The organism is Candidatus Paceibacterota bacterium (assembly GCA_035452965.1).
In the GTDB taxonomy this organism is placed as follows: Bacteria; Verrucomicrobiota; Verrucomicrobiia; order Limisphaerales; family UBA8199; genus UBA8199.
The window spans coordinates 1-53966 of the sequence record DAOTCE010000034.1 but is presented as its reverse complement, the minus strand read 5'-3'; the positions used below and the strand labels follow the sequence as shown (position 1 = coordinate 53966).

The following is a 53966-nucleotide window of genomic DNA, read 5'->3' as shown; positions in this document are numbered from 1 at the left end:
CGAGAGCCGCACCCCGCGTCGTTGTGAACAACTATGGAAACCGTATCAGGCCCGGATTCGCCTCCAGGAACGCTTCCACATCGGCGCGGAGCCGGGCGTCCACGATGCAGTGGGTGTCAATAGCCGCCCGCGGCTTCAGGACGCGCTTGCCGGCTACCAGCCTGACCGCCAGCCCCGCGAGTTCCTCGCGCCCCACCGCAAACTCGCGGCCCTGGATGGTTCGGCGCCCGTAAAATGTCTCCTCGAGGGCCGGCTTCTCCACCGCGACGTTCCTGGGAACCACTTCGGCAATCTCCCTGGCAAACAGTTCCTGGTGCGCTCCGTCCGGGAAGCGGAAGGAGCCGGTTAGCCTGGCATTGCGCGCCCAATTCGGGATAAAGCTGATCACCATCGCATCCAGCGCGTGGTGCCGGGCGTCGTCCCGGTTCTTCTTTTCTGCCTCCGCCTCTGACTCGGCTTCCGGATTGAGCAAGCGGTTGAGTTTGTATTGGCGCCGGATCCGGCCGGTCAGCCCGCCGGAGACCACAGTCACCTTGCGCTCGCCGCCGCTGATGCCGCCGGGCCAGTTGAAGCGGAGAGCGACGATGGTTTGGGCCAGCTTGGAAATCCAGGCTGTCTCGGCCAGCGCGGTGTATTTGTCCACCAGGGCCGGAGCGTCGGGCGAGGTCAGCAATTGGACCTTCTTGTTCCGCAGCGTGCCGCGGTGCTTGCCCACGCGCTCGACGTAGGCGTCCCAACCCGGTTTGGCGGCCAGCCATTCGTGGGGCGTGTGGTCGGCCTTGTCACGGTTCGCCTGGCGCGTGGTCAGCACCTTGTTCAGTATCGCATCCGGGCCGCCCCTGGCGCGCGGGACAATGTGATCAATTTCGTAATCATCGAGCGAGGTGACGGCCAGCCCCTCGCCGGTGTAAAGGCAGATGCCGCCCTGGGCCTTGTGGAGCTCCATCTTCAGGCCCGCTTCCTTGGCAGTGGCGCCGGCCTGGGCCGCCTCTTCGCGAGCCGTGGCGCGCTCGCGCGCCCGTTCGCGCTGAAACTTCAGGTACTCCAGCTTGGCCCGCTTGCCCATGAAGTCCTCGCGGACGAATTCGAGCACCACGCGGTCCGGGTCGCCGAATTCCGCGGCGAGAGCGTCGAGCCGCTGGGCAAAGAGCGTCAGCCGATGCCGGACCACAGGATCATTCTGCGAGCCGATGAGGCGGCGGATGGCATCGTGCGCGTCGCCCGTCTCGCGGGCCAACGCTTCGAGCTTCTGGTTCGGGATGTAGAGCCCTTCCCAGGTTGCGCCCATTTGCAGGAGGAAATTCAGGTCCTCGGGAACCAGGCCCCGGAGGGGGTTCGTATTCCCATTCAGGCGCGCCAGTTCCTTCGCGTGCGCCTGCGGCGGGGCATCTCCTGACAGGATCAGACGCTTGAGAATCTCCAGAGCCGGCCGGCAGAAACGGCTGCGCCCGGAGAAGCGCGGTTCGGCCACTGCCTCGTCCTGGACGGGCAGAGACTGGCCGCCAAAGCGCAGGCACCATTTCTTCCACTGGGCCGGTGTGAGCCCCAGCCTGGTGCGCTTGGGGTCACCATAAATTTGGCCTATCTCGCTGGCGGCGAGCCCACGCACGCCGCTGCCCTGCTGGAAACGCATGTTCTTGAGTTTCATCAGGAACACGACCTCCGCGGCCAGGCGTGATTGTGGATGGAGTTTCCCATCGGCGCCCTTGCGAACCTTGCACACATTGAGGCGTGGGATGAGCACACACTTCCCGATAATACGGTTGTCGAAGCGCGGAATCTTCTGCCCGACCACGCCTTGCCAATCATTCACGCCGCCCTCGCGCAGGCCGTGCCGCTTGCGCTCGGCAGGGTAGAAAGAGGCGTAGCGCTGGCCGGACGGGCCGAACAGGAGGTAGTCGGCTTTGCCGGCGAGGGCGGGAATCTGCCTGCCGGCGGCCTCGACCAGCTCGCGCACTTCCGCTTCGACAAGCCTGCGGGGCATGATCTGCTTGCGGGTGCTCTGTGCCTGACAGTCCTGCCGCGGCTTCAACTCCTCGGGCCGCGCCGGATCCCACAGCCCCATTTTCCAGGCATCGAAGTAGCAGCGCCGGCGGTACTGGGGCTGGTCCGGCGCCATCTCGGCCAGGTGCCGCTCAAACTCCTGCATGCGGCTGAGGGTGCCTGCTTCGTCATCCTCCGGCTGGCGGCTCCGGCGTTCCTCGCGGGTCTTCCACGGGATGTCGGGATCGTAGCCGCGCCGTTGGATGGCCGACCACAGCGCCTTGTAGATTTGCCACGGCTCGAGCTTCTCACCCCGCAGCAACTTGATCCGCAGCAAGCACGAGGTGTAGCAGAGCCTGGCTCCGGCCTCATCGCAGGGGGCCCCGTCATTGGTCGGTTCGCCGAGCCGGGGCGCAAACTCTCGCTCCAGGCGGTAGTCGGCAGGGAGTTTAAGTTCCCATTTCTGCGTGTCGGGGTTAAGCCAGCTTGTCCGCTTCTGCAGCGGCTGCAGCCCCGCACGGGTCCAAACGGCATCCAACCAGCCTTCCCGTGCCCGGTGCGCCAGCCGCGTGCGCCACATTCGCCGGCGGGAAGCAGCGGTTCGGGTTTCTGCAAATTCCGCCGGCAGCAGCAGCGACGCTTTGTGCAGGAACTCCGTGCCGCGCCGCACTGCTTCGCCAAGGGAGCCTTTGCCGAGGTCAAAGGCCCAGATCGTTTCGTTCATGTCTGTTGTCATAAGGGCTCCTGTCCGCTGGCCTTCATGCTGTCAGGAACGCTGGTGAAAAGCAATTGCCGTTTGGCCACGCACCCCCTCAGACCTGCGCGAGTTGCGGAACCAACTCACCCGGCGATGAAAGTGGCGAGGCCGGCAATCCTCTGCCCGCTCCGGCTTCGCTAAGGATTCAGGAATATCCCTGATGCCGCAGCAGAGCTCATCTTCCCGCTTGAGTTGGCGGCAGTGCTGGTTAAGCTGACCTGATTCGTCTCGGCAACACCAAGATAAACCGGCGGCTGTCATTCTGCGGGAGGCGGCTCATCGCAGGAGCTGCCTCGTTGATCGCCTTGGTCGTTTTGGCCGGTTCGGACCTCACCCAGGCAGCCGCGATCGCGCGCGCCAAGGCGCTGCCGTCGTTTCGAACCCAGCCAGACCAGCCGAACATTCTGACCTTCGCACCCGCTTCGGCGCGATTCATCAGGCTCTTTATCCACGAGGCCGAAGCTGGCCAGCCCTGCATTGACGAATTGGAGATCTACGGAGCCGAGGGCTCGAACCTGGCGCTCGCCAGCCGGGGAGCCAGGGCCAGCGCATCCTCGTGCCTGCCAGGGCATGCCATCCACCAGGTCCCGCATCTCAACGACGGGCGGTATGGTAACAGCCATAGCTGGATCGCTGCCGGCACGAGTGGCGAATGGGCGCAGATCGAACTGCCTGCCCCGGCATTGGTGAAGCAGGTGGTGTTCTCGCGCGACCGGGAAGGAACCTACCGCGACCGCCTGCCCAGCCAGTTCGAAATCCAGCTTTCCCTGGACGGTCACCAGTGGAAAACGGTGTGCGTGGCCGGCGCGGGCATTCCACTGCCCAATACCGCCGATTGGGGTGCCCTGCTCCACTATGCCTTCCTCTGCGAGCAGGAAACCTGGTCACGGGTGGACACGAATGCCCCGGTGGACCGTGTGCTCAAGCAAATGGAGGCGCTGCTCGAGCGCATCGCCGCCAAAGGGGTTGACGTCACCGCGGAACGGCGGGCGTGGACGAACCTGCAGCGTCGCATAGCCCAGACGGCTCGACCACCTGCTGGCAGCACCGAAGCAGGCGACGCGGAATACCTGGAGGCCCGCATGGCCAAGAGGAGGCTCTTCCTGCGTGATCCCGACTTGCTGGCGGTTCAGCGAATCCTGTTCGTTGCGCGGCATCCCTATGAGCCGTCGCATAACTACAGCGACATTCTGGACGCGCAATGGCGGCCGGGCGGCGGGGTTTGCGTGCTGGAGATTCCGCGCCACGAGGGCAGATTCGATCCCGCCGCCGGCAAGGTGCGGAAGTTGTTCGAGGCCGGCGACGGTGTGGCGCGCGACGCGGCGGCGAGTATCGACGGCAAACGGATCTACTTCGGCTACCGTGCCGCGCCGGACGGATACTATCACATCCGCGCAGTCAACGCGGACGGAAGCGGGTCGCAACAGCTTACGGACGGCCCCTTCCATGATTACTACCCGTGCCCGCTGCCCGACGGGGGCATCGCGTGCATTTCCACGAGATGCAAGGCCCGGTTCCTTTGCTGGCGGCCCCAGGCCTTCGTCCTGTTCCGCATGGAAGCCGACGGCACCGGCATCAAGCCGTTGTCCTTCGCGAACCTGAGCGAGTGGGCGCCCTCGGTGATGAGAGACGGGCGGATCCTGTGGACCCGCTCGGAGTACCTGGATAAGGGCGCGGATTTTGGGCATACGCTGTGGGCCATCCGGCCGGACGGCTCGCATCCCGAACTGGTTTTCGGCAACAACACGCTTAACTGCTACGTGAATGCCCAGGAAGTGCCGGGCACCGGCGAATTGTGCTGCACCCTCATCTCGCACGGGGGTGATCTCAACGGCCCGATTGCCCTGATTGACCCTGGCAAGGGCCGTTACAACCCGGCGGCCATTACGAACATCACGCCCGATGCCAAGCCGTATTACCACATGGACTGGGCGAAGCGTGAATGCTTCCGCGACCCGGTGCCCATCGCCCGCGATTACTTTTTGGTGAGTCACGCGCCCCAAGAACACTTCGCTCTTTATGCCATAGACCGCTTCGGGAACCGCGAATTGCTTTACCTGGATCCCGGAATCAGCAGCATGTGCCCCACGCCCCTGAGGCCCAGGCCGATGCCGCCCCTCCTGGCCACCAACCCGAACACCGGCGGAAGTGACAGCGCGGGCCAGTTCTTTGTGGCGGATGTTCATCAAGGGCTGGAGCCCGCGGTGCCGCGCGGCAGGATCAAGTACCTGCGCGTTTGTGAGGAGGTCCGGGCGGACCTGCAGCGTTTGCCCAACGGTGAGTACCGCCAGGACCATCCGCCATTCGAGGATTTCTACGCCTCGCCGACACACCTGGTCTGCGGGCCGCACGGCTGGCCCAGTTACGTGGCCAAAGCCTCCCTGGGCCTCGTTCCGGTGGAGCAGGATGGCTCGGCATCGTTCTATGCTCCTGCGGGCAAAGTGCTGTACTTCCAGGCCCTGGACGAGCAATTGAATGAGGTGCAGCGGATGCGCAGCGTGGTCCAACTCCAGCCCGGCGAGCGTCGAAGCTGCCTCGGCTGCCACGAAGATCGGGCCATGACCGGCGGCGCGCGCGCGACAGCCGCGTTGCAGCACGAACCGCGGCGGATCGAGCCACCGCCCTGGGGCGCGGTTCCCTTTGCCTACGAGAAAGTCGTCCAGCCGGTGTGGGACACCCACTGTGTGCGCTGCCACGACGCCAGCCACGAGCGCAAGCTGGACCTGACGGGCACGCTCGGTCCCGACCGTGTTCCGGCCTCCTACCGGACGCTCATTACCCAGGGCTTGGTGCACTACTTCGACTACACCTGGGGCCGCGAGCACAACCGGGCCGAGCCGCTGACATTCGGCACGACTCAGAGCAAACTCTGGCAAGTGCTGCAGCCCGGTCACCACGACGTCAAACTGACGCGCGACGAGATGCACCGGGTGAAGTGCTGGACGGATCTGAACTGCCCGCTGTGGCCCGACTACATCCAGCGCGACCTGCGTCCAACCCTGGCCCGAACCTCTCCGCCCGAGCGATAGCCAGTTCAGGTGGCGCCCTGGAAATGCGGCATCCAGAAACCGGGCTGTGCTGTGGAGTAGTAATACGGCTTGAGGGGGTGCAGCACGGCTGGCTAGATTGCGGCCCGTGAGAGCCGCAGAGCAAACACCCCGGGAGACAGCGGGTTGGAAGGGGGTGCTGCTGATCTGCCTGTTTCTGGCGCTGAGCACCCTGGCTGTCTATTGGCCGGTGACCGGCCATGGGTTCGTTAACTACGACGACACGGACTACGTCACGGCCAATCCGTACGTGCAGGCGGGGCTGAGCGCAGAGGGACTGGCGTGGGTGTGGCGGAGCGAAGTGGCGCGGAACTGGCATCCGCTGACGATGCTGTCGCACATGCTCGATTGCCAACTTCACGGCCTGCGGCCCTGGGGGCATCACCTGACGAGCCTGCTGTTTCACATCGCCAACACCGTTCTGTTGTTTCTCCTGCTGCGGAAGCTGACCGGGGCGGTCTGGCGCAGTGGATTCGTGGCGGCGCTGTTCGCGCTGCACCCGCTGCATGTCGAATCGGTGGCCTGGATTGCGGAGCGCAAGGATGTGCTAAGCACGCTCATGTTCCTGCTGACCCTGTGGGCCTATGCGTCATACGCGAGGAAGTCCGAAGCCCCAAATCCGAATCGCCGATCGCCCGTCGCGAGCCGCCAATGCCGTTATTATTGGCTGGCGCTGGTCTTGTTCGCGCTGGGCCTGATGAGCAAGCCGATGCTGGTGACGCTACCCTTTGTGTTGCTGCTGCTTGACTTCTGGCCGCTCCGGCGGCTGCAGCTCCCTGCGCTTCAATATTCGACATCCAGGCATCGAAGTTCAAAGCCCAGGGTTTCCGCACCTGGCATGAGCGCCCCCCGCCCGGCCTGCGGGCAATCCGAACCTCTGACCAGGCTGCTGCTGGAGAAGGTGCCGTTCCTGCTGCTGAGCGCGGTGTCATGTGTGATCACCTTTCGAGTGCAACACGGTGGCGGGGCGGTGCTGGACGTGGGCAACTTCCCTGTCGGCGCGCGCGTTGCCAACTCCTTGATGTCGTATGTGCGTTACCTGGGCAAGATGGTCTGGCCGGACAACCTGGCAGCGCTTTACCTGCGGAAAGCCCCCTGGCCATCGTGGCAGGTGGGCCTGGCGGCACTGGCTCTCGTGGTGGCAACGGTAGCGGTGGTTCGGCTGGCTCGACGGCGTCCCTACTTTGCCGTGGGCTGGTTTTGGTACTTGGGCATGCTGGTGCCAGTCATTGGCTTGGTGCAGGTGGGCATGCAGACGATGGCTGACCGCTATACCTACATCCCGCTGATCGGCGTCTTCATCGTGCTGGCGTGGGGAGGCTGGGACTTGGCCCGCCAATGGCGGGCGCCCACAACCGGACTGGCAATCGCGGCCGCCACGGTGCTGGTAGCTTGCGTGGTGTTGACACGGCAGCAGCTTGTGTGGTGGGCCAGCAGCGAGACCCTCTTCCAGCGGATGATCGCGGTGAATGAGGACAACTACATGGCGCACTACAACCTGGGCAATCTCCTGAGCCGGCAAGACAAACTGGCGGAGGCGGCGAGCCATTATGAAGCCGCGCTGAAGGCCGAGCCGAATTACGCCGAGGCGCACAATAACCTCGGCGCGGTTCTCCTGAAGCAGAGACGCTTCGATGAGGCGCTGGCGCATTACTCCGCCGCAGCCCGGCTGAGGCCCGAGCATTTGTATTACTTCAACCTGGCCAATGCGCAGATGGATGCAGGGAAACCGGCTGAGGCGGTCGGCAATTATCAGCAGGCCCTCCGGCTGAACCCAAACTCCAGTCAGGCCCACCATAACCTGGGCCTGGCGCTTCAGGAGCAGGGACAGGCCGAGGCGGCGATGGCTGAGTTTCGTGCCGCGCTGCGGTTGCAGCCGGACTATGAAAGCGCCGAACACAACCTGGCCAATCGCCTGGCGGACGCGGGCAAGCTGGACGAGGCGATCGCGCGCTACCAGGCCGCAGCGCGACTCGCCCCCAATCGCGCGGAAAACTACAACGGGCTGGGAATCTGCTATGCCATGCGGGAAGATTACGCTGAGGCGGAACGACAGTTCCGGGAGGCAGTGCGGCTCAACCCGAGCCATGCCGGAGCGCAAAGCAACCTGGGCAACGCGCTGGGGGCGCAGAACAAACTTGAGGAGGCCATTCCCCATTATCAAAAGGCTCTGGAGGCCGACCCCAGGGACTTCCAAACCCATTTCAATTTGGGAGTGTCCCTTTCGCGGTTGGGCCGGCGGGCTGAGGCCAAAGCGCATTTCGCGGAGGCGTTAAGGCTGCACCCCGACTACCCCGAGGCGCGAAAGGGCCTGGCGGACCTCGAGGCCGGCGCTGAGCAGAGGAAGTAGGCCGGGCTTCCCTGGTTCAAACCGCTTGCGAGAAACGAGTAACCCTGCGAATTTACGGTAATTGCCGTAGGCGGCTTTCGCTTCGGTAAGGCTCGCAGCCCGCTGCGGGCCACGGCGTGCAGAGAGTGCCCGCCCCATCAGCCGTAATTATGCCCCAGGAGTTGTTGAAAATTCTGTTGATCGAGCACGATCCGGGCTTCGCCCGCTATGTGACTGAGATGCTCGGCCAGGCAAGGGATTTGGCCGCCGAGATTTGGCTGGCGAATGATCTAGCCGCCGGTCTGTCCGAGCTTCAAACGCGCACTCCCGATGCCATCCTGCTCAATATCTATGTGCCGGACGGCGCCGGGTTGGCCAATATCCCTTTGGTCAAAGCCCAGGCGCCACAAATCCCCATCATCGCGGTGGGAGACAGCGACGACGATATTGTCACGCTGGAATCTGTCCACGCGGGGGCGCAGGATTACCTGGTCAAAGGCCAGCTCACGCCGGCATGGCTCGAGCGCTCGGTCCGCTACGCGATCGAGCGCCACTGGATGGACCTGGCCCTGTTCGACGCCGAGGAACGATACCACAGCCTCTTTGACCACCTCGTGGAAGGCATCTTCCAAACCACCCCCAACGGGCGTTACTTGATGGCCAACCTCGCCCTGGCCCGGATTTACGGCTATTCTTCCCCGGAGGAGCTGATCCAAACGATCACGGACATTGGCCGGCGCCTGTACGTCCAGAACAGTCGTCGGGAGGAGTTCATCCGGCTGATGCAGGAGCAGGACACCATCACGGGCTTCGAATCCCAGGTCTATCGCAAAGACGGCTCAGTGATCTGGATTTCGGAAAACTGCAGGGCCATCCGCGACGCGCGGGGCCGGCTGCTTTACTACGAAGGCACCGTCGAGGACATCACGCAGCGCCGGCAGACGGAGGAGAGCCTGCGCAATTCCGAAGCGCTCTACCACTCGCTGGTCGAGACGCTCCCGCAGTACATCTTCCGCAAGGACCCGCAGGGCCGTTTCACCTTTGCCAACCACCAATTCTGCAAGAACCTGGGCCGATCCCCGGAGGAGATTGTCGGGAAGACGGACGGAGATTTCTTTCCGCGGGAGCTGGCGGAGAAATACCAGCGGGACGACCAGCGCGTGCTGCAGACTGGCAAACCGTACGACACGGTGGAAGAGCATCAGCCGCCGGGCCGGGACAAGATCTACGTGCAGGTGGTCAAGACACCGCTGTACGGGACCGACGGAACGATCATGGGACTGCAAGGCATTTTCTGGGACATCACCCAGCAACGGCTCGCGGAGGAGAAGATTCGCCGGGCCAACGTCCTGCTGGCGCAACATCGCAAAGAGCTCCGAGCCAGGAACGCTCAGATGGAGGAAGATCTAACCATGGCGCGCGAAATTCAACTGACCATGCTGCCGCAGCAGTACCCGACATTCCCGCCCGCAGCGCCGGCCGACGCGAGCGCCCTTCAGTTCACGCACCGCTATCTTCCCGCCGGCAGCGTGGGTGGCGACTTCTTCACCGTCTCCGCCCTATCTGAGAACGAGGCGGGCGTGTTCATCTGTGATGTCGCCGGGCATGGGGTCCGCTCCGCCCTGGTGACGGCGATGGTCCGGGCGCTGGCGGAGGAGCTTAAACCCATTGCTACCAATCCCGGACAGTTCCTAAGCAAGCTCAACTCCGACCTCCACTCGATCCTTCAGCATACCGGGACGCCGATGCTCACGACCGCTTTCTACCTGGTAGCGGATTGGAGGACCGGCCGCCTGCGCTACGCCAACGCCGGCCATCCCAAACCGCTGCACATCTGCCGGCGCGCGGGCGAAGTCCGGCCGCTGGCCAATGCCACAGGCCACAGCCAGCCAGTCCTCGGGCTGATTCAGGACGCCACCTACCAGACTTCCGAAGTGCGGCTGAGGCCGAACGACATGGTGATGCTGTTCACGGACGGACTGTACGAGGTGCAGGCGCCCAACAACGAACTCTACTCCCAGGCGATGCTGGTGGCCGGGGTGCAACGGCGGGCGCAACTCCCGGCCTCGCAGTTGTTCGATGAACTCCTGGCGGACATTCGGCGCTTCGCGGTCGGCCAGGTCTTTGGCGACGACGTTTGCCTGGTAGGAATGGAGTGCCCGGGCGTGGCCCCGCCGGAATAGTCCTCAAACAAACACTTTACTGCGGCCGCCACTGGGCTAAAATGACTGCACGCTGCAAAATGCGACGAGACCGCGAATGGAACTAGAGCGATTCGACACAACCGGCTGCCCGCAAGCGGATGCCAACGACAAAGCCGCAGCTCCACTGGTTGGTTCGTCTTCGCTCAAACCAAAGCTGGCGGCGTTGGGCTTTGCCACTGCGGTCAGTCCAATCCGAAACATGAGGCTGAAAAGCTGACAACTGGAGATCACTCCCATGGACCTGCATCATCCCATCCTGCGCGAGTTCCCGGAACATCGCGAGACCATCCGGCGACTCAAGGCTTCCGATGACCACTTTCGGAACATCTACGACGAGTATCACCGCCTGGATGACGAGATATACCGTATCGAGGAGGAAATTGACTTTGCCACGGACCAGGAAATCGAGGAGATCAAAATGCGCCGGGCCAAGCTGAAGGACTACATCTACCATCTGCTTCGCCACGCTGCGCCTTCCTGCCCTGCTTGCGAGGGCACCGGCGCCACCCGCTGATCAAGTGCCGACGGCTCGGCCACCTGCCGCCAACCCGGTGGCAGGCTAAGGAGTTTATTCTGTCAACGCTTTAGCCGCGCGGCCTTGCGCGGCCCGCTTGCGCACCACTGCGTCGAGAATCTTCTTGCGCAGGCGCAGATTCTTGGGCGTCGCTTCCACGTATTCATCCGAACCGATGTATTCGAGGGCGCGTTCGAGTGATAGTTTGAGCGGTGGATTAAGCTGGATGCCCTTGCCGTCGCCCTGCGAACGCATGTTCGTCAGCTTCTTTGCCTTGCAGGGATTGACCGGGATATCATTGTCGCGGGCATTTTCGCCCACGATCATGCCGGCGTAAATCCGGTCGCCCGGCTCGACCATCAGTCGGCCCCGTTCCTGGATCATATTCAGGGCATAAGCCATCGCTTCGCCGTTCTCCATGCTAACCAGCGAGCCGTTCTTGCGCGCGACAATCTCGCCCCGGTCGGGCCCGTATTCCTGGAACAGGTGGCTCATCACGCCCAGGCCACGGGTCTGGTTGACCAGATCGGTCTCAAAACCAATCAAGCCGCGCATCGGAATCAGCGCCTCGATGCTTACCTGATCGCCATGATGGTCCATATGCGTGATCTCGGCTTTGCGATCGGCCAGATTCTCGAGCACTGCCCCCATGGCATCCTTGGGGATTTCCAGGAACAACCGTTCGATAGGCTCCAGCCGCCGGCCCTGCTTGTCGCTGCGGTAGATCACCTCAGGACGGGACACCAGCACCTCATAGCCTTCCCGGCGCATCTGCTCGACCAGGATGGCAATCTGCATCTCGCCACGGCCGCTGACATTGAAGATATTCGGCGCGTCGGTCTGCTCGATGCGCAGGGCGACGTTGGTGCGCACTTCTTTGACGAGTCGCTCCCAGATGTGGCGGGCGGTGACGAGCTGGCCGTCAATGCCGGCCAGCGGCCCGTCGTTGACGGCAAACTGCATCTGAATTGTTGGTGGGTCAATCGGCACAAAAGGCAGCGGGGACCGTTCTTCGCTGTCCGTGATCGTCTCACCGATGAAAACGTCTTCAAATCCGGTAAGCCCGACGACGTCGCCCGCATGGGCTTCGGGGATCTCGATCCGCTTCAAGCCCTCGAAATGGAAGATGGCGGTGATCTTGGCCTTGCTTTTGCCCCCGTTGCCGTGAATGCAAACGCAGGAGTCGCCCACCCTGACCTTGCCGCTGTAGATCTTGCCAAAGGCGATGCGGCCCAGGTAGTCCGAATAATCCAGGTTGGCAGCCAGCAGCCGAAACCCCTCTCCGGCGTGCGCGCGCGGCGGGGGAATATGCTTGATGATGGCATCGAACAATGGCTTCATCGTGCTGCTGGCGTTCTTCATATCGGTCTTGGCATAACCGTCCCGGGCGCTGGCGTAGATGACCGGGAAATCCATCTGTTCGTCAGTCGCGTGCAGCGACATGAACAGATCCCACACTTCATCGAGCACCTTGTGCGGGTCGGCATTGTCGCGGTCAATCTTGTTTATGACGACGATTGGTTTGGCCCCCGCTTCGAGCGCTTTGCGCAAGACGAACCGCGTCTGCGCCTGTGGCCCGTCGGCTGCGTCCACTACCAGCAACACGCCGTCAATCATGTTCATAATGCGCTCGACCTCGCCACCGAAGTCTGCGTGGCCGGGCGTGTCCACTATGTTGATGTGGTAATCCTTGTACTTGAAAGCGGCGTTCTTGGCCTTGATGGTAATGCCCTTCTCGCGTTCCAGGTCCATCGAGTCCATGATGCGCTCCTCGGTGGCAATCGCCTGGTTGGCGCGAAAGGTGCCCGACTGTTTAAGCAGGCAGTCCACGAGCGTGGTCTTGCCATGATCAACATGGGCAATAATGGCGATGTTGCGTATATGCTGCATATCAAATCTGCGCCAAACCGGGCAAACGGGGTCGCATGCCAAAACTAGCGCGACGCAGCAGCCCAATATCAAAGGGGCTGCGACCACAACCTCCGATTTGGAATCTGAGGGCATATTCTGCCCGTAATCCATCAAAGGTCAAGCCTGGTTACAGGTGGTGGAGCTACGCGAATCTGGAGGCAAGGTCTGCGGATGGCTGTTCCCCAAGTCGAAGTGGTGGCTGGGGGAGGAATTCAACCGCCGATTTTCAGTCTTGCCTTGGCACTTGCGAACAGGTGCGGTCGGTTTCGGACGAAATGTGCATTCGGACCCTGTTAACATTGGTTAGAATCATTGTCAGTTTCGGACACGTAAAGATCTGACGGGCCAGCATGGCGAGTCCAAAATGAGTCCATGATTGACCCGAGGACTAATGGCAAAGGTGAGGGGAAAGCCTATCCCAAGACGGATAGCCGATACTGGCGCGAAAAGGTCTTCCAGCGGACGAACGACGAGTTCCACGTTCGAATTCGGTTTGGCGGGAACCAATATCGATGGCCCCTGAAGACGGCGAACCGGGACCAGGCCGCCCGCCAAGGCGCGTGACATCTACTTGTCAATGCTGGCACGGGCCGGGGTGCGGCGTGTCAGCGCTGCGGAGGCGCTGGCGCTTTGCGGCTTGGAACAAAGCGGGCTGTGGTTGCCTTACCTCACCGTCACAGGCGAACCGGTGCTGGATGGCGGCAAGCCTTACGGCCGGCTGCGATTGGACAAGCCGCAGGGATCGAAGAAGTATCATCAGGCATTCGGCACAACAGTACATGCGTATGTGCCGCCGGGGCTGGAGAGGGTGCCGGCCGGCGGTGATGTAGCGGGCGTCGAGGGTGAATTCAAGGCGATGTCGCTGACGGAGGCTGGTTTTGCGGCGATGGGATTCTCTGGATTCTTCGGATTCGCGCAGAAGGGCGGCGAGGCATTGTTGCCGGAGTTTGCAGCGTTGATCGCTCGGGTGAAGCCGGCGCGGATCATCTTCTCCGGCGACTCGGACACCGCGCTGAATTTCAGCTTTTCTTTTGCGGCAGTTCGCCTCGCGAAACTGGTGCATCCCATTCCGGTGTATCTACCGCGCATCCCGCTCAACGGGCCGGGCAAGGGAGTGGATGATTGCCGCGAGCAACTCAAGGACGGTTTTGCCGAGTGGTGGCGGGAGCGTGTTAGCCAGGCGGTGCGGGTGACGTCCGAGACGGATCGCGGCCAGCTTGCTGTAGAGCTGTTCGAACTCGAGCACGCGGCCCTAGTCGGGTTACCGGTGAATGCGCGCCACCAAGTCGAGCAGCACCGGCAATGGGCATGACGTGGCCTTTTATGAGATCCAGGCTGGGAGGACAACAGAACGAATCCGGTGGATTGGCTGAAGTCGGTGCGGGAAAATGGTCAAAAACCCCTTATTCCCCCTCTGCCCCCTGAGGCCACCCCCTGTGGAAATGCCCAAAAAGCCCTGATTCCCCCTGTGACACCCTGTAGTTCCCTATATTTGAAGAAAAGAGGGGAAAATTGCAGTAACCAGCAGGAGCCAGAATTATGGTTTGGAGAGGAAAAGGTGGAAACCTTAGGGTGTCACAGGGGGAATAAGGAGAAAACGATGATTTCGGGCACAGCGCCGCCCCCTGTGAGGCCAAAGGAGCCGTTTTTGACGGCTGGCGGCGACCTGAGCATCCCGTTTGACAGCGACGCCAAGTATCACTGGTGGAAGGGGGGCCAAAGTGTGAAGCAGACACGGGCGGAGGTTTTGGCCAGAATGGAGGCCCAGCGGAGGCAAGCGGCTGCGCCGCCGAGTGTTACGCCGGAATAGGGGGATGCACGACGGTTATACGAAAGTAGGGCAAAAAGTAGGGTGAAACGGAGGAGGCGGTAGTTTCTGCGCGGCTTCTGATGCCAATCAGGCCGGCCAGGAACAGGGGGGGTAAGAGTTGGGTGGAAGTTCGGTGTTTGGCGGTGGACCGAAAGTAGACTGAAAGTGCACCATGGTGCGCGTCGGCCTGGGCTTGAGACTCGCACACACGGCCCAAAGGGCGTGTGTGCGAGTCTCGTAGCGGTGCGATCTGGCATTTGGTCGAGAAAGCAGCTCTGGGCAGAGGACCGGCCCGCAATCGAGCGGGAAGGGCCGTAGCGGCGTTTTTGATGTCGGTTTTGGGCGGGGTGGCTACCAAGGTAGCCGCCGGAATGGTGGCGCGCTATATCGCGTTTTACGCGTTCTCTGGCGAAGACCCCTTGGGCACGTGGAAGCAAGCATTGGGGATGGGTGGGCCGTGTTCGCGAGCGTAAAGAATCCCTGACCGGAGCCAGGGATGTCTGACCTATGCGGCCACCGGCTGGGGCTCGGGCGCGGGGGTGGTCTCGGGCTGGGCAGCGGGGCGGGGCTTGGTGACGCCGGCGATGAAGCGCTCGGCCAGCTTGGTGGCACTCTCCAAACAGCGGCAGGGGTGGGAGCGGACGTCCTTGAAGGTGGTATGTATGCCGTGGCCACTCATCTCAAACGGCTGCCACCACGGGAGACGGGGACGGAACTGAGGAGGACAACCGGCCGCCCGCCACCACTGCACCGGCAAAGTAACGCGCTGGAAATAGACCGCAGCGACCCGACACTGGAACTGCTGCCAACGAACGCCGACCAGGAGATGCCAACGCCTAGCGGCCCTACCGACCTGAAAATGCTCTCTCACACTTTTTTATTGAGAGAGCATTTTCAGGGCGGTAGGGCCGCGGGCAGCACTGGACGCGCAGGAGAACCCACGACACCCGACAGCCCGAAGGAGTCGTAATTCTAACATTGTCTTCTTCCGGAGCGAGTGGCAGGGCGCAATCCAATGGTTGCAGCAGGCGTGCCAGCCCGTGGGTTAAAGGGGGCTGGCGCGACTGCTGCATCGTAAGCGCGCCCGAACGAGCGGTCCTGGGGCGTTGGAACTGCGGAGAGCGTTGGTTTCGCGCCGGGCGTTCAAAGACGCGAAGCGGGAGCGCGTTGGAGGTGGGACGAGCGAAGCACCCGGCGTGACAGGCGTCAGCCTGGCGCACCGGGTGTGGCCGGAGTGTATGAATAAGATCCCGGGCGAAACCTGCAGTTTGAGTGTAAACGCCAAACCCTCAAACCGGACCCACACAGGCTCGTGCTGACCTTATTGGAAAGCCGGCGCGGGGCGTCCAAGCAGCGCTACATCAATGTAGCGGGTTTGAGGTGGAGCAGGCACCGCGAAGCGACTAACGAGGGCATGGTTTCCTTATCGACCGGGGCGATTATAGACCGCTGGCAGGCCGGCGGCTTGGTGGATCGAGAGCCGCGTCTGGCTATAGTCCTCATAAGCGCGTTTCCATATAACGTTTGTTCGATTGCGCCGCAACTCGCCTGGCGGTGACAATCCCACACAACGAAAACAGCCTGCAACGATTTATGAGACAAGCCCTGCACCATGGCCTGATGCTCGCCTTCTGGTTCTGCGCGAGCCTGATTGCGCCGGCGGCCACCAAACCCCATTACTACGGCCACGCCGCCGTGGCGGATGCGCACGGCGTCATCGCGCCTTGGTACCAAGGCTTGAATGGCCAGTGCGATTACCGGGTCCGCATTGCGGCGGAAACCCTTAAACGCTACCCGTGGACGGCCACCAACGCCGCTATGGCCGCCTACCCGGCTTACGTGTTTAGCGGGCAATGGAAGATCGCCACCAATGGCGCCATCACTCCGGTTCAAACCAGCGATTGGGATACAGGAGACATCGGGCAGCGGACCGTGAGCGTCTTGTTCGGCATGACGGACTACTACCGATACACCGGTGATCCCGCCGCGATAGCTCACCTGACGTATATGGCGGAATACCTTTTAACCGGATGCCAGACACCCCCTGACCATCCTTGGCCGTTGTTTCCTATCAGCGTTCCCGTCAGAGGCAAAGTGTACCAAAAATGCAACCCCGAAGGGATCATTCAACTTGATATATGCGCGAATATGGGTCAGGGCTTGTTGCGGGCCTATCAGGTAACCGGAAATCACCGGTGGTTTGCAGCAGCGGCGCACTGGGGGGATTTATTGGCGGAGCGGTGCAATCTTGATCCAGCCGGCGATCCCTGGCCCCGCTACGCCAACCCGGACGCGACCCCCTGGAAAGACAACAAACAAACGGGCGGAGTGGTGCTCATCCTGGGGTTTCTGGATGAACTCGTTCGTCTAGGCTACACAGGAAGCGAGGAGCGGATTCTGAAAGCACGGGATGCTGGGCGTCGGTACTTGAGCGAAAAACTGCTTCCGGCATGGCTCGTGGACGACACGTGGGGTCGTTACTTCTGGGATTGGGCGAATCCCACGCACTGCTGCACTCTTGCCGCGGAGGCACCGGCTTACCTTCTTGAGCATCGGCGGCTGTTTCCAAACTGGCGCGCCGATGCCCGTAACATTCTAACTCTGTTCTACAACCACAGCAGCGCGGCGCCTGAGTCGGGTGGCGATGTTTATAGCGGCGCCTGGGCTTATCCCGAGTCCAGTTCCTGCTGCATGCGCTCGCTTTGGTACGCCCCGCTGCTGGTGGGAAAGACTCTGGGGCAGTATGCGGTGCAGGCCGAGGATCCGTGGGCGCGGGAGATGGCTGTGCGCCAATTCATCCTGCAGACCTACGACGTCCACGAGACCGGCGCCAGTGAGGACAACATTGACGGCGGCGTCGAGGTTAACGGCAGTTGGTTCAACATCGCCCATCCGCTGCCGTTGCGCTGGGTGCAGATGGCCATGGGCTGGCTGCCGGAGGAACTGGGGGCCAGCCGTGAGAACCACATCGTACGTTCCAGCGCGGTGGTGAACTCCGTGCGCTACGGCGACGGCCTCATCGAGTACGCCACCTTCGATGCACCGCCGGAAACCGTGGACGTGCTTCGGCTGTCCTTTACGCCGAAACGAATCACGGCGGACGGACGCGCGCTCCGCCAGCGGCGCGATTTGTCTGATAACGGCTACACGATCAAGAAGCTTCCCAATGGCGATGTCGTCGTGCAAATCCGCCATGACGGCGCGAGGCAACTAAAAGTCACGGGCAACGACCCTCAGCAGGTTCTAGACGATGGCTCATTGAGTTTTGAAGGCGTGTGGATTGTGCAGACGAATGCGGACGCTTGGGGTGGGTCCCTTCGAGTGTCGGAGAGGAAGGACGCCGTCATGACGGCGGATTTCCCGGGAAATCAGGTGCGGCTGATTGGCCAGGCGGGACCCGAGGGCGGCCTGGCGGATGTTTACGTGGACGGAGTGAAGCAGCTTGTTCCGATTGATTTCTGGAATCCATCGGCGCGCAGCCAGCAGGTGCTGTATTACAAAAATGGCCTCGCTGAAGGGAAACACACGCTCAAGGTGGTTGCCCGGGGCGAGAAGAACCCTTACTCACGAGGAGGTCGTGTCTTCGTGGACGCTGTGCAGTTTTCCACGGAAAACGTGGCGAGCAGTTTTCCGACTGGCGCCGGGCCGACCGGCGCCCAACGCATGATCATGGGCTATACTGGGCGACAAGATTACCGCGACAGCCAGGGGCAGTTGTGGCGTCCGGGGACGGAGGTTGTGACGCGGCTCGCCGTGTTGCGGGACACCGTGTCCGACTGCTGGTGGACCAATGCCGTTACCGAACCGATCACCGGCACGCCGGACCCGGAACTGTATCGCTATGGCTACCATGCCCGGGATTTTTGGGTGAATCTGACGGTTGGGCCGAGAGAATACTATGTTCGGCTCAAGTTCGCAGCGACCCGGGGACTGGACACGGGGAAGAACTGTTTCGACATCCACCTCAACGGACGCAAGGTGGTGGAACGACTGGACGTGGCCGCCACTGCCGGAGGGCCAAACAAGGCTGCGGACCTTGTGTTCAACGGTGTCAAGCCGAAGGATGGCATCATCGAGATTCGGTTCACGGGTTTGTTAACCGGCGATGGCGACCAGACGTTGCGAGGCGAAGCCTTTGTGCAAGCCATCGAGATTGGTCCGGGTGCCGGAGGCCACGGGGCAAGGCCGGTCTCCTCCTCCCTGAGTTTCAATCCCGCTCGCAATCTGTTGCTCAACCCGGGATTTGAAGAAACAACCGCGGGCACGGCAGCGGACAAATACGGGAAGTACTCCGGTGAGGAATGGCGAGCCGAACTCAGAAGCTCGGGCAGGTGTTACCTCTGGCAGGAAAGCGCTTTTGCCGGACGACCGAAAGAGGGATTGCCGGAACTCCATGCCGGGAAAGGCGCTCTGCGCACCCACGCCGACAAGGATTGCCACACCCAAGTATATCAGGATGTGGATGTTCAACCTGGCGCCACCTACACTGGCACTGTTTGGGTGAGCGCGGCGGATTTGCAGGGCAAGGGTTTCGGCCGAAGCGCTGGGGATTCAGCCGGGCTGCTGTTACTCGAACTGGACAAGGATCTCAAGCCACTGGGGCCGCCCGCCCGCTCGGAGATCAAAGCAGCCGGACCCTATACGCGCCTGACGCAAACGATAAGGACCGGCCCACACACCGTCAAATTGCGTTTCGTGCTCGAGACGGTTTTGAACTGCTCAGTCTGGGATGGCCATGTTACCTATGATGGTTGTGAATTAAGAATGAATCCAGGTACCCCGTAGGCGGTGGGAGCTGTGGCGGAAGATAAGGAAGATGTTTCCTGGCCGCAGAAGCCTATCCTTTCCACGCGGCCGTATAACGTTTGTTCAGTTGCGATAGGGAGGGCGGGCTTGCATTCTGCCCCGCACAATCAATGACAATTTATTTCGGCATGAATTGCACCGTGATCGGCGGCTGCATGTTGGCAGCATTGGCCGCGAGCGGAAAGGGCGGTGAGGTTCTGCCGTTGCCCTTTGACGAAACGTTCGGGGGCACGGCGCTCGTTTCCCCCTGGCAGGTGGATGCCGCGCCGGGTAACGCAGTCCGAATTGCAGACGGGGCTCTTGAAATCCGAGCACGTGAGAACACATATGCCCATATTCAGCGTCCATTGGGGCAGGATTTCATTCGCGCATCCTGCGAGATTCTTCCGGACCACGGAAACAGTTGGGCCACTGCGCTGACGCTGTATTGGGACGCACTTAACTACACCCAGATCGGGCTGACGCCAAATGGGGGTGGCCAGCAGATCATTGTGATGGACCTGGTTGAGGGCGTCGTTCGGTTCCAGCGCCTCGGCATAGTTGGGTCAGGGAAGTTCATTGGGGTTGCCATCGAGGTAGCAGCCGACGGCTTGCGCTACTATGTCTCGGGGGAGGGAATTCCGGAGCGCCGGGAATTGATTGCGGACCGTCCGGGAAGTTTCATGCGAGCGCCGGCGCTGCTGATTGCCGGCCGCGGACACGCCAACCCGCCCGCGTTTCCGCGGGAGCATTTGGATAATAGTTACACGGACCCGGGGCCGGAGCGTGTGTCACGAATCCGCAACTTGCACGTGACGGCTCTCGACCGCGCGCAGCTCCGCCTCACGGCCGAGGATGCCGCCTTTCGCGATGCTCCCTTGAGAGATGTTCTGGGTGAACAGGAAATGGCCGGGGCGGGCGATCCTTCCTTCGAATCTGTAAGCCGACATTTTCCGGCGATGAAGTGGCCGCGGGAGGTCGTGGGCACGTTGCACGCCTCGTTCAAGATCGGCGTGGACTCAGATGGGTCGCTGGAACTCAAGTCGGACCGGTGGAACACGAAGCAGCCTGTCGGGTTCTTCGAGATTGGACAGCCGCCACAAAGGTTTGGGGCGGGTGACATGTCGAAGGCGAAACGGCTGCACAAAGGCTACTTACCTGTGGTTGTGGTTGGCTGGGCTCACGATGGACTGCAGTGCGAAGAAACGGTGTTTGGCTGTTCAGAGGGAATGAGCTCTGAGTTTCCCGTCTACGCGTGGGCGCGGCTGGAGTTGACGAACACGGCCACGGAAGCTCGCCAGGTGCCGGTGTCGTTCAGGGTGGTTGGTGATCCGGAGCCGGCTGCGGCCACGCGGAATTGGACGGTGGACCTGGCGCCAGGCCAAGCGGGCTCCGTCTTGGTGCGGGTGCCGTTCGACATCTTTAAGCTGGGAATCGAAGAACCTTCGGAAGGTGACTTTCGGACGAAGCTGGATGAGGTCACTGCGTGGTGGGAAGCGTGGATCGGCAAAGGAAGCCGCTTTGAGGTTCCGGAGCAGCGGGTTATGGACGCGTATCGAGCGTGGATAACGTGGGGTTTCCTAAACGTGCCCAAGCGCGGCGACGTCTATCACGTTTGCGACGGCACCGGCTTTTATGACGTGGTTTTTGGGGTGAGCGCGGCGCATTTCTGCCACGTGCTGGATTGCCTGGGCTACACCGAGCAAGCCACCATGTATTACGATTCCCTGCTGACTTTCCAGGAGCCCGACGGCGTGTTCTCCATCAACTCGGGGTTCATTGATAATGGTGCGATGATGTGGTCCATGGCAAGGCACTACCAGATCACCCGTGATGAAGCGTGGCTTAAGCGCATGACGCCCGCTTTGCTCAAGATGTGCAACTGGGCGCTGGAAAAGCGCCGGCGCAGCCTCAAAGACCACGGTTTCCATCCCGGCACCCGTCTGCCCGACCAAGGGCTGGTGCGCTACCGTCCATATTGCGATTACCCGGCGCCCGCCGTCTTCTTGCCAGCGGACGTCTATCACGTCTGGGGCATGAACGAGGTGGCGAAGGCGTTCGAGAGCGCCGGCATGAAGGACGAAGCCGCTCGCTTGAAAAGAGAAGGGGAGGCCTACCTGGCGGACATTGTTGATTCCATGAAGCGCTCGTCGGTTTGGCGCGACGGTATGCGGCTGGTGCCGATGTTTCCCGAAACGCAGGCTCTATTGCGAGAGACCGACTACCTGGCCAAAGGCTATTACGCCCTTTGTGCCCCCTTCATCCTGGAGACCGGCCTGTTTCCTCCGGGCACCTGGCAGCACGAGGCAATCCTAGGTGCAATGGAACGCCGACAAGGGCTGGAACTCGGGCAGGCCCGATTCTACGACTGGATTGATCACGCCTATACCTACGGTTACTGGCAGGACTGTTTGGAGCGGGGGGAAGCAAAACGCGTCGTGCTTGGGCTTTATGGCATGATGGCGTATGGGATGTCGCGCGGCACTTACTCGCCCGTCGAGGTTACGGATCATCGAACCGGCGAAAACCACAAGACACTGCCGCATACCTATTCATGTTCCATGCAACTGCGCTTGCTCCGCAATATGCTGCTGCGTGAGGAGGGTGAAACGCTCGTGCTGGCGGGTGCGCTGCCGCGCCCGTGGCTCGAGCCAGGCAAGACGATCGCGGTCAATGGCGCTCCGACGATCTTCGGCAAAGTGTCATACCGGCTCACCGCGGCGGCGGATGGCAAGAGTGTTGCGGTGCGAATCGTCCCTCCGGACGAAAGGGACTGGTCCGGGCGGATCAGACTGCGGCTGCGGCACCCGCTAGGGTTGCCTGTGAAATCCGTTGAAGGACTGGGCCCCGTCTCTGCGCGGATGAATGTGGAAGAGGTTTCGATTTACCCGGTGAGGAAGCCAGTGGAGTTCCAAGTCCGCTTCTGAGTTGATCAATCGCTGTCGAGGGAGAGGTCGATCTGGCGGATGAAGAGCCATTTGGAATTTGTCTCGCCGGCTTGGGGCCAGATCCACTGCGCATTCGATCCGGCGAAGGCGGCCGGAAAATACTGCCAGGGCTGAGACCCAAATGCGCCGATCGTCTCCAGCAAAGGGGGGCCTCCCTCGTGGTTCCAGCTGTTTGGCGTAGGCTCCTGGTCACAGCGACTCGCTGTCCAGCCGGCGTTTTTGGTTCCATTGTAGCGGCCGTTCACCCCCACCAGACCGATGACTCCAGGGCGAGGCGCCGCGCCCTGCGTCCACACAGCCACGCTGTTCTGTCCGACTTTGCCGAACAGCTCGACGGAAGGAGACTCATGAAAGCCATTACCGTGAAGCACTTCAATTTGATTCAGGTATCCTTTGTAACTTCCGCTGGATGCGAACTGCAGCTCGAGCCGTGGCCCGCGATTTTTCATCGGCGGGGCCGCGGCCTTGCTGCGCGAGGCAAAAGCCCTCGCGGCCAGCGGTTCCATTTCGAACAGCGCCCGCCAGCCGCCAAACGGCCTGGTGGAAGCGGAGACCAGTGAGGCATTGAGCCATTGGCCACCCTGCCCTTGAACAATGACAGGCAATTCTTCCGCTGCACGAGAGGATTGTGCGAATGCCAGTCGCGGAACGGCATCCCGGGCGAGAAATCCTGCCGGTAAAGCTTCGTCGGGCAGCACATAAAGGCGGGAATTGAGGAAGATACGCCCTGCTTCGTTCGTCCATGGGCGGCTGGTCCGAGCTTCAACCAGGTTCCAATGCCTTTTGACCTTGAGTCTCAGACTATGGGCGCCCGCTGCGACCGCCTTTTCGCTCCAAGCAGCCTTGGGCGGATTCTGATCGGGCGCTGCCGGCGCCCGGAACTTGAGCAGGAAGGGGCGGGTCGCTTCTGTGCGAATTCGCCACGTCTCAGCATTCAGCCGCTCAGCGGAAATGCGAATTGTGCCATTCTCATCGCGGAAGGCCGCTTCCGCTTCCGCCAGGCCGGTCATGTAAACGGTGCTGCCTTGTTTGGCAAACGCGTAGCAGGCGAGGTCGGCGAGCAATTGAACACCATGCATGCTGCAGCACCAGTAGGATTCCGAGCCGATGTTGCCCAGGCCGGCGCCCAAATGCGTCCGGCCACCGACCTGCAAAAGACGCAATTGACGGTGGCCGAAGCCGCCGTTGCGGAACTGGGCTGCGAGCAGGTGGTTTTCGAAGGCGTGCTGCGCCGCGTCCAGATATCCCATCTCGCCGGTGGCGCGCCAGAGCAACGCATTCACACGGACCCAATCGGCGACGGAGCAGCCCTCGTCGCGGTCATAGGTCGGGCTGAAAACCTCCTGCAGGCCGCCGATGGGAAGGACGTACTCAGCCTGGATTGTTCGGCAGCCGTCCACGACTTGTGCGATCAAGTCCGGAACCGGCATGAGCCGGTGGAGGTCCAGAATGCCACGATATGCGGTAAGCCGGCCATGGCTGTGATGCTTGGCGAACTCCTTGTCCAGGAGCGACAGTCCGGCAATGTATTGCGCCTCCTGGAGATACTTTTGTTCTCCCGAAACCTCACCCAATGCTACGAGTCCGTCGATCAGCGCCGGGTAACAAGTGGTAAAGCCCGACGCCAGTGCGCCGCCAACGTTCTCGAAGTTCTCCTTTTTACCGAAGTAGCGCCGCCCTTCGATGATGTAGTCCCCGAGCTTCCGGGCCGTTTCGCACAGTTTGGGGTCCGGATTCGGGGACATTCTCCAAACCTGCGCCAGGGCGAGCAGCATCCGGCTGTTGCCCCAGAGGATGGGCATGTCCCGTTCCTGGGTCACAGTCCGGGCGAGGTCTTGTTCCGCGCCAAAGTGACCGTCGGGCTTTTGCAGCCCGGGAATCTCCTTGAGCAGCGCATTTAAAACGGTGTTTGTTTTGTCCAAAGCCAGGGACCCGGCAAACAAAGCTGCCACCATCCGGCCGGAGACATCGCCACTGTATTCGTTGAATCGGCGCGCCTGGAGAAAATGCAGGTCCGACAGCACAAACTCAGCGCTGTCCAACGGCGGCGCGTTGAGCCGTTCACATCCCTCTTGCAACCGTTGGCGCAGTTCTCCCAGGGCCTTCCCGTTTTGCGCGAAATCCATCGGCTGTGCATGCAACTGCGAGCTCAAAAGAAGCACGGAGAATATGGGGGTTGGCGCAACCCGCATCCCATACCGGACGCGTTTGCACGCAGTGGCAGGAACACGAAAGATTAGTGGATTACGCAGCTCTGTTTTGTTGTTCATTGCAGTTCAGTGCCGATCTTCAGGTTCAATCGCGTTCAAACAGGCTTCCCACCTTCGCGGGCGATCCATTGCCGAGTCCATTCCACAGCTTCCAGTCCCAGGTCGCAAATGTTTGTCGCACAGAAAATCATGCCGTCGATTCTGCCGTTTTTAAGCCATTGGAGCCCAAGCTGGCACTGCTTATCCATGAGGCTGAGGGGGATGGGTTTACCGGTGCCGAACCCCCACATGTAACAGCCAAGCCGAATGCGCTTGCCGGGCGCCAACCGTTCGAGCTTGCCCATGTTCTCCTCCAGCGCTTCCAAATCCTCGAATCTCCAGGTCCAGAGGGAAAGGACATCACACATTGCGAGGTGTGCGAGAATGCGCGCCTCGAGTTGGTGAGTGTAAACAACAACTCCGAGATCCAGACGCCGGCCATTCACGTTGTTCAATCGGTTGCGTATATCGCTTAGTTGCTGCAGCGTCAGAGCCGCAACGGGCTCGGGTTGGCTCGGCGGCTGGGCGTTCGGATTGGGTGCCGGAGCCTCTGCGATGCGAAAGAAATCGTCCAGGAACACTCCGGTTATGAACGGCATAGCAGCGGCGAGGCCGAAGACCTTTTCGCGCTCCTGCTCGGTGGTGGCACCCCCTGAACCGGTGATGGACCAATTGACCCGCTTCAAAGACTTGAACGGGATTGCGAACTGATTGTAGGGCGGAGTGGGTCTTCCATTGTAATGCACCAGAACGACGTTGGGCACGCCCATGTAGTGTGCGCCTTCGACCGGCGTGATACGCCCGTTTCGAGGAAGGCCATAGGAATTGTCATAGGCACCGGCTTCATGAGCCCACATCCAGAGCCGGTCCCGGACTGTCTCCCGGGACTGGGAGTCCCGTTCCTGCCTGTAAGAGCGGCGTTGAGGCCGGTTGCTGCAGGAGGAGCCGAGCAGGGTCAGCCCGAGGGCTGTAAGGAAATGGCGACGGGATGGGTTCGTGCGCATGATGCTTGTGGCGCTGGACTATTTTGACTGCAGGCTCTTTGGTTGTTCGGGGCGCGCTTTGCCGGGCTCGAGCATCTTCCAGGTGTTCGAGGGAAAGGCCTGGCTCAAAAGGAGCGGCTGAGGGAGCCAGACCCGGAACAGGTTGCTTTCGCTCCAGGCATTTCCGGCGGAGGCGAAATCGCAGAGGGCGAGGTTCGTGGTGTAATGATCATAAAAATGGAAGGGCCGGACTTCGAAGGCGGCATTAAAGGTCATCCAGACCCAGTCCGGTCTGGTTGTGCGCGGCGTGAGCTCCACCCGTCCAGCAGCGGTTTTCAGCCTAACGGGTGCGTCCAGTGGCGGCACGAGGCGATTATCCAAGGCCAACAGCACGGGCCCTCGCATGATTGCCAGTTGCGGCGCGCCGCTGGGCGCCGGCACCGCCCGGCCGCGCAAGTCCAGCGTGAGGAGCACGTCGTCACCCGGATTCCATTCGCGGCCGAGTTTTGCGTACGTCCCTGGCGCGCAGGACACCGGGGCGTCATTTACACTTAAGGCGGTGTTGGTGCTCCAGGCCGGGATGCGAATGTGCAGGGTGAAGCGTGTCTTGCGGGTGGGCGATACGGTGAATTTCACACGACCTTCGAGGGGGTAATCGGTTTCCTGTCGCAGCGAGACTTTATCACCGCTGCGAAGCACGACGCGGGCTGTACCGGGAGCGAAAAGGTTCACCACCGGGCCCTCTTTGGAGGCCATCACCGCCCATTGGGGAGCGGTCAGAAGCCCTCGCGGGCCGCTCATGACGCAGCAGCTAAGCTCGACGTCCTGCTGCTGGACGTGGCTGGGGACGCGCTCGCCGGCGAGTGGCTGATGGTAAGTGAACCACTCGCCACTCGGGGTCATCGCCCCGAGCATGGCGTTGTAGAGAGAGACCTCCAGCTCGTCGGCCCAGACCGGCTCACCCGTCAGACGCAACAACTGAGTACACAGTTTCATCCATGTGACGGTGGCGCAGGTTTCCTGAGGCTGCTCAAGGAGTTCGGTTTGGGTGCGTGCACCATCGCAGAACAGTTCCTGGTTGGAGACAGAGCCATCGATCATTCTCTCGTGGTCGCGAACGCTATGCGCGAATCGCACCGCCGCTTGCAAGTAACGCTTGTTGCCGGTGGCGCGGTAGAGTTCGCAGATGCCTTCGAAGCACGACATAATCGCATAGGCGTGGTTGTGGAGCGGTGGTTTTCCTGCCAGCGCATCGTCCACCAGCCGCAATCCTGTTGGCGAGAGCTTGGAGGGCCCTTCCCATTCCTTGAGAATGGATTCGGCGAAAGCAAGGTACCGGGTATCACCCGTGCGCTGATACAGCAACGCCACGGGCTCGAGAATCGAGCAGTTCGCTGTGCCCTTTAGATTGGGATGACCGGTGTCCACCAGTTTGAGATGCCTTCTGTTTAGATCCGCCATCAGGTTATCGAGATTTCGGCGGGCGGCTTCGAGGAACACTTTGTCATCGGTGAGGTCATAAGTGGCCAAGAGGCCGAGGAGAACATACTTGCGGCACCAGATGTCCCAAGCTTCCAAGCGGTGCTCTGGATTGTGAGGCCCCAAGTAGCCATCGGGGGCCTGGCCGTCCATCACTTGAGTTGCGGCTTCCGTGATGCGCGTCAGCCGTTCCGGGGAGGGTTGCCAGTTGTAAGCCAATGCCGCAGCGGTCAGCCATTTGCCCCAGTACTCTCCGCGCCAATTCCCCCATCCCCCGCTGTCCTTATGGTCGCGCAACTGGGCCACGAGTTTACGCGTGTCCAGGTCCCCGATGCGGTGTTGGTGGCAGAGGTCGAGCTTTGTGCCGAGCCAGCCACCGATCTCAACGGAGCCTGGCGTGACGGTGGAAAAAACATTCGAGGCCTGATTCGCAGACGAAATCGCGGCGGCCGAACAGGACAGTGCGAAGAGGCACAGCCAAAAGGCGGATTTCATACGCACAGGCTATATGGCGGCTGGGCGGGGGTCAAAGGCAGGCGCCTATGACATTTGTTCGAGGGGGTCTACGTGGCAGTCACTCGCGCGTTTCCTTTGGGGGGATCGGATTAATCGTTTCATACCAGGCGGGCAATGCCTCGCGCAAGGCCCGTTCGTTCTCCCGTGGATCCCCTCGCTCATAGACCCAACGGTTGGTTGGTTTTGGGGTGCGCTGGATAGTGAATTGACCATCTTCACGCACCTCGACTCTGCACGGGAGAATCGCATTGGGCAGGACAGCATCGGTTGGCTGCAGGTCCTGGCGGCGGAGAATTCGGGCACTGCCATCCGAGCGGCGGACAAGGCTCCGGCCGGAAACATTGAGCCAGATCGCGGTCTCCCAGACGTTGTGCCTGCGCTCGAGGGTTTCCCGCATTACAGCGGCCGGCGGATCCTCTTCCAGGGCGCCCAGAAAATCGACACGCGTGGAACGGCCGATAGCATAGGCCAAATAGCGGCGCAGCGGCGGAGCCATCCGCTCGACAAAGCGCAAATCCGGGAGTTGCCAATAAGAGTTATTGGGGCCATAGGCGAACGGGCCTTCCTTTGTGGCGCACGGATAGAGCGCGATGGGCAGGGTTGATCTCAGCAGGCAGACCATGGCATTGGTGTCCAAAAGAACGTTCCATTCAAGGTATCCGGGTTCCGATGCGCCGGCGGACAAGTGAATGCGGCTCACCTTCCGCCTGAACAAGGCAGGGTCCCGATTGAAGGCGGCGGCGATGGGGCGGGCCGAGCCGAACGAGACGATGGTGACCGGCTCCGGGTTCTCGGAGAGAGTCTTGAGCAGCAGTCGAATCCCCGCCTGCTGAAAAGCCGGGGTGTCCAGCATCTTATCCTGGGGCGATTTCATCATCCGGTAAGGGCCGACCGCGCAGGGCACGTTGCGCCCGAAGATGCTGTTCAACTGAATGACCGGGATGAAGCCTCCCTCACGCGGTCCGTCACGGTCCTCCCCCAGTCCCGGATGCCTGGCCACCGGACGCCGGAAGGCTTCGCTGACGTCGAGAATGACCGCTTTCAACTCAATCTCCGGCAACGCATACGCTGCAATCAAGTCCAGGTTGTCCCCCGGGTCTTGCGGCGGATGGTAAAGATCTGTGACATTGATAACGGACACTGGTTTCATTGATCGTGCTGGCAGGTCGAACGGCAGCAAGGCTGAGAGCAGCACCCACACTGCAAGAACAAGGCGTGCGGATTTCGCCCATTCATTTGAATTTGCCTTCATAAGCTGGAGTGTTGCGGATCATGCAGGTTAGGGTTTCGCTTCGACCCACAACCACCGAACGGCCTCGGACTCCAAGCGGAGACTCCAGCCCTGCTCGGTGGGTTTGAGCGTCACGCCGGTCAGAGGGTCGCGTACTCGCTCGGGTTGGACGCCAAAACCAAGGGCAGCCTGGTTGAAGGTCAGCGTCGTTTGCACAGCGACGGCGGATGTATTGCCGACAGCCAGGAGCGCTTTTAGGCCAGGCTGGCAGAAGCCTGAGACGCGGACTTCGGGCGTGTCAGCAGTCGCCAGTCCGTCAGGCTGCCAGTACGGATGCCAGCGGGCCTGGTCCACGCCAAACTGGCGGTAGAGCCGCAGCACATCCCAGCCGCCCGCGCACCACGGGCTGGGGGCATTGTGCAGGGCGGTCATGGTCTGGGCCCACGAGCCGCCCAACGGCGGGTAGCCGATGAAGTCGGTGGGCAGGCCATGGGGGTGGCCCATGCACTCGACGCGGAAGAACTCGAGCGGCGGGCGGAAGGTTTCCGGCGATTTCCAGTACTGTTCGCCGGTCAGCAGGAGATCGGCGAAGCTCAGGGTCGGCAGCGTGACCATTCCGGACATGTGAGCGACGATCAGCGTCGGTTTGCCCTGGGCATGGCAGAGCCGGGCCAGTCGCTTCATCTGCTCGCGCGCGGCGAAGATGGTAAAGGTCGGGCGACGCCGTCCATCCGCACCCAGATAGCCGCAGCCGTGCCTGCCGTTGGCGCAATGAATGGGCGAGGCGGCCCCATCCAGGTACACGCCGTCAATGCCGTATTCCTTGAAGAGACGTTCAATCCCGTCGGTGAACATGGTCGAGTAGCGGCTGCGATGGCAGATCGGGTAATCGTGCTGCTTGGGCTCTCGCGAGTGAATGTAGTAGGCGCTCTGCGGTTCGCACAGGCAGTCGGCGGCGAGATCCGTGTATTCAGGCGCGATATCCGGCAGGAGCATGGAATGGTAGAGCACCAGGCCCAATTTGCGGGTATGGGCCTGTTCAACGAGGCGCTTGAGCTTCTCCGGTTGGGTGACGCGCGACATGCCCTCGAAATCCGTCCATTCCTCGTGCATGCCCAGGAACCGGGCGCCCAGGTCGCGGCGGCGGTCAAGTTCGTTGGGTGCCGTGTTGGTTCGCTCGACCATCGGATCGGCCATCGCGTAGCTCGTCCAGTGACTATAGCCGAAGTGCCCCTGCTCGAAGGTCGTCGGAGCGGGGCGCACCGGACCGGCCATCAGGCCGAAAGTCAGGCGGAACGGGCGGTCAATCTTTGTTCCCGGGTCGAGGAAGTGAATGCGGAGCACCGCCTCATTGTCTGCGGTAATAATCTCCAATGCGCTGTTCGGGTCGGCCGGACGCCAGCCTTCGTCCGACTCGCAGAACCACTGCAGGCCGCGCTGCTCGTTGCCCAGCCACACGCAAGGCGAGAAGCATGAACGCCAATAGGCCGGGCGGGCCAAGCTATTGGCGCGTCCTGGTCTCGGCCAGGTCATGGCCGGAAAGTCGTAGGGTGGCGGATAGAAATGGAACAGCCCGGCCTGGGTCGGCCGCACCGGAACTTCCAGTCGGAGTTCAGTTAATGGCAAGGACGGACTGGAATTCCACTCGATGTCGAAACGCATCATGCCGTCGAATTCGGCCACCCCGCGGCAGCGATAAGGGACGCCAGCCAGCGTGCCGTAGGCTTCCCAGGATGCCTTTTCTTTGTCGGTGGCGGTGACGCGACACTGGACGTCGCTGGCGTCAGAGCCGTTGACCCGAAACGTCACCGGCCGGGCGAGCAACGGCTCGCCCTGGGACTGGACGGCACGGGGAAGGCCGGTCGGGGCGATGTCGTAGCTTCGTCCCCAGACACGGATGATCGAATCCTTTGTCCGGACCCCCGGCCACAGACCGAAAATGGTCTGCGTAGGGGGAAGCGGGGCGGATTCTGTCCCCGCATTGGTGAGCGGGGGCGCGGTAAGCCGCCTGCTTCCCTCGCTCAGACCTGGGCGCAATTCCCCCGAGGCCCTCGCGTCATCAGCGAGCGAGGTCGGTTGGGCCAGCAGACCTGCGGCGGAAGCGAGGCCGGAGCCGACGAGAACCGGAGTGTGGCCAGCCAGAACAAGGCAGTCAGCCAATATAGCGAAGGATAGGGTGGCGCGGCAAAGAAGCCTCCCACACCTCGCAGTGACGCCTGCGATTCGACCACATTGCCTTCTCATGAAATCAAACTGGCTATTCTCTGCGCTCGGCACAAGGCGCAGTGAGCTATAACGTTCGTTCGATTGCCTCAAAGCGGCCTTTCGCTCATTGTCGCCGGATGAAATGTTATGGAGAAGCTTCTAGGGAATTGCTGTGGATGCTTCGTTCCGCGCTCCTGGTCCCGGTTGCCTTGCTGTCGCTGCCGATGTCCGCCGCCAGCCCCCGATACAATGTGCTTTTTCTCGCGGTGGATGATTTGCGGCCGGAGCTGGGGTGCTACGGGCATGCATTGGTCAAATCGCCGAACATAGACCGGCTGGCGGCGCAGGGTCTGCGGTTCAACCGCGCCTATTGCCAGGAGGCTTTGTGCAATCCTTCCCGCGCGTCGCTGCTGACGGGCCTGCGCCCCGAAACACTGGGCGTGTTTGACCTCGCCACGCATTTTCGCGATCGGAAGCCGGATGTCGTGACATTGCCGCAGCTTTTCAAGAAGAACGGCTACACCAGCATTTCGGTCGGCAAAATCTTCCACACGACTAACGGGAACCACGACGACAGCGAGTCCTGGAGCGAGCCGCCGTGGAAAGGGCCCGCCGGCCAGCCTGAGGAACCGGACGGCCCGGAACCGGCCAAACCGAAGGCCAAGAAGAAGAAAGGAGCGAAAGCGACCAGCGCAGATCATTCGGGCACGCTGCCTTACGGAGATCCGGACTGTGACGATGATGGACTGCTCGACGGGAAGATCGCCACGGAAGCGATTGCGAGGTTGCAGCGGCTCCAAGACAAACCTTTCTTCCTCGGCGTCGGTTTTCACAAGCCGCACCTGCCATTTGTTTCGCCAAGGAGGTACTGGTCGCTTTACGAGCAAGCCGATTTGAAGCTAGCGGCGAATCCATTTCTGCCGAAGGACGCGCCGGCATTCGCGAGTAACGATTCGTCGGAGTTGAGGCGCTACAAGGATGTTCCGGCCAGCGGGCCGATCGCGGACGAAACCGCACGAAAGCTGATCCACGCCTACTACGCGTGCATCAGCTACACTGACGCGCAGGTGGGGCGCGTGCTCAAGGAATTAGACCGGCTGGGGCTGCGCGAGAAGACGGTGGTGATTCTCTGGGGTGACCACGGTTACCAACTGGGGGAGCATGGAACCTGGACGAAGCGAACTAATTGGGAGATTGCGACGCGGGCGCCGCTGCTCATTTCTGTACCCGGGCAGAGAACCGCGGGGATGAGCACGGAGGGCCTTGTTGAATTCATGGACATCTACCCAACACTTGCCGAGTTGTGCCGGCTCCAGGCACCGTTGAATCTCGAGGGCAGCAGCTTTCGGCCGCTGATCGAGAATCCGCGGCGTGATTGGAAGACGGCGGCTTTCAGCATCTATCCCAAGCGGATTCCTGGCGCAGGCGAAGGGTTTGGAAGGGCCATGCGAACAGCGCGACATCGGCTGGTAGAATGGTCATCGAATGACGGAGCCTTCAAAGCCTACGAGCTTTATGATGAGCAGGCTGACCCTGGCGAAAATGTGAATATAGCGAACCTGCCGGCAAACAAGGAGATGGTGGATCAGCTTGTCCAGCAGTTGCGTGGGGGATGGAAGCAGGCTCGTCCAAAAGATTCAGCACGGTGATTCATGGAATCCTTAACGTCGGCGACGGACTATCGCAGGCCGGGCAAACCAGAGGCTACGGGTTAACCTGGAGGTCAACAACCAACTGAGAGGCTGCCCGGGCAAGCGACTCGAAACCTCCCTTTTTGAGACGGAATCCGCCGTAAAACAGATGCGCTACCTCGACTTCATAGCCGCCCTCGTCATAAGCGGCGCAGGTGGGCAGGTAGCCCATATCCCCGTTGGCATAGCCCACCAGCCATAGTCGGGAAATGCCGCTGCTCCGGCGCACCCTGTCGGTGAACTCGGAAAAAACTTCGGCATTCGCTCCCACCAGGGTCACACCGCCCAGGCGCACGCCGAATAACTCCGCCTCGTGATGGCCGTTTGCGGTTTCATTTCCCTTGCGCAGCAGCGTCGCACGCCAGTGCTCAACCACCCGGCGATACTTGTCTCCCCATTCGGCGATCGGACCCGCGTTAAGCAGTGCTTTGTCCGCGAACCGGTTGATGCCGTCGGCGTCCAGCGTGTCCAGCGGCAGCGCCACGAGCCGGTTGAGCAGGCGCATTTCGGGCTCTGAGCCGGGCGTCGCGCGGCGCAGCAACGGCGCCACGGCCGTGGCAATCTGCTCCCCCCAGGATTTCACCTGTGCGAACGAGACATTTTCCGCCGGCGGATTCAGATTCCCGCACGCTCCGTTGGTCAACAGCACGACCGGATTGCCCGGCAGTTGAGCCCTGAGCGCGTCCGCCGCCGCGCCGAAAATGTCGGCGCTGATGGAACGATTGGTTGATCCGAGCGCCACAGGATGCATCGCGTAGTTGACCACTACGGCGGCAAAGCTGCCATCCTGCCGGCGAAAGCCCAGCGCCCCAACACGCGGGTCCGTGTGCGCTGACGCAGTCTTGCGGCGATCGACGGCCAGATCGAGCCGCCCCTCCACGGCCACGGAACCAGCCTCTTCGGTTTTAGCCATCGCGTTCCCGGCCGCTGCTCGCATTTGGCGCTGCAAGAATTCCACGTAGTGGGCGTCATACTCACCAGCCTCGCGGAGATGAATCGTTCCAGGCCCCGCATGAGTGTGCGATGCCGAGAGCATCACCTCGTCGGGGCGCAGTCCATGCGCTTCGCGAGCCCATTGCCGGAACGCGGCTACGATCGAACGGTCGAGGCCGATGAGATCGCAATGAACCCACAGCAATTTGACGCTGCCGCTGACCAGAAAAAGCGCCCTGGCAAACAGCGGGTCCAGAACACCCGTAGATGGCTGCACTCGCGCGGCAAAGCCGGAGAGTTCGACGCCCGTGTTCGGAGTGATTTCAGTCTGAGAGATGCCGAGGTTCATAACTGGAGGTGTTTGAGCGCCTGACGGTGCTCGTAAACCTTTTCGAACGCGCGCGCGATGTCATCCATGTCTGCCTGAGTCCCCAGGAAGATACTCTGTTCCAACCATGCGCCCTGCTCCCGGCAGATGGTCTCGCAATTTGGACAATGCACGGCTCCGAAGTCGAGCTTCTCTCGGGCATTTGCCAGGTATGGCCCGAAAGCTTTGTTCAGGAACAGCGGTTGACGATAGAGCGGCAGCGCGTAACCGCCGGAGACCGGAATTCCTTCCGCCGCGAGCGCTTTCAACACTGCCGCCCGCGAGGCGCCGAAGGCCTCGCCATCAATCCGGAAGAGGAACAGGTGATAACTGTGCCGGGTGGTTTCAGCCAGCCGCTTTTGAGGGTGGATCCCCGGGATCTGGCTCAGCTTGTGCGCCAAATACTGCCCATTGAGGTCGCGGGTCTGCGTCTGCTGTTCCAGGCGATCCAACTGGGCGTTCAGGATCGCCCCCTGAAATTCTCCCAGCCGGTAGTTTGCCGACATAACATGGTGCTCGTACCACAGCCCGCCCGCGACCCGTCCACAGTTGTGAATTGAGCGGCACGCGTCGGCCAGTTGCTCGTGGTTGGTGGTAATGATTCCGCCTTCGCCGCAAGTGAGGTTCTTGCTGGATTGGAACGAGAACGAGCCCATGTGACCGATGCTCCCGGCCGGCTCGTTCCTGTAGAGCGCGGCGTGCGCGTGGGCGGCATCCTCGATGACGGCGAGGTTATGCTTTGTGGCCAGGGCCATAAGCCGATCCATGTCGGCAGGCTGTCCGGCCATGTGAACAGGCATGATTGCCCGGGTTCGCGGCGTGATGGCAGCTTCGACGGCTGCCGGATCAAGGTTGAAGGTGGCCAAATCGATATCGGCGAACACCGGCACCATATTAGCTTCCACGACGGCGGTCGCTGTGGCCAGGAACGTGTAAGGTGGCACAATGACTTCATCCTCGGCCTTGAGACCCGCTGCCATCAGCGCAATGCGCAGAGAAACGGTGCCATTGACCACCCCAATGGCGTGCTGGCAGCCGTGCATAGCGGCAAACCGGCGCTCGAATTGCGCCACTTCGTCCCCTTGCAGTTTGCCCCATTTTGCGCTGCTCAGCACTTTCAGCAGTCGTTGCTCTTCGCTTGAATCGAACACAGGCCAGGAGTGGAAAGGCCGTGTTCGCGTTTTGGGTCCACCCAGAATGGCCAGGCAAGAACTTGCGGCGATTGTTTTAGCAGTCATCGATCAGGGGTACTTTTGTCGGAACTTCTGATTGATCACCTTCAAATTGTCGCGGAGGGTTCCGCGTTCGGGACGGAAAGAGTCGGGAAACGCGTTTTGCATCCGCGTTGACAGGTGTTCCAAATGCGCCAGGTAAGCGGCGGCCACCGGCCGCGAATGGGGGAGAGACATAACGCGCTCGAACTGGTACTCCAGAGCATTAAACCCGGTGCCACGCTGGGGCGGGGCCCAGATCAGCATGCCGGAGTAGGCATCGACGAGGTCGCGGAGAACGGCGCGCTGATCGGGGGTGCTGGCGATATGAAGGATGGCCTGGCCGATTGAACGGCTGGGGTCGTAGGCGGCAGGGTTGTAGGCGTAATCGGCGCAGGTCGCCAGGGGAATTCGGTTGCCTTGGTTTTGCTTGCGGTGCGGGTTGCTCATGTAGCCGTCCACTACTTCGCACAGGTCGGGAGCGCGATCGATAACGGGACCGAGGTGCATCGTCGGGCTGTCGTCGTTGACCGGGTAGTTGTCCCAGAGGAACAGCCGATGGCCGGAAATCCGCCGGAAGGTCTCCGCTCCCTGGCGCGTGATCGGGCCCACCACGGCATCGCCAGTCCAAAAGAGGTAGGCATCCGGATGCAACTCGCGGGCCAGGGTTTCCAGGTAAGGCTGCTGGTCTTTGGCGGTGCCGTCACCCCAGTAATAGGTGGGGCAGAAGACCATTTGCGCTTGCGGATCTTTCTCCCGCAGCCGTTTGAAGATTGTGTTCACCACAAGAGCGTGGCTCTTCGCGTTGATCCCCTGAGTGATGTCGTCGAGCGAAATGTTAAACCATTTTACACCGAGACTCTGCATCCAGGCGTAGTGCTTGTAGAGATGGTCGAACCCCTCCGGGTCGTCAGCTTGGATGAATCGCTTGCTTGCCAGGTTGGGGTTCATCCCGAAGCAAAACTCGATCCGGTTGCTTTGGCAGGCGCGGACGACGCGCTCGTAACCCTGCTTCTTGGCGGCGGGAATATCCTCCCACCACCGGTTCGCGCTGCCCTCGGACCAGTTCGCATGGTGCTCGAGATCGAACATTGAGAGGTAGCAGTTCATGAGGAAATTCAGCTTGAACTCGGCGAGCCAGGGGATTTCCTGCAAATACTGCTCGGGGCTCCATGCCCAGCCCTTTGTGCCCCTCCATCGAAAGCCCGGCTGTTTGCCCGGCGGCAGGGGTTCCGGAAACGGCTTGAGTTCGGACGGGAGGGATACCGAGAACTGCTTGTGCAAGTCCCGCGCAATGACGTAATGCCGGGGCCCAATTACAAGCGACGCCACCTGGAACCATGGGGGAGCGCCGACGGTTCCTGCTTTCTCGAGGCATTCGATTAGCAAGACGTTCTCTCCTGGAACCAGCGCATTCTCTGGTATAGCCAGAGCCCGGGTTGCGAAGCGAGCGGATGAAAACTGGTTCGGCCCTTGGAACACCGTTGCGCCATTGAGGCGCACCGCGATCGCGCAAGCGGCCGGCGCGTCGTCGTCCCGCCCGGCAAGATGGACAAACATGGGGCTGGAGGGAACGCGCGGCACCTTGAATTTGGCTAGCAACCGAGACCGCGCACCTGTGGCCTGGGCATAAATCGTGTTGGCTTCCTCGCCCGCAAACGAAGTTCCGACGACATCCTTGGCTCCGCCCTCGATCTCGGTCCCGGCAAAGGCGACCAAAGCAGTTGCCGGTTCGGAGGCTACGGCACAGGGCCAAACCCACGGCGCGCCTGGAGCGGCCAGGCAGAGTGACAACAATAACGAACGGTTCATTTTCATAGCGGCAGCTTTTGCGGTGAAGCTTCAGATGGTCTCGCGGTCCCGGTGGATTGAAGAATCCGGCGAAGCAGGAACGCGCCCGACCCGGAGCACCCCAGCAGGGCAACGGCCAAACGCATCCAGTCTTTCACGAAAACAGCATTGGTTGCGAGCACCAGGCAAAGCGCCGCAACCATGCCCAGGCCGCAGTCAACCAGCAGGCGCGCGGCGGTGGGTTCGCCCGTGTCCGGGAGTTGGACCTGGCGGCGGATGGGAGCCCATAAGCCGGGTGGCCGGCAGCGGGCATAAAACCGTTTCAGCGTTTCCGCGGATTCGGGCGGAGTGAGCCACGTTACTGCGAGCAGCACCGCGAAGCTCAGCGCAAAGAGCAAGCCGAGGCCCTGCCACATAGGTTTGCTTTGGAAATCCAAAACGAACCAGACCAGAATCGAAAAGGGCAGGCCCAGGACAATGGCGGCCAACTCGCCCCAGACGTTGAACCGCCACCAGAAGAACCTGAACCAGGCCAAAGGGAGCAGAAAGATGACCATGGCGGAGTTGATGAACATGAACCAGCTCACCATGTTGTCCACGAACAAAACGGTGACCAAGGCAGCGAACGCAAACACCGCCAGCGATACTCCGCGGCTGAGCCATATTTTCTCGCCGCCCCGGCTCAGCCGCGAGGGCATGAGATCGTTCACCACGAAGCTGCTGCCCCAGTTCACCAAAGAGCTGAGCGCGCCCATAAAGGCGGCGGATTCCGCCGCAACCAGCAGCCCGATCAGACCGTGAGGCAAGCCGGAGGCACGGATCAGTTCACCCCAGGCATGCGCCGGATCCGCGAGCATCCGGGTTCCTGCCGGCGCCCCACCGGCCCTGGCCTGCAGATCTGGCGTCCAGAACAACGACATGGCTACAACACCCAACCCGATCAGGGGCAGCGTCCGGAATGACAGCGCCAGAAAGGCATTGAAGAGCTGGCCCCCCACAGCGTGCTGCTCGTTGCGCGCGGCCATGAAGCGCTGCGCGGTCATGCCCTCGCCGGCGGTTGGCGAGCCGGCAAAAAACCAGCCCTGCAAAAACAGAATGGCCACGGTCAACGCGTCAATTCCCGTGGTTGGCGGGGTTTGCACCAAACCCTCCGGGCGGATGTCTCTGACCCGGTGGAGGATTTCGACCCAGCCTCCGTGGCGGATGACAGCCAAGCCGAGGAAGACGGTGGAGCCGGCGATCATTATGCCAAACTGGACGACGTCGGCGTACACAACTCCCAAAAGGCCTCCAAACATGGTGTAGGCAATGGTGATGCCGCCAAAAATGAGCAGCACCTGAACCGTGGACAGCGGACATAAGGGCGCGATGGTTTTGGCAAAGAACCCGGTGATGTAGGCGATAATCAACACCGCAAAGCCAAAGCAGCAAACGACCGCATACACTTTCCGTGCCACAGCGGCCGGGGCTCCTCCGTAGCGGAGCGAGATCAGCTCCGCCGTCGTGACGATCTGCATGCGCCGCCAGAGCCGGGCCCAAACAATTGCGACCAGAGGCATCCACACAATCCAACTGGTCCACCAGAGCCAATTTCCGGCGAGGCCGAACACGAGCACAAGCATTACGAAGGCGCCCGTGCCAGAGCTGTAGGTGGCGGTGTTGGAGAGACCAATGGCCCACCAGGGCACATCGCGTCCTCCCGCGAAATACCCCACCGAGCCCTTGCGGGAGGAACGTCCGGCGAACATGACTCCCACCCCGAACACAAGGGCACAACAAACCGCCACAACCATCCAATCAAGCAGATTCATACAACTCTAAACAGCACCCGTCCATGAACGCGGCCGCATACCAACCAGTCAGCCGCGACCATGTCAATCCTGCACACAAAACAGATTTCGATTAGCGGCCGGACAAGCTGCCTTGCGGGCGCCATATCCGGCCGCCCGGGACGACAGGCATTGGCGGGCCCGGGCAGGCTCAACGTATCATCTTATGCGCAGCAGACGGAAGAACTGCCGACTATTTGTCGCCGGTACGGAGAGCGCGACTCCAGTCTGAGTGGCCACGATGCTGGTGCTTGCAACAGGCGAGAAGTCGGGGCGCTCTGAGGTTTCAACCCGGTAACGTTCGCCGGGGACGGCGGCCCACCGAAGCGTGGCCACCCGGTTGGTGAGCGCCAGGCTGCTAATCACCAGGGGGGCATTGTAGGGATTGCGGAAGGTCAGCATGACGGGGAGGTGGTCAGCGGCAGTGGCGCTGTCCGAGGCCAACAGGGGCGGCGAAGGGGGAGAGACCTTGTCGGAGCGGAAGACGCGGCCATCGGTGGCGCTGTAGTAGAGCAAGGCACAGGGGAGGACGTAATCGAAGCGAATCGTCAGGTTCGCATTTTGAATGGACCAGGTACGGTCGTCGGCGGTAACCGGGTTACGAGGTGTGGTAAGGCGAAGGCCAGTGGGCGAGCTGGTGAGGGCTTGAATGACGCCTTGCTCATAGGTGCGGGGGCGGTAGATGTCCTCATTCATGTCCCCCACGAGCACGTAAGGATGCAGGGAGTTGGTGGTCAGGTAGGCGTAGGCAAGGAAGTTTGAGATGGCGCGCGCCTCGGCGCCCCGGCGTTCAGCGCTGTCTTGATCGGTGTGCGCCTTGAGATGGGTCGTAAAGAAGTGGAAGGGCTGGGGAAAGTCGGGGACAACGATTTGGGCTTCGAACAAATCACGGGTGAACGTGCCAGCGTAGCCGTAGGGCGTGAGGTCGTTGTCGATCAACCACGATTTCGAGCGCGCAATAGGGTAGCGGCTTGCCACCGCGCTCCGCTCTGAGCCGCCAGTCGCGGAACCGATGGCCACATAGTACCCGGGCAGGTAGCTGCCGATGAAGTTGGTCATCTGAAGGCGAAAGTCTTCGGGGACTTCCTGGAAGCCGATGACGTCTGGTTGCAAATGGCCCAATTGGCGACCGACGGCCTGGACGTTGCCGGAGGCCAGGGTCCAACCGAGGGCGCCGTTGCCCAAGATATTGTAGGTCAGCATAGACAGATTGCTGACCGTGCAGTCGCCGGAGAGGCGGACCATGTCAAAGCGGAGGGTTCCACCGGCTCCATAAGTGGAGGTCGGGCTCGCCGGAACGTAGCCGTTGGTGCCGGTGCCCAGTGCTGTGAGCTCAAACTCGGTTACGAATCTCACTCCGAATTTGGAATTGCCGTCTACTCCGGGGACGCCGACAAAACTCGCGGACTGGCTGTTGATCCATGTCGCATTGGGCATGGCGATGACGAGGAAATCGAGGAAGTCAGTGCCGTTGGTCGTGTATTGGAGGCGGGTGTACTTGCTTGCGGTGTTGCTGTTACGCAGGTCCCAGCTCAGCGCGATGTTCCGGTAACCGACCGTGCCGACATTCAGTCGGATGCCGTTCTGCTTGTTCTGCGTGCCTTGTGCTGGCCAAGAGGTGATTCGCGAGTTGCTGTTATCAGTGGAAGGGTCCGAGGATCCATTCGAGGCGGTGAAGGAGGCGGTGACACCACCGGCGAGCGAAGCGGTTCCTGCCCCGATTTCGGGGGTGGTGGTTCCAGTTGTGGCGTCGTTGTCCGGCAGTGGGCTGTTGAAGGTCCAAAGGGCAATCGTACTGGCGCAGGCGGTGACACAGCCGACCAAAAGGCCACACAGAAGAAGAGTGGTGAGCTTGATCAAGTGGACGCTGATCGCTGATGCCCGTTGAAGCCAAGGCCGCAGAGGGCGCGAAATAATGGGTGACGGGACTTGGTTGGGCGGCGGCCATCCGCTCAGCGCTTGGCCTTGGAGCTGCGCTCCGTGTCCTGGGAGAGGTCCCAGACATCGAGCCACTTGGTGCGCTTGACGAATTCGGCGTGGCCGTCGCAGAAGTTCATGACGGAGCCGTCCCTACCGTGGTTATCCTCCGGGTCGGGGAAGTTGCTGTTGTTAGGGGCGGCAAAAACGACGGGATCAACGGTGCCGCGATCGCCATCCGACATGAGGAAGACCGAGGAGGGGGATTGCCTGGTGCCAAGCCACTGAGGGGCTTTCTGGATGATATGGCTACTGACGAGCTGCTCGGTCTTCTTGAGGTTCTTAACGCCGGAGCCGGTCAGACAGCCCATCACCTCGTAGCCCAGTCCCGGCGAATCAGGCGGGGTGTAGGGGGCTTGCGTTACCAGGTCGATGAGGACCCGCTCGGCGGAATTGGGCGGTGGCTTGTTTTGCCACTGGTCAGCCCGCACGGTATGTCGCGTGCTTGGGCAGACAAAGGACTTCGGAGCGGGAACGTAGCCGGGAAAGAGGAAACTAAGATCATCATCTGACGGAGAGCGGTCAGATCCAGCGGGAACCTTGGACAGCTCCGGCGGGTACCAGGTCGGGGCAGTAAAATGCCCACGAAAATCGTTGGCGTACATGGTGCAGCCGATGCCGATCTGCTTAAGGTTGTTGAGGCAACTGATGCGGTGCGCCTTGGCTTTGGCCTTGGCGAGCGCCGGTAACAGCAGGGCGGCCAAAATCGCGATGATCGCGATGACGACCAGCAGTTCGATCAAGGTGAAGCCTTGACCGAAAGGGCCGGCAGACGAATGTCTGGTGTGGCGGGGCCGGTGCTTTGCAGCCGGCGGCTGTTGTGTCCTGGGAAAGGCCTTCACGTGGCGGTTAATCTTGAAGCTCCGAGGCAGCAAGGTTTGGAACCTCCCGCCATGGAATTGTGGATTATTTGTGATCAGGCGGTCCTGCGTCGCAGGAACATGGCGATGGCGCCGATGCCGAGCAGCGTCAAGGTTCCCGGTTCGGGGATAGGATTGGGCCCCCCGAAGACCATATCCGAGAACTTCATGTTCTGGTAATAGGGGTCGCTCACCGAGGAGAAGGTGATACTCAGCGGAGCGGCTGCGGTGCCGCTCAGGATGGCTCCAAACCAATCATCTCCCGTGGAGCCGGTAGACTCGCCTTTGCGCCCGGCATAGAAGGCGCCCGCACCGGTGGGCGCGCTGCCCGGGACGTCAACGATGACGCCCGAACCGGTGCCTGCCGCAGCGCCGCCAACGCGCAAGGTTATGGCGCCGTAGGAGAGGTCCGTTGCATCGTAAGGAGTCGATCCGTCCATGATGCCGACCGAATCCACAACAGACCACCCGCTGGGCAGGTCGAGCGTCCCATTATTGTCCGCATCCAGGTCAATGGTAAGCAGGGGAGCAGTGCCGCCGGACGCCACGTTTACGAGCAGGATGGTGGATGTATCGTTCTCAATATCCGCGCCGCTGGTGTCGCACCAGTAGCCGACGGTGCTGCTGCCGTTGAGGCCCCAGCCGGTGCCCGCGGTGTTCTGTATAACGGTGGCGCCGGGAGCAGTCGCCGTGTACTTACTGGTCGCCTGGCGGGCAAACAGGTATCCGTTAGCTCCCAGCGAGAAACTATCCAGGAAGAACAGCGAGTTAATGTCCCCCTTGGACCCGCCCTCGCCCTCGACGCTGACAAGGCAGTAGCCCCCGAGAGACATACCGGGCGTGCCGCGCAGCTCGAAGTATTCGTTGCCAGTATCGCTGCCGTTCGGGTTGGCCAGGATCTCATTGATCCACACTTGTTGTGCGTTGGAAATGCCGGCGACAAGCGCCAAGCCCAGAAGAGAGGTTAGTATTTGTTTCATAAGGTGATGTTTCTTTGGATTTTATCGCTCGAAGGTGTTTTATGGTTTGGCTAATACCCGGTAGAACGCCTCGCCAGCAGGCGCGGCGGCGTCCGTGTAGGATGTCTCGGTAACGGTGGCAATCGTGCTAAAGCTGGCCGTGCTCCCCAGGGCAAGACTGCGCTGCACGACGTACTTCAGATTCAGGCCGGGACTGCCTGCGGAGGACCAATCCAGTTTCGGACCTTTCGCGGTCATGGCAACATTGGTCACCGAGAAGGGGGACAATGCTACTGGCGTATAGGGTTCCGAGTGGAAGATGATCAAGCGTCCGCCGCCAGCGGATGTGCTGGTATCCGAAATCACCAGGAACGACCCGTTAGTCGAGAAGGCCATGCCCGGGTTGTGGAAGTTGATCTGGCGGTAACTCACCGGTGGACTGGTCAGCGGAAAGCTCAGCTCTTTCGTGCTGGCCGTTGGAGTCAAGCTGGGGTCCACGGACCAAATCTCATCGAGTGTGTCGTCGGACACCCAAACCTTCCCGGTTTGCGGGTCCACGGCCAGTCCCTGGCCATTGGCGATGGTCACGCCGCTTGGAACGATGGCGCGGTTGGTCCCGTCTCCATTGATGGCGGTGATTAGGCCATCAACGCTCAGGGAAACTACCTCGCCGGATTGCGGCAGGGCGCCGATGGCCACCAAGTTGTCCCAGCCGAGACTGGCCGTGGTGGCGGGCACCAGGAAAGTGCTGTTCATCTGGTTGGCCGGCAGGTTGGCCGGGTCTTGCAGGTAGAGGGCGTTATACGCGTCGTCGTCGCTGCCACGGTCGGCGAGCACAAGGCTGCCTGGCTGGCCGAGCGAGCCGGTGAAGGTGGACGGCGCGACCGCAATATCCACCGGGTCGTCGTCGGTCAGACCGGCAAAGTTGGTGATCACCGTCTCTGGGGTGTGCGTTCCCCACGGGGCAATCAGGCGCTTCAGAGACATGGTTGCGGCGTGAACCCACCAGATCGTGCCATCGGGGGTGACAGTCAGGCCGGAGGGACGATCCAAGCCGCTGACTACCGGCGTGGAGTCCACCCACCAATTGCCACTGGCTACCTTGTAGGCTCTGTAGATAGCGCCTCCGGTAGCGCTATCCAGGGTGAACAGGATGGTCGTGTCATCCCGTGGATCCACGGCCACGCCGCCGACAGGGCCGCCCACCGGCACGTGTGTGTAGTTGGTGAATCGTGTGCCGTTGATGGTGGGCGTGTAGCCAAGCGCGCCTACAGGAGTGGCGAGGGCATTGGTTCCGCCATAGACCATATCGGACAGCTTCATGCCGGAGTAAGCCGGGTCGCTGGCGCTATACATGGCAAATGCCAACGGACTGGCCGCGGTGCCCTCGACGATAGCGCCCACCCAATCATTGGCGGTTGAGCCGGTGGATTCGCCTTTGCGGCCGACGTAGAAAGTGCCGGAGGTCGTTGTCATCGGGCCTGGGATATCTATCACCGGACCCGTCATGCTGGTTCCCACATAGGTCTCTCCCGGGCCACCCGGCACGCGGAAATTGATGGCGCCGTAGGTCAGGTCAACGGCACTCGCGCCGGCACCATCCATGATCCCCACCGAGTCAATAATCGTCCAACCGGCGGGCAATTCCAGCACGCCGTCGTCATTGGTATCCAGATCAATTGTAAGCAGCGGTCCTTGCGCGCCGGCATCAACCTTGACGAGCAGGATGGTGGAAGCCTGGTTCTCGAGATCGTTGCCGCTGGTGTCGCACCAGTAGCCGACGGTGCTCGTTCCGTTTGCGCCCCAGCCCGAGTTGCCGTCTGTATTAGCGAGGAGGGTGGTATTCGGATCGGTGACGGTGTATTGGCTGGCGCCCTGTTTCAAGAAAAGGTAGCCGTTTGCTCCGAGCGAGAAGTTATCAAGCAGGAATATCGCCTGAATGTCTCCTTGATATTTAGGAGCGCCATTATGCTGACCCTCCAGACTGAGGATGCAGTAGCCTGCCAGCGACATGTTCGGTGTGCCGCGCAATTCGATGTATTCATTGGGAGCATCGGCGCCGGCGGGATTGGAGAGGACCTCGTTGATATAGACTGGGCCTGCGGCGAAGGCTGCGCTGGTGACAAGCGTCAGGATGGCGAGGGAGGTGAGAAGTTTCTTCATGGCTGTGTGGCTTTCAGGAGCTGGGACATTTAGCTTCATTCTGTGATGATCCAGTTTTTGGCGCTTATCATCCCAGAAAACGAGCACAACGGTCTATCTAACGTTTGTTAGAGGCGGCAGGGACAGGGCCTGGGGAGACGCTACTGCTCCGCACTGGGTGGTCGGCTGCCGGCTTACGCGGTTGATGGGTGCCGTGGCAAGCCGTTTTGGAGGTGCAAACTGGCACTTGGGCATGGGCTGCCGGGCCGATTATTGCGGCTGGGAGCGGGGAACTCCGTTCCGGCATGCCCCCACGCTGGCCCCAACACTAACTCCGAAACCGATTTCACCACTTCCACCAGGCAATCCGCGTGGCGCCCCGCGCGGTCCGCCGTTTTATCGGGCGGTTAAATGCTCAATCGCATGACCCTCAGCGGCACTCGGGGAAGGCTGACTACGGCTTGGCTAACACGTAGTAGTACGCCCCTGCGGCAGGTGCGCTCGTATCCGTATAGGACGTGGTTGTCACGGTCACGATGGGCGTGTAGCTCGCTTTGTCCGCCGCGTTCGGGCTTCGATAAACAACGTACTTGAGGTTGAGGCCCGCAGGACCGGCCGGGGACCACTCCAACCGCGGGCCCTGAAGAGTCTGGCTGACGCTGGTGATAGAGAAGCTGGAGAGAACGGGCGCAACGCCGAAATTCGTGCCGCCATAGACCATGTCGGAGAGCTTCAGGCCGCTGTAGGCGGGATCGCTGGCGCTGTAGAAGATGAGGTTCAGCGGAGCCGCGGCGGTGCCGTCCACGATGGCTCCCACCCAATCGTTGGTGGTCGAGCCGGTGGATTCGCCTTTGCGGCCGACGTAGAAAGTGCCGGCGGTCGTTGTCATGGGGCCGGGGATGTCAATGACGTTGCCGTAGGCGCTGCCGCCGAGATAGGTGCCGCCCGCACCGCCAGGGGCTCGGAAGTTAATAGCCCCGTAGGTGGAGTCTGTCGCCGCCGCGCTCTTGCCGTCCATGATCCCCACCGAGTCCACCATGGTCCAGCCAGCGGGTAGATCCAGGACGCCGTCATCGTTCGTGTCCAAATCGATTGTCAGGAGGGGCGGAGCGCCGCCCGGCCCGACTTTTACCAGCAGAATGGTTGTGGCCTCGTTCTCGAAGTCCCCAGTACTCGAATCGCACCAGTAAGCGACGGTGCTGGTGCCGTTGGTGCCCCATCCGGCATGGCCATCGGCGTTCTTGATGACGGAGGTGGCCGGGTTTGTGACCGTGTATTGGCTTGCCCCCTGGCAGGCGAAAAGGTAGCCGTTGGCTCCCAGCGAGAGGTTATCGAGCAGGAAGAGCGAGTTGATGTCGCCTTTGCTGTTGCCGCTGCCGGCCTGGCCCTCGACACTGATAAGGCAGTAGCCGGCCAGGGACAAGTTAGGCGTGCCGCGCAACTCGAAGTATTCGTTGCCGGTGTCGCTGCCAGGCGGGTTGGAGAGGACTTCATTGAGATAGACCTGGTCCCCGGGGGCGTCGCTGGAGACCACCTGCTCGAGGGCGTCCACGCTGCCCTCGAACACGCTGTTGCCGGTGTATTGCGCGATGACAACGTTGGTGCCCGCAGGGAGCGAGTTGAGGCTGGCGGAGGCGGCGCCATCGAGCAGCGCATTGGTGCTGACTGCCAGGCCATTGACCTCGAAAAGGACTTGGCCGACGGGCGTGCCGGCAGAGGGCGGCGCGGCGGTGACGACCGCCCTGAACGTCACGTTCGCTCCCGGCAGCGAGGGGTTGCGCGAAGAGCTGAGCTCGATGATGGTGGGCGCCAGGCTCACCGTCTGTGTGACCGCCGCCGCGGAGCTGGGGGCGAAGGTCGTGTCGCCCGAGTAAGTAGCGGTGATGGTATGATCGCCGAGGGCGAGAGTTGTGGCGCTCAGAGTGGCAACGCCCGCGGTGACGGCGGCCGGGCTGCCGATCGGCACGCCATTGTCATAGAAGGTGACTGTGCCGGTGGGCGTTCCGGCGGCGGGCAGCGGGCCGTCCACCAGATGAACGTGCGCCGTGAGCGTGACAGGCTGGCCGTAGATCGCGGGAATGGTCTCGTCCAGCGTGGCGAAGGACTCCGGTCCGCTGGTGACGGTGAGCCGGCCCGCGCCGGCAAAGTGGGTGTCGTCCATGAAAGCCGCGCCTGAAGCGGTGGAGCCCCAGGTGCCGGCCCGTTTGAAGGTCAGACCGCCGTCAAAGGACAATCCGGCGCCGGTGTTGGGCGCGGCGTTGGTGACGCTGGCGGTGGAGGCGAGCAGCAGGGCGCTGGCGGGATTGAAATAGCTGCCATTCAAATTTAGCCGACTGCCGGCCAGCACCAGGACATCACCGGAGCCGAGTGCGCCGCTGGCGTTGGCGACGAGGGTTCCGTCGCTGATGACCGCACCCCCGCTGAAGGTGTTGCTCCCGGCCAGGATCAGGAAACCCGCGCCCTGCTTCAGGAGCGTGCCGGCGCCGGTGATTTGGGCAGCCACGATGAAGTTGCTGCCCTCGGCGCCCACTTCGATGGCACCGCCTTCGAGCGACACGGTGTACTGGTTGGTGAGGTAGATGTTGGTGCCATTGCCCGGGAGGGGCACGCCGGCGGAGAGCGTGCCACTGCTGAGCAGGTGAATAGTGGCGTTGGCGGTGCCGGGTGCGCCAAGTCCGAAGGGCCGCTTGTTGGGCAGATCCGAGACCACGGTGACGGTGCCCTGCTCGATGTAAGTGGGGCCGGTGTAGTATTCGTTGCCGCCCAGGTTCAAGACGCCCTTGCCGCGTTTGGTGATGCCTTTGCCCGCCAAGTAAATGCCGGGGGCGTTGGTCATGCTCAGATAGGCGTCGTGGACGACCTTGATCAGGGTGGTACCATCGGTGCCGCTGGTCCCGTTGTTGGTAACGTAGCCGCCCTCCAACTGCACTTGGCCCTGCTGGATCGTCACGCTGTTCCAGCTCGTGTTGGGGATACCGATGACTTTGAAGAAACCGGTGGCGTCGGTGCCGGCGGAGAAAACCGCGTCATTGTCGGCGGACCAGCCGCCCGGGACGCCGGTCCCGTCGGCGGTGGCGTTCCAGAAGTTGCCGGTCCAGGCGCCACCGGGCGAGGCGCCCCCGGCGCCGGCGGTCGAGCCGTTGATGTCCCAATAGCGGGCGTTGCCGCTGGACACGACGGTGATGGTTTGGGATGCCGTCGTGCCAAACCATCCCACTCCTTCCTCCACCATCTTCCACGCGAAGGTGTAAGTGCCGGGCACAACCGGGGCGATGGGATAAAAGGTAAAGGTCGCCGTCTGGCTTGGTGTGATGGGGGAAGAAGGCAGGGCCACACGGCTGAAACCCCAGTTGTCATTGTCAGCGGGGTATCGCGAGCCGAGGCTGTGCGGGGTCTCGCCGCCGGAGGTCCATTTCCTAGAGCCGGTGTTGCGCATGACAATTGTCGCTGCAAACATCTGCCCGGCAGTCACCGAGCTCGGGGCGGTCAGGCTTACGACCGCAGCGTCATTCGTGAGGTCGGGTTGGCTGACGGTGATCTTGACCCATATCTTGGGTCCGAAATAGACGCTGTCCGAGCTGTTCATCCGAAAGTCCGCCTCGTAATCGCCCGGGGTGGTCGGCGCCGTCAGAGGGATGCGGAAGACGTAGCTCTCGCCGGGAGAAACGTTTTCGGTTGGGATGGCCTGGTAGGCGGCTCCCAGATTGGGGCTGGCGGGAATGTCCTTGATGTGGTTCAAGGTATAGCCGTTGGGGCCGTTGGCCCCCCAGGTGGTGGTGCCGTTGTTCTTCATCGTGAAGGTCTTCGTGAAGGTTTCACCGGGCGCGAGCACGCTGCCGTCCGGGTAGTTCTCAGCGGTCAGTTCGGCATCATCGGTCCCGCCATCGTTCTTCGGGGCATGAATGAATCCCTGGCAATCGCCGTAGCCCCAGCCGTCATCGCGTTCCACGTGCGAGCCGTTGGTGCCCGAGCGGGTCATCGTCTTCTTGCAGGTCGAGCTGAAGTTCTGCTCGACGATATGAACCTTGGTGGGAGTGACGTAATCCACCACCGCCACATGGCCGTAAGCGCCCGTATCCCAGGTCACCATGTCGCCGGGCACGGGCACATAACCGCTGCCGTTGGCATGGGGAACGAGGCCAAAGCTTCTCGCGTTGGGGTAAATGAGTTCGGCGTTCGGGAAGTAGCCGGAGCGCCAGCCCTTCTTGGTGTAGAGGCGTCCGCACAATTCCACGCACTGCCACTTCAGTCCGACATCAATCCCGTTGTAGTAGCTGCGCTGGCCTACGTCGCTGCTGTACTTGGAATAGACACTCACCCCTTCGCCCCCCAGCCAATCGGAGCCGGAGAGCCAGACGGTTCCTGCCCGACCTGGCTGCGGAACCGTCGCGACGGCCGCGGCCAAAACACCGAGCCAGAAGGGAGTTCTGAGGAAATTGCACAACCACCGGGAGACACGACACTTCATGGGTTTGGTCAGGTTTGAGACGGCTTCAGCGGGGATACATCGGGCACGGCAGCGAAGCCGCTAACCCCGAACGGGCCTAACTGGCTGGACCGCGCTTGAACGACAGGTTCCACTTCAGACTACCTTTACCAGAAAGCCGCCTGGCTGGGTATCTAACGTTTGTTATAAGCCGGCAATCGGCCTGCGGCGTGTCTCGGCGGCTTAATCCCGGCCTAAAAACTTGACCACCGCCTCCGTGCGCGTCTGGACGTGAAGCTTCTCGTAGACCTTGTGAAGGTGGGCGCGCACCGTGCCGATAGTAATGCCTAGCCGGTCGCTGATCTCCTTGTAGAGATAACCTTTTGCCAGCAGGGCCAAAATCTCTTGCTCGCGCGGCGAGAGTCTTTCGACGTCGGAGGCGGGCTGGTTGATCTGCCGGAAGTGATTGACGACCTTGCGGGCGATCTGCATGGACATTGGAGCGCCGCCGGCGTGGACCTGCTCGATGGCCTGCAGGAGTTCGGCTGGGGGCATTTTCTTAAGCAAGTAACCGCTGGCCCCCTTGCGCAAGGAATCAAAGATAAGGTCGTTCTCGTCGTAGGTGGTCAGCATGAGCACCTGCGTGTTGGGAAGGGCTTCTTTAAGGCGGGCGACGCATTCGATGCCGCTCATGCCAGGCAGGTTGATATCCATCAGGACCACGTCAGGCTGCTCGGCGGGGATATTCTGGAGGGCCTGCTCGGCGTCGCGGTGGGTTCCCGTACAGCAGAGCGCCGGCGAGCTGGCCAACAGCTTGGCCAAGGTCTGCCGCGTACCCTGGTTATCCTCGACGATGGATACTTTAATCGGCATCAGATCTACACGTGATCGTGCGGTATCGGACTTGGTCAGGCAATTGAACAAACGTCATACTACCCGTGGGAGCCGCCGATGAAGGGCTCAGGATGGAGCCCAAGGCAATCGGAGCACTACCCGAGTGCCAGCGCCTGGGCGGCTTTCAATACGGCATTCGCCTTTAATGGCAACCAGTCGCTGGCGGAGGTTGTGCAGCCCATTTCCATCGGCGGGCGCGCCGTCCGGATCAAAGCCGCAGCCGTTGTCCTCAATAATGAGCTCCAGGGCAGAAGCACCGAGGTTGACCTGGAATCGGATCTCGCTCGCACCAGAGTGTTTGACGACATTCGTGAGGGCTTCCTTGGCGGCGAGAAAGAGATTGTGGCGAATGTCGGTGGAGATCTGGCGCGCTGGATAAGTGTCCGGCAGTTCGAAGCGACAGCGGATGCCGGCAAGGCGCAGGTAGTCGAGGGCGAACTGGGCGGTGTACTCGATCAGGTGGGCCAAAGTGTCGTTACGCGGATTAACGGCCCAGACGATTTCGTCGAGGGCATTGATGGATTGAACAGCGGTGGCGGAGATAGTGCTTAGGAGTTTGGTGACGTTTTCCTGCCGTCCCTGCTCCGGTGGTCTCATTCCGGTCAGGAGCGCGATTTGGCTCAGGTTTGCGCCCAGGTCGTCATGGATATCCTTCGCGATACGCGCGCGCTCACGCTGGAGAGCAGCCTGTTGTTCGGCGAGGTGTAACTGTCTTTGCAGGCGCCGAAAGGACAGGTAGCGCACCAGGGCGACGACGCCCGCGATGAACGCTGCTGCCAACGCCAGTCGGAACCACCACGTTTGCCAAACATACGGCACTACCACCAGCGCCACGCCGGTCTCGGCAGCACTCCAGACCCCGTTCCCGCTGCGTGCGGCGACGCGGAAATGGTATTTGCCGGGTGGCAAGTACGCATAACTGGCAACCCGGCGAGCACCTACTTCGACCCAATCAGAATCGAGCCCTTCCAGGCGATAGTGAAAGCGAATCCGCTCCGGGCAAGTAAAGTTGAGAGCTGTGTAGCGAAATTCAATGAGTCGGCTGCCGGGGGAGATCCGGATTGGTTCGGTGTGCGCTGGCAACGGCCATGATAAGGCGACGGGTTGAGCGCGATTGCCGACCTGTACCTCTTCCAACACCACCCGTGGTGGCGGGTTTCGCTCTGCTTGCTGTGCGGGATTTATGATTACGACATCGCGGTCTGTGCAGAACCAGAGGCTCCCATTGAGGGCCTTTAGACATGTGCCGAATCCCCCTTTGCACCGCGGCGATGGCAGGCCATCTGACTGGTCGAAAAGGCGCGACTCCACCTGTCGAATCCGGCCAGCAGCAAGGTCGTCGAGCTGGCGGCGTGACACTCGGTAAATGCCGCGATAGGTTCCGAGCCAGAGATAGCCGGACTCATCTTCAAGGACCTGCACGATGGTATCGTCCGCGACCCCTTGGGCCGCGGTGAAGCTGCTGAGGCAATTTGCTCCTAAACGGCTGAGCCCGCCCCCTTCGGTTCCGATCCAGAGGGTTTCTTCGCTATCCAGGAAGAGGGAACGGATGATGGGGCTCGCAAGCCCCTCAGCGCGGCCGTAGAGCGTGCGCTTACCGTCCTTGAGCCGGGCCAGTCCCGCGCCGTATGAGCCGACCCACAAAGTCCCATCCCGCTGCTGGGTTAGTGCCGTCACCGCAGAGGGAGCTAAGCCGGTTTCTGCAGAAGTGAATTGACCTTTGCGCAGAAGCATCAATCGGCCTCGATGGCTGCCGACCCAAAGGCCTTCCTGGCGATCCGCGCACAGGGCTTGCACCACATCATCGGCGAGCCACGATTCCTCGCCGTAGTTAGCGACTATTCCGCCTTCTTTCCACTGGCGCAGCATCGCGCCTTCCCCCCACCAGACGCTGCCGTCGCGGGTGGTGGCAATAGCTGCCACGTAAACCGGCGGACGCTCGGGCGAAGCCTGCTCGATCCGATCGCCACCAAGGCGATAGAGGCCGCGGCCGAGGGTGCCGACCCAAAAGACGTCCTTGGGGGACTCAGCCAAGCTTAACGGCTCGATCTCAGCTTTTGAATCCGTGATCTGCAGTGTGACGATCTTGCCAAGCTTGAGACGGACGAGCCCTGTGCTCCGCGTGCCGACCCAGAGATTGCCTTCTTGATCCTCCAAGATCGCCTGGACCGATCTCCCAGGAAGCTCCCGAACTTGATGCACCGCAACGGAGCCTCCGTTAGGAAGGCAATAGAGACCCTGGTCGGCGGTGCCCATCCAGACCGTGCCGTCTCTGCCCACGGTGATGCAGGTAATGCGGGCGCTGGGCAGGCCATTGGTGCTGCCGAGCACTCTTATCGAATTCTGCTCCAAGCACAGAACCTGCCCCTCACCTCCGGCCCAAATCCTGCCCTGGCTGTCCAATGCCAGGGAGCCCGGCCGGACGTCCTGCGTTTGCGCTGGTGCGAGTGCGGCAACGAACCGGCGGCCATCCCATCGCATTAAGCCCAGCTTGAATGCGGTGATCCACAGAGTTCCACGCTGATCTAATAGGCCAGCTCGCATATAGGGGCTGGTCAGTCCGCGGTCTTCGCCGATGGTCTCGAAGCCGGCCGCGCCGCCACGGCTTAGCCCCGTCACGGTCCCCACCCAAATGGTGCCGTCCGAATCTTCTGTTATGCTGTTGATTGTGTCGCCGGCGAGGCCTTCGTTACTGGTGAAGTTGGTGAAAACACCGTGGGCGTATCGGCTCAAGCCACTGGCGGTGCCGATCCAGAGGGTGCCCTGTCGATCTTGAAAGAGCGTCCGGATGTGCAAGCCCGGCAGCCCTTCGCTGACCCCATAGACTACGAAGCGCGTGCCATCGAAACGCACAAGGCCTCCCGGCGTGCCAAGCCAGAGATAGCCATCGCTTGTTTGCAGGATCGCGGTGATGGAATTCTGCGGCAGTCCATCTTCGACGTCCCATACGCGGCATGCGAACTGGTTTGTCTGGTAGCGGACCTCCGTGGCAGGCGATGACTGGCCAAGCGCGACATCTACCCCGCTGCGGAGCACGGCGAGCACCACGCACGCCAAGTGGAGTCCTGATAGCTTGGTCATCAGGAATGCAGTATGCGTGGGAGGTCGGGGCGAGACAAGTCGCCGATGGAATTCATAGATGCATTGAATAATGGTTACACAACATCCGCAGTTGTCCCGGATCAGATCAGCGGCGCCCGTGGGCAAAACGGCGGAATCGAATTTGGCGTCTAGCGTGCCGCCGATTCCGCCATACCGCGTCGCTCTGACGAGCGGAGAAGGTTGCCATCGGTTGCCGTAATCGAAGTACTTGAGGTCATTGCCGACAATTAGACCTCGTTGGGCGTTGAAACGTCGAAAGTGGATGGCAGCCTTATTTAATAGGCATTTGCTGAAGTTCTGAGCGATATTTTGCCGCTAACGGCCCAATTGCGTGTGAGTCCCTTCGGGATTGAATCAGCTGAAGCGTGTGGCACGACGGCAAAGGAGGAGGTGGTTGTGTTCGATGACCAACGGAAAAGGATCGTTCGGCATACTCGTGGCAGCGGTGCTAATTGAGCTTTTGGGGCCAAGGTGGCCCTCCGAGATGCCTGCGCCTGTTAGGACACCAGTTGGAACAGCGGCAGCATCCTTCATGACAGCCCCGAACGGAGCGAAGTTGAAGCTGGCGCGCGCGTCGTAGTTCGAGGGAACGGAGCGGGGACCAGGAGCGAAGTGACCGGGAGCTTTCTCACTTCTGGCGTGGAGTGCGCAGCGCCAGGCCGTGGCTTGAGGGCGGCAGGGCAAGCCGTAAGGCCTAGCGCGGAGCACGGACGGCCAGAGGTGAGACTGACTTTGGGGGCGGCAGGAGTGCGGTCAGTTCTGCGGAGGCACAGACGCGCAGGCACGAGCATCGTAGCCGGAGCAGAAGCTGACCGCTCTCCTGCCGCGGGGTA

27 protein-coding genes and 1 pseudogene are annotated in these 53966 nt (G+C 61.5%); 9 read left to right on the top strand and 19 right to left on the bottom strand.

Translation table 11 applies throughout. The annotated features are described in order from the left end of the window. Positions 1 to 31 precede the first annotated feature (31 nt). Complete coding sequence (locus tag P5205_18720) at positions 32 to 2707, bottom strand: HNH endonuclease domain-containing protein (protein ID HSA12396.1); 2676 nt, start codon at positions 2705 to 2707, stop codon at positions 32 to 34. Positions 2708 to 3036: 329 nt separating this feature from the next. On the opposite strand from P5205_18720, the gene P5205_18715 reads away from it, so the two are divergent. The 4 genes from P5205_18715 to P5205_18700 all read left to right on the top strand — a co-directional run bounded on the left by P5205_18715 (position 3037) and on the right by P5205_18700 (position 10834). Next, on the top strand, positions 3037 to 5769 hold the full coding sequence (locus P5205_18715; protein HSA12395.1) for a hypothetical protein: 2733 nt from the start codon (positions 3037 to 3039) through the stop codon (positions 5767 to 5769). A 106-nt stretch (positions 5770 to 5875) separates the two neighbouring features. Further along, positions 5876 to 8137, top strand: coding sequence for a tetratricopeptide repeat protein (locus P5205_18710; GenBank protein HSA12394.1), 2262 nt, complete (start codon positions 5876 to 5878; stop codon positions 8135 to 8137). 149 nt (positions 8138 to 8286) lie between these two features. Next, the gene (locus tag P5205_18705; GenBank protein ID HSA12393.1) at positions 8287 to 10299 is read left to right on the top strand and encodes a SpoIIE family protein phosphatase; all 2013 of its coding nucleotides are present in this window, start codon (positions 8287 to 8289) and stop codon (positions 10297 to 10299) included. 256 nt (positions 10300 to 10555) lie between these two features. Then, entirely contained in the window at positions 10556 to 10834 is a 279-nt protein-coding gene (locus tag P5205_18700) for a YdcH family protein (GenBank protein HSA12392.1), read from the top strand. 54 nt (positions 10835 to 10888) lie between these two features. On the opposite strand, the gene typA is transcribed toward P5205_18700, so the two are convergent. After that, positions 10889 to 12724 carry a translational GTPase TypA gene (gene typA, locus P5205_18695; protein HSA12391.1) on the bottom strand — a complete coding sequence of 612 codons (1836 nt, stop codon included), beginning with the start codon at positions 12722 to 12724 and terminating at the stop codon, positions 10889 to 10891. A gap of 393 nt (positions 12725 to 13117) precedes the next feature. Here typA and P5205_18690 point away from each other — a divergent pair, with 393 nt between their 5' ends. Both P5205_18690 and P5205_18685 read left to right on the top strand, forming a co-directional pair. Further along, complete coding sequence (locus tag P5205_18690; GenBank protein ID HSA12390.1) at positions 13118 to 13309, top strand: hypothetical protein; 192 nt, start codon at positions 13118 to 13120, stop codon at positions 13307 to 13309. A gap of 94 nt (positions 13310 to 13403) precedes the next feature. Then, positions 13404 to 14057 carry a DUF3854 domain-containing protein gene (locus P5205_18685; GenBank protein ID HSA12389.1) on the top strand — a complete coding sequence of 218 codons (654 nt, stop codon included), beginning with the start codon at positions 13404 to 13406 and terminating at the stop codon, positions 14055 to 14057. 1003 nt (positions 14058 to 15060) lie between these two features. Here P5205_18685 and P5205_18680 read toward each other — a convergent pair. Further along, a complete protein-coding gene (locus P5205_18680) occupies positions 15061 to 15426 on the bottom strand; it encodes a hypothetical protein (protein ID HSA12388.1) in 366 nt (121 codons plus the stop codon). Positions 15427 to 16148: 722 nt separating this feature from the next. On the opposite strand from P5205_18680, the gene P5205_18675 reads away from it, so the two are divergent. Both P5205_18675 and P5205_18670 read left to right on the top strand, forming a co-directional pair. Continuing rightward, a complete protein-coding gene (locus P5205_18675) occupies positions 16149 to 19340 on the top strand; it encodes a malectin domain-containing carbohydrate-binding protein (protein ID HSA12387.1) in 3192 nt (1063 codons plus the stop codon). A gap of 131 nt (positions 19341 to 19471) precedes the next feature. Continuing rightward, complete coding sequence (locus P5205_18670) at positions 19472 to 22267, top strand: hypothetical protein (protein ID HSA12386.1); 2796 nt, start codon at positions 19472 to 19474, stop codon at positions 22265 to 22267. Between the two features lie 5 nt (positions 22268 to 22272). Here P5205_18670 and P5205_18665 read toward each other — a convergent pair whose 3' ends face one another. From P5205_18665 to P5205_18645, 5 genes are all read right to left on the bottom strand, one after another. Further along, positions 22273 to 24441, bottom strand: a complete 2169-nt coding sequence (locus tag P5205_18665) for a glycoside hydrolase family 127 protein (protein ID HSA12385.1) — start codon at positions 24439 to 24441, stop codon at positions 22273 to 22275. 152 nt (positions 24442 to 24593) lie between these two features. Continuing rightward, positions 24594 to 25541 (bottom strand): hypothetical protein, encoded by a 948-nt coding sequence (locus tag P5205_18660; GenBank protein HSA12384.1) that lies wholly within the window; start codon positions 25539 to 25541, stop codon positions 24594 to 24596. Positions 25542 to 25559: 18 nt separating this feature from the next. After that, positions 25560 to 27494 carry a glycoside hydrolase family 127 protein gene (locus P5205_18655; protein HSA12383.1) on the bottom strand — a complete coding sequence of 645 codons (1935 nt, stop codon included), beginning with the start codon at positions 27492 to 27494 and terminating at the stop codon, positions 25560 to 25562. Positions 27495 to 27573: 79 nt separating this feature from the next. After that, complete coding sequence (locus P5205_18650) at positions 27574 to 28767, bottom strand: hypothetical protein (protein ID HSA12382.1); 1194 nt, start codon at positions 28765 to 28767, stop codon at positions 27574 to 27576. 27 nt (positions 28768 to 28794) lie between these two features. After that, the gene (locus P5205_18645; protein HSA12381.1) at positions 28795 to 30906 is read right to left on the bottom strand and encodes a DUF6067 family protein; all 2112 of its coding nucleotides are present in this window, start codon (positions 30904 to 30906) and stop codon (positions 28795 to 28797) included. A gap of 221 nt (positions 30907 to 31127) precedes the next feature. Between P5205_18645 and P5205_18640 the strand changes: the two genes are divergently transcribed. Continuing rightward, the gene (locus P5205_18640) at positions 31128 to 32600 is read left to right on the top strand and encodes a sulfatase (protein ID HSA12380.1); all 1473 of its coding nucleotides are present in this window, start codon (positions 31128 to 31130) and stop codon (positions 32598 to 32600) included. Positions 32601 to 32655: 55 nt separating this feature from the next. Here the strand turns inward: P5205_18640 and P5205_18635 are convergent, their stop codons facing one another. From P5205_18635 to P5205_18585, 11 genes and pseudogenes are all read right to left on the bottom strand, one after another. Then, on the bottom strand, positions 32656 to 33924 hold the full coding sequence (locus tag P5205_18635) for a neutral/alkaline non-lysosomal ceramidase N-terminal domain-containing protein (GenBank protein HSA12379.1): 1269 nt from the start codon (positions 33922 to 33924) through the stop codon (positions 32656 to 32658). Then, positions 33921 to 35093 carry a DegT/DnrJ/EryC1/StrS family aminotransferase gene (locus P5205_18630; protein HSA12378.1) on the bottom strand — a complete coding sequence of 391 codons (1173 nt, stop codon included), beginning with the start codon at positions 35091 to 35093 and terminating at the stop codon, positions 33921 to 33923. Before P5205_18630 ends, P5205_18635 begins: the two co-directional genes overlap by 4 nt. 90 nt (positions 35094 to 35183) lie before the next feature. After that, complete coding sequence (locus tag P5205_18625; GenBank protein ID HSA12377.1) at positions 35184 to 36965, bottom strand: beta-N-acetylglucosaminidase domain-containing protein; 1782 nt, start codon at positions 36963 to 36965, stop codon at positions 35184 to 35186. 2 nt (positions 36966 to 36967) lie between these two features. Then, positions 36968 to 38755, bottom strand: coding sequence for a sodium:solute symporter (locus tag P5205_18620; protein HSA12376.1), 1788 nt, complete (start codon positions 38753 to 38755; stop codon positions 36968 to 36970). Between the two features lie 177 nt (positions 38756 to 38932). Then, on the bottom strand, positions 38933 to 40633 hold the full coding sequence (locus tag P5205_18615) for an endonuclease/exonuclease/phosphatase family protein (GenBank protein ID HSA12375.1): 1701 nt from the start codon (positions 40631 to 40633) through the stop codon (positions 38933 to 38935). A 707-nt stretch (positions 40634 to 41340) separates the two neighbouring features. Continuing rightward, positions 41341 to 41499, bottom strand: a pseudogene (locus P5205_18610) (DUF1559 domain-containing protein). A gap of 167 nt (positions 41500 to 41666) precedes the next feature. Then, entirely contained in the window at positions 41667 to 42590 is a 924-nt protein-coding gene (locus P5205_18605) for a PEP-CTERM sorting domain-containing protein (GenBank protein ID HSA12374.1), read from the bottom strand. 39 nt (positions 42591 to 42629) lie between these two features. Then, positions 42630 to 44732, bottom strand: a complete 2103-nt coding sequence (locus P5205_18600) for a hypothetical protein (protein HSA12373.1) — start codon at positions 44730 to 44732, stop codon at positions 42630 to 42632. Positions 44733 to 45165: 433 nt separating this feature from the next. Then, positions 45166 to 49179: an Ig-like domain repeat protein gene (locus P5205_18595; GenBank protein HSA12372.1), complete on the bottom strand. Its 4014-nt coding sequence runs from the start codon at positions 49177 to 49179 to the stop codon at positions 45166 to 45168. Positions 49180 to 49380: 201 nt separating this feature from the next. Further along, complete coding sequence (locus P5205_18590; GenBank protein HSA12371.1) at positions 49381 to 50010, bottom strand: response regulator transcription factor; 630 nt, start codon at positions 50008 to 50010, stop codon at positions 49381 to 49383. An 87-nt stretch (positions 50011 to 50097) separates the two neighbouring features. Beyond that, positions 50098 to 53112 carry a two-component regulator propeller domain-containing protein gene (locus P5205_18585; GenBank protein ID HSA12370.1) on the bottom strand — a complete coding sequence of 1005 codons (3015 nt, stop codon included), beginning with the start codon at positions 53110 to 53112 and terminating at the stop codon, positions 50098 to 50100. Positions 53113 to 53966: the final 854 nt, after the last annotated feature.

Coding starts and splice junctions, on each gene's coding strand:
- P5205_18595 (HSA12372.1), bottom strand. CDS start 49,179: ATGAAGTGTCGTGTCTCCCGGTGGTTGTGCAATTTCCTCAGAACTCCC.
- P5205_18625 (HSA12377.1), bottom strand. CDS start 36,965: ATGAACCGTTCGTTATTGTTGTCACTCTGCCTGGCCGCTCCAGGCGCG.
- P5205_18620 (HSA12376.1), bottom strand. CDS start 38,755: ATGAATCTGCTTGATTGGATGGTTGTGGCGGTTTGTTGTGCCCTTGTG.
- P5205_18640 (HSA12380.1), top strand. CDS start 31,128: ATGCTTCGTTCCGCGCTCCTGGTCCCGGTTGCCTTGCTGTCGCTGCCG.
- P5205_18635 (HSA12379.1), bottom strand. CDS start 33,924: ATGAACCTCGGCATCTCTCAGACTGAAATCACTCCGAACACGGGCGTC.
- P5205_18585 (HSA12370.1), bottom strand. CDS start 53,112: ATGACCAAGCTATCAGGACTCCACTTGGCGTGCGTGGTGCTCGCCGTG.
- P5205_18675 (HSA12387.1), top strand. CDS start 16,149: ATGAGACAAGCCCTGCACCATGGCCTGATGCTCGCCTTCTGGTTCTGC.
- P5205_18660 (HSA12384.1), bottom strand. CDS start 25,541: ATGCGCACGAACCCATCCCGTCGCCATTTCCTTACAGCCCTCGGGCTG.
- P5205_18590 (HSA12371.1), bottom strand. CDS start 50,010: ATGCCGATTAAAGTATCCATCGTCGAGGATAACCAGGGTACGCGGCAG.
- P5205_18655 (HSA12383.1), bottom strand. CDS start 27,494: ATGAAATCCGCCTTTTGGCTGTGCCTCTTCGCACTGTCCTGTTCGGCC.
- P5205_18670 (HSA12386.1), top strand. CDS start 19,472: ATGACAATTTATTTCGGCATGAATTGCACCGTGATCGGCGGCTGCATG.
- typA (HSA12391.1), bottom strand. CDS start 12,724: ATGCAGCATATACGCAACATCGCCATTATTGCCCATGTTGATCATGGC.
- P5205_18600 (HSA12373.1), bottom strand. CDS start 44,732: ATGAAGAAACTTCTCACCTCCCTCGCCATCCTGACGCTTGTCACCAGC.
- P5205_18700 (HSA12392.1), top strand. CDS start 10,556: ATGGACCTGCATCATCCCATCCTGCGCGAGTTCCCGGAACATCGCGAG.
- P5205_18605 (HSA12374.1), bottom strand. CDS start 42,590: ATGAAACAAATACTAACCTCTCTTCTGGGCTTGGCGCTTGTCGCCGGC.
- P5205_18650 (HSA12382.1), bottom strand. CDS start 28,767: ATGAAGGCAAATTCAAATGAATGGGCGAAATCCGCACGCCTTGTTCTT.
- P5205_18705 (HSA12393.1), top strand. CDS start 8,287: ATGCCCCAGGAGTTGTTGAAAATTCTGTTGATCGAGCACGATCCGGGC.
- P5205_18720 (HSA12396.1), bottom strand. CDS start 2,707: ATGAACGAAACGATCTGGGCCTTTGACCTCGGCAAAGGCTCCCTTGGC.
- P5205_18690 (HSA12390.1), top strand. CDS start 13,118: ATGATTGACCCGAGGACTAATGGCAAAGGTGAGGGGAAAGCCTATCCC.